56 protein-coding genes (2 of these 56 cut by a window edge) are annotated in these 55,375 nt (G+C 71.2%); 24 read left to right on the forward strand and 32 right to left on the reverse strand.

The genetic code is table 11. The features are described from left to right. Positions 1-498, reverse strand: the 5' portion of a protein-coding gene (locus GKS42_RS24580) for a 23S rRNA (adenine(2058)-N(6))-methyltransferase Erm(C) (RefSeq protein WP_154796222.1). Its footprint begins 57 nt before the window's first position; the window shows 498 of its 555 coding nt (coding positions 1-498); it begins with the start codon at positions 496-498; the stop codon falls past the left edge of the window. Positions 499-567: 69 nt separating this feature from the next. Beyond that, on the reverse strand, positions 568-981 hold the full coding sequence (locus GKS42_RS24585) for a DUF6463 family protein (RefSeq protein ID WP_210769266.1): 414 nt from the start codon (positions 979-981) through the stop codon (positions 568-570). A 95-nt stretch (positions 982-1,076) separates the two neighbouring features. Between GKS42_RS24585 and GKS42_RS24590 the strand changes: the two genes are divergently transcribed. Both GKS42_RS24590 and GKS42_RS24595 read left to right on the forward strand, forming a co-directional pair. After that, positions 1,077-1,784: a dienelactone hydrolase family protein gene (locus GKS42_RS24590; RefSeq protein ID WP_154796223.1), complete on the forward strand. Its 708-nt coding sequence runs from the start codon at positions 1,077-1,079 to the stop codon at positions 1,782-1,784. A gap of 18 nt (positions 1,785-1,802) precedes the next feature. Next, positions 1,803-2,513 (forward strand): LmeA family phospholipid-binding protein, encoded by a 711-nt coding sequence (locus GKS42_RS24595; RefSeq protein ID WP_154796224.1) that lies wholly within the window; start codon positions 1,803-1,805, stop codon positions 2,511-2,513. Between the two features lie 58 nt (positions 2,514-2,571). Here the strand turns inward: GKS42_RS24595 and GKS42_RS24600 are convergent, their stop codons facing one another. Next, the gene (locus GKS42_RS24600; protein WP_154796225.1) at positions 2,572-3,798 is read right to left on the reverse strand and encodes a DegT/DnrJ/EryC1/StrS family aminotransferase; all 1,227 of its coding nucleotides are present in this window, start codon (positions 3,796-3,798) and stop codon (positions 2,572-2,574) included. A gap of 122 nt (positions 3,799-3,920) precedes the next feature. Between GKS42_RS24600 and GKS42_RS24605 the strand changes: the two genes are divergently transcribed. Beyond that, positions 3,921-5,219, forward strand: a complete 1,299-nt coding sequence (locus tag GKS42_RS24605; RefSeq protein ID WP_154796226.1) for a DegT/DnrJ/EryC1/StrS family aminotransferase — start codon at positions 3,921-3,923, stop codon at positions 5,217-5,219. Here the strand turns inward: GKS42_RS24605 and GKS42_RS24610 are convergent. From GKS42_RS24610 to GKS42_RS24645, 8 genes are all read right to left on the reverse strand, one after another. Next, the gene (locus GKS42_RS24610) at positions 5,153-6,805 is read right to left on the reverse strand and encodes a dipeptide ABC transporter ATP-binding protein (protein WP_154796227.1); all 1,653 of its coding nucleotides are present in this window, start codon (positions 6,803-6,805) and stop codon (positions 5,153-5,155) included. The two genes, GKS42_RS24605 and GKS42_RS24610, sit on opposite strands and share 67 nt — an antisense overlap. After that, positions 6,802-7,602 (reverse strand): ABC transporter permease, encoded by an 801-nt coding sequence (locus tag GKS42_RS24615; protein WP_156739027.1) that lies wholly within the window; start codon positions 7,600-7,602, stop codon positions 6,802-6,804. Before GKS42_RS24615 ends, GKS42_RS24610 begins: the two co-directional genes overlap by 4 nt. Positions 7,603-7,618: 16 nt before the next feature. Beyond that, the gene (locus tag GKS42_RS24620; RefSeq protein ID WP_232847834.1) at positions 7,619-8,629 is read right to left on the reverse strand and encodes an ABC transporter permease; all 1,011 of its coding nucleotides are present in this window, start codon (positions 8,627-8,629) and stop codon (positions 7,619-7,621) included. 41 nt (positions 8,630-8,670) lie between these two features. Continuing rightward, positions 8,671-10,464 (reverse strand): peptide ABC transporter substrate-binding protein, encoded by a 1,794-nt coding sequence (locus tag GKS42_RS24625; protein WP_154796229.1) that lies wholly within the window; start codon positions 10,462-10,464, stop codon positions 8,671-8,673. A gap of 136 nt (positions 10,465-10,600) precedes the next feature. Further along, positions 10,601-11,932 carry a hypothetical protein gene (locus GKS42_RS24630; protein ID WP_154796230.1) on the reverse strand — a complete coding sequence of 444 codons (1,332 nt, stop codon included), beginning with the start codon at positions 11,930-11,932 and terminating at the stop codon, positions 10,601-10,603. Then, the gene (locus GKS42_RS24635) at positions 11,929-13,713 is read right to left on the reverse strand and encodes a polysaccharide deacetylase family protein (protein WP_232847835.1); all 1,785 of its coding nucleotides are present in this window, start codon (positions 13,711-13,713) and stop codon (positions 11,929-11,931) included. Before GKS42_RS24635 ends, GKS42_RS24630 begins: the two co-directional genes overlap by 4 nt. A gap of 81 nt (positions 13,714-13,794) precedes the next feature. Beyond that, on the reverse strand, positions 13,795-15,123 hold the full coding sequence (locus GKS42_RS24640) for a hypothetical protein (RefSeq protein WP_154796231.1): 1,329 nt from the start codon (positions 15,121-15,123) through the stop codon (positions 13,795-13,797). A 73-nt stretch (positions 15,124-15,196) separates the two neighbouring features. Then, positions 15,197-17,374 carry a S9 family peptidase gene (locus GKS42_RS24645; RefSeq protein WP_154796232.1) on the reverse strand — a complete coding sequence of 726 codons (2,178 nt, stop codon included), beginning with the start codon at positions 17,372-17,374 and terminating at the stop codon, positions 15,197-15,199. Positions 17,375-17,436: 62 nt separating this feature from the next. Here GKS42_RS24645 and GKS42_RS24650 point away from each other — a divergent pair, with 62 nt between their 5' ends. Together GKS42_RS24650 and GKS42_RS24655 are read left to right on the forward strand one after the other, a co-directional pair. Then, on the forward strand, positions 17,437-18,420 hold the full coding sequence (locus GKS42_RS24650) for an acetylxylan esterase (RefSeq protein WP_154796233.1): 984 nt from the start codon (positions 17,437-17,439) through the stop codon (positions 18,418-18,420). 26 nt (positions 18,421-18,446) lie between these two features. Continuing rightward, the gene (locus GKS42_RS24655) at positions 18,447-19,370 is read left to right on the forward strand and encodes a hypothetical protein (RefSeq protein ID WP_154796234.1); all 924 of its coding nucleotides are present in this window, start codon (positions 18,447-18,449) and stop codon (positions 19,368-19,370) included. 42 nt (positions 19,371-19,412) lie between these two features. Here GKS42_RS24655 and GKS42_RS24660 read toward each other — a convergent pair whose 3' ends face one another. Further along, complete coding sequence (locus tag GKS42_RS24660; RefSeq protein ID WP_154796235.1) at positions 19,413-21,455, reverse strand: bifunctional copper resistance protein CopD/cytochrome c oxidase assembly protein; 2,043 nt, start codon at positions 21,453-21,455, stop codon at positions 19,413-19,415. Positions 21,456-21,666: 211 nt separating this feature from the next. Between GKS42_RS24660 and GKS42_RS24665 the strand changes: the two genes are divergently transcribed. From GKS42_RS24665 to GKS42_RS24690, 6 genes are all read left to right on the forward strand, one after another. After that, positions 21,667-22,689: an AAA family ATPase gene (locus tag GKS42_RS24665; protein WP_154796236.1), complete on the forward strand. Its 1,023-nt coding sequence runs from the start codon at positions 21,667-21,669 to the stop codon at positions 22,687-22,689. A 70-nt stretch (positions 22,690-22,759) separates the two neighbouring features. Further along, a complete protein-coding gene (locus GKS42_RS24670) occupies positions 22,760-23,650 on the forward strand; it encodes a DUF58 domain-containing protein (protein WP_154796237.1) in 891 nt (296 codons plus the stop codon). Beyond that, the gene (locus tag GKS42_RS24675) at positions 23,637-24,146 is read left to right on the forward strand and encodes a hypothetical protein (protein WP_154796238.1); all 510 of its coding nucleotides are present in this window, start codon (positions 23,637-23,639) and stop codon (positions 24,144-24,146) included. Before GKS42_RS24670 ends, GKS42_RS24675 begins: the two co-directional genes overlap by 14 nt. Further along, the gene (locus tag GKS42_RS24680; RefSeq protein ID WP_154796239.1) at positions 24,140-25,180 is read left to right on the forward strand and encodes a vWA domain-containing protein; all 1,041 of its coding nucleotides are present in this window, start codon (positions 24,140-24,142) and stop codon (positions 25,178-25,180) included. Before GKS42_RS24675 ends, GKS42_RS24680 begins: the two co-directional genes overlap by 7 nt. Continuing rightward, on the forward strand, positions 25,177-26,262 hold the full coding sequence (locus GKS42_RS24685; protein WP_154796240.1) for a vWA domain-containing protein: 1,086 nt from the start codon (positions 25,177-25,179) through the stop codon (positions 26,260-26,262). Before GKS42_RS24680 ends, GKS42_RS24685 begins: the two co-directional genes overlap by 4 nt. After that, positions 26,259-27,212, forward strand: coding sequence for a hypothetical protein (locus tag GKS42_RS24690; RefSeq protein ID WP_154796241.1), 954 nt, complete (start codon positions 26,259-26,261; stop codon positions 27,210-27,212). The genes GKS42_RS24685 and GKS42_RS24690 overlap by 4 nt, the downstream gene beginning before the upstream one ends. Positions 27,213-27,237: 25 nt before the next feature. Here the strand turns inward: GKS42_RS24690 and GKS42_RS24695 are convergent, their stop codons facing one another. The 4 genes from GKS42_RS24695 to GKS42_RS24710 form a co-directional block, all read right to left on the reverse strand. After that, a complete protein-coding gene (locus GKS42_RS24695) occupies positions 27,238-28,737 on the reverse strand; it encodes a dihydrolipoamide acetyltransferase family protein (protein ID WP_154796242.1) in 1,500 nt (499 codons plus the stop codon). A gap of 32 nt (positions 28,738-28,769) precedes the next feature. Then, positions 28,770-29,786 carry an alpha-ketoacid dehydrogenase subunit beta gene (locus tag GKS42_RS24700; RefSeq protein ID WP_154796243.1) on the reverse strand — a complete coding sequence of 339 codons (1,017 nt, stop codon included), beginning with the start codon at positions 29,784-29,786 and terminating at the stop codon, positions 28,770-28,772. After that, positions 29,783-30,946, reverse strand: coding sequence for a pyruvate dehydrogenase (acetyl-transferring) E1 component subunit alpha (gene pdhA / locus GKS42_RS24705; protein ID WP_154796244.1), 1,164 nt, complete (start codon positions 30,944-30,946; stop codon positions 29,783-29,785). Before pdhA ends, GKS42_RS24700 begins: the two co-directional genes overlap by 4 nt. 320 nt (positions 30,947-31,266) lie before the next feature. Then, positions 31,267-32,421: a histidinol-phosphate transaminase gene (locus tag GKS42_RS24710; protein WP_154796245.1), complete on the reverse strand. Its 1,155-nt coding sequence runs from the start codon at positions 32,419-32,421 to the stop codon at positions 31,267-31,269. A gap of 109 nt (positions 32,422-32,530) precedes the next feature. On the opposite strand from GKS42_RS24710, the gene GKS42_RS24715 reads away from it, so the two are divergent. Then, entirely contained in the window at positions 32,531-32,923 is a 393-nt protein-coding gene (locus tag GKS42_RS24715; protein WP_154796246.1) for a phage holin family protein, read from the forward strand. 4 nt (positions 32,924-32,927) lie between these two features. On the opposite strand, the gene GKS42_RS24720 is transcribed toward GKS42_RS24715, so the two are convergent. From GKS42_RS24720 to GKS42_RS24730, 3 genes are all read right to left on the reverse strand, one after another. Further along, positions 32,928-34,523 carry a lipase family protein gene (locus tag GKS42_RS24720; RefSeq protein WP_154796247.1) on the reverse strand — a complete coding sequence of 532 codons (1,596 nt, stop codon included), beginning with the start codon at positions 34,521-34,523 and terminating at the stop codon, positions 32,928-32,930. After that, the gene (locus tag GKS42_RS24725) at positions 34,520-34,822 is read right to left on the reverse strand and encodes a hypothetical protein (protein WP_154796248.1); all 303 of its coding nucleotides are present in this window, start codon (positions 34,820-34,822) and stop codon (positions 34,520-34,522) included. The genes GKS42_RS24720 and GKS42_RS24725 overlap by 4 nt, the downstream gene beginning before the upstream one ends. A 494-nt stretch (positions 34,823-35,316) precedes the next feature. Then, positions 35,317-35,538 (reverse strand): hypothetical protein, encoded by a 222-nt coding sequence (locus GKS42_RS24730; protein WP_154796249.1) that lies wholly within the window; start codon positions 35,536-35,538, stop codon positions 35,317-35,319. A gap of 191 nt (positions 35,539-35,729) precedes the next feature. On the opposite strand from GKS42_RS24730, the gene GKS42_RS24735 reads away from it, so the two are divergent. From GKS42_RS24735 to GKS42_RS24745, 3 genes are all read left to right on the forward strand, one after another. Beyond that, positions 35,730-36,803 (forward strand): PDDEXK nuclease domain-containing protein, encoded by a 1,074-nt coding sequence (locus GKS42_RS24735; RefSeq protein ID WP_154796250.1) that lies wholly within the window; start codon positions 35,730-35,732, stop codon positions 36,801-36,803. 79 nt (positions 36,804-36,882) lie between these two features. After that, positions 36,883-37,368 (forward strand): low molecular weight protein-tyrosine-phosphatase, encoded by a 486-nt coding sequence (locus tag GKS42_RS24740; RefSeq protein ID WP_154796251.1) that lies wholly within the window; start codon positions 36,883-36,885, stop codon positions 37,366-37,368. Then, complete coding sequence (locus tag GKS42_RS24745) at positions 37,365-38,162, forward strand: fructosamine kinase family protein (RefSeq protein WP_154796252.1); 798 nt, start codon at positions 37,365-37,367, stop codon at positions 38,160-38,162. Before GKS42_RS24740 ends, GKS42_RS24745 begins: the two co-directional genes overlap by 4 nt. A 7-nt stretch (positions 38,163-38,169) precedes the next feature. Here the strand turns inward: GKS42_RS24745 and GKS42_RS24750 are convergent, their stop codons facing one another. After that, positions 38,170-38,604 (reverse strand): SRPBCC family protein, encoded by a 435-nt coding sequence (locus GKS42_RS24750; RefSeq protein WP_154796253.1) that lies wholly within the window; start codon positions 38,602-38,604, stop codon positions 38,170-38,172. A 47-nt stretch (positions 38,605-38,651) separates the two neighbouring features. Here GKS42_RS24750 and GKS42_RS24755 point away from each other — a divergent pair, with 47 nt between their 5' ends. Further along, on the forward strand, positions 38,652-39,512 hold the full coding sequence (locus GKS42_RS24755; RefSeq protein WP_154796254.1) for an AraC family transcriptional regulator: 861 nt from the start codon (positions 38,652-38,654) through the stop codon (positions 39,510-39,512). Between the two features lie 62 nt (positions 39,513-39,574). Continuing rightward, the gene (gene purB / locus GKS42_RS24760) at positions 39,575-41,014 is read left to right on the forward strand and encodes an adenylosuccinate lyase (RefSeq protein WP_154796255.1); all 1,440 of its coding nucleotides are present in this window, start codon (positions 39,575-39,577) and stop codon (positions 41,012-41,014) included. Between the two features lie 20 nt (positions 41,015-41,034). On the opposite strand, the gene GKS42_RS26830 is transcribed toward purB, so the two are convergent. Then, on the reverse strand, positions 41,035-41,571 hold the full coding sequence (locus tag GKS42_RS26830) for a TetR/AcrR family transcriptional regulator (protein WP_154796256.1): 537 nt from the start codon (positions 41,569-41,571) through the stop codon (positions 41,035-41,037). Between the two features lie 46 nt (positions 41,572-41,617). Between GKS42_RS26830 and GKS42_RS24770 the strand changes: the two genes are divergently transcribed. Continuing rightward, positions 41,618-43,279, forward strand: coding sequence for an MFS transporter (locus GKS42_RS24770; protein ID WP_154796257.1), 1,662 nt, complete (start codon positions 41,618-41,620; stop codon positions 43,277-43,279). Between the two features lie 46 nt (positions 43,280-43,325). On the opposite strand, the gene GKS42_RS24775 is transcribed toward GKS42_RS24770, so the two are convergent. Both GKS42_RS24775 and GKS42_RS24780 read right to left on the reverse strand, forming a co-directional pair. Further along, entirely contained in the window at positions 43,326-44,249 is a 924-nt protein-coding gene (locus tag GKS42_RS24775) for a Ppx/GppA family phosphatase (protein WP_154796258.1), read from the reverse strand. A gap of 41 nt (positions 44,250-44,290) precedes the next feature. After that, a complete protein-coding gene (locus GKS42_RS24780) occupies positions 44,291-45,496 on the reverse strand; it encodes a DUF2330 domain-containing protein (RefSeq protein ID WP_168217978.1) in 1,206 nt (401 codons plus the stop codon). A gap of 141 nt (positions 45,497-45,637) precedes the next feature. Here GKS42_RS24780 and GKS42_RS24785 point away from each other — a divergent pair, with 141 nt between their 5' ends. Further along, positions 45,638-45,937: a metal-sensitive transcriptional regulator gene (locus GKS42_RS24785; protein WP_154796260.1), complete on the forward strand. Its 300-nt coding sequence runs from the start codon at positions 45,638-45,640 to the stop codon at positions 45,935-45,937. Positions 45,938-45,962: 25 nt separating this feature from the next. Next, positions 45,963-46,190 (forward strand): heavy-metal-associated domain-containing protein, encoded by a 228-nt coding sequence (locus tag GKS42_RS24790; RefSeq protein ID WP_154796261.1) that lies wholly within the window; start codon positions 45,963-45,965, stop codon positions 46,188-46,190. A 99-nt stretch (positions 46,191-46,289) separates the two neighbouring features. On the opposite strand, the gene GKS42_RS24795 is transcribed toward GKS42_RS24790, so the two are convergent. The 3 genes from GKS42_RS24795 to GKS42_RS24805 all read right to left on the reverse strand — a co-directional run bounded on the left by GKS42_RS24795 (position 46,290) and on the right by GKS42_RS24805 (position 48,323). Further along, positions 46,290-46,742 (reverse strand): Hsp20/alpha crystallin family protein, encoded by a 453-nt coding sequence (locus GKS42_RS24795; protein WP_154796262.1) that lies wholly within the window; start codon positions 46,740-46,742, stop codon positions 46,290-46,292. Positions 46,743-46,887: 145 nt separating this feature from the next. Further along, positions 46,888-47,511, reverse strand: a complete 624-nt coding sequence (locus tag GKS42_RS24800; RefSeq protein ID WP_154796263.1) for an NADPH-dependent F420 reductase — start codon at positions 47,509-47,511, stop codon at positions 46,888-46,890. A gap of 77 nt (positions 47,512-47,588) precedes the next feature. Further along, positions 47,589-48,323 (reverse strand): SDR family NAD(P)-dependent oxidoreductase, encoded by a 735-nt coding sequence (locus tag GKS42_RS24805; protein ID WP_154796264.1) that lies wholly within the window; start codon positions 48,321-48,323, stop codon positions 47,589-47,591. Positions 48,324-48,458: 135 nt separating this feature from the next. Here GKS42_RS24805 and GKS42_RS24810 point away from each other — a divergent pair, with 135 nt between their 5' ends. Beyond that, positions 48,459-49,091 (forward strand): TetR/AcrR family transcriptional regulator, encoded by a 633-nt coding sequence (locus GKS42_RS24810; RefSeq protein ID WP_154796265.1) that lies wholly within the window; start codon positions 48,459-48,461, stop codon positions 49,089-49,091. An 8-nt stretch (positions 49,092-49,099) separates the two neighbouring features. On the opposite strand, the gene GKS42_RS24815 is transcribed toward GKS42_RS24810, so the two are convergent. Genes GKS42_RS24815 through GKS42_RS24835 form a run of 5 tightly spaced genes read right to left on the reverse strand, consistent with a single transcriptional unit; the run spans position 49,100 to position 52,759 of the window. After that, positions 49,100-49,984 (reverse strand): CHAD domain-containing protein, encoded by an 885-nt coding sequence (locus tag GKS42_RS24815; protein ID WP_154796266.1) that lies wholly within the window; start codon positions 49,982-49,984, stop codon positions 49,100-49,102. A 42-nt stretch (positions 49,985-50,026) separates the two neighbouring features. After that, positions 50,027-50,830, reverse strand: a complete 804-nt coding sequence (locus tag GKS42_RS24820) for an ABC transporter permease (protein ID WP_154796267.1) — start codon at positions 50,828-50,830, stop codon at positions 50,027-50,029. Further along, positions 50,827-51,747, reverse strand: a complete 921-nt coding sequence (locus GKS42_RS24825) for an ABC transporter ATP-binding protein (RefSeq protein WP_154796268.1) — start codon at positions 51,745-51,747, stop codon at positions 50,827-50,829. The genes GKS42_RS24820 and GKS42_RS24825 overlap by 4 nt, the downstream gene beginning before the upstream one ends. Next, entirely contained in the window at positions 51,747-52,049 is a 303-nt protein-coding gene (locus GKS42_RS24830) for a transcriptional regulator (protein WP_154796269.1), read from the reverse strand. The genes GKS42_RS24825 and GKS42_RS24830 overlap by 1 nt, the downstream gene beginning before the upstream one ends. After that, positions 52,046-52,759 (reverse strand): hypothetical protein, encoded by a 714-nt coding sequence (locus GKS42_RS24835; RefSeq protein ID WP_154796270.1) that lies wholly within the window; start codon positions 52,757-52,759, stop codon positions 52,046-52,048. Before GKS42_RS24835 ends, GKS42_RS24830 begins: the two co-directional genes overlap by 4 nt. Before the next feature lie 119 nt (positions 52,760-52,878). On the opposite strand from GKS42_RS24835, the gene GKS42_RS24840 reads away from it, so the two are divergent. Both GKS42_RS24840 and GKS42_RS24845 read left to right on the forward strand, forming a co-directional pair. Further along, positions 52,879-54,162, forward strand: coding sequence for a BNR-4 repeat-containing protein (locus GKS42_RS24840; RefSeq protein ID WP_154796271.1), 1,284 nt, complete (start codon positions 52,879-52,881; stop codon positions 54,160-54,162). A gap of 11 nt (positions 54,163-54,173) precedes the next feature. After that, complete coding sequence (locus GKS42_RS24845) at positions 54,174-54,809, forward strand: HIT family protein (protein WP_154796272.1); 636 nt, start codon at positions 54,174-54,176, stop codon at positions 54,807-54,809. Between the two features lie 73 nt (positions 54,810-54,882). Here the strand turns inward: GKS42_RS24845 and GKS42_RS24850 are convergent, their stop codons facing one another. Then, positions 54,883-55,152 carry a hypothetical protein gene (locus tag GKS42_RS24850; protein ID WP_435529653.1) on the reverse strand — a complete coding sequence of 90 codons (270 nt, stop codon included), beginning with the start codon at positions 55,150-55,152 and terminating at the stop codon, positions 54,883-54,885. An 86-nt stretch (positions 55,153-55,238) separates the two neighbouring features. On the opposite strand from GKS42_RS24850, the gene GKS42_RS24855 reads away from it, so the two are divergent. After that, positions 55,239-55,375: the beginning of a CPBP family intramembrane glutamic endopeptidase gene (locus GKS42_RS24855; RefSeq protein ID WP_154796273.1), read on the forward strand. The gene runs 685 nt beyond the window's last position; the window shows 137 of its 822 coding nt (coding positions 1-137); it begins with the start codon at positions 55,239-55,241; its stop codon lies off the right edge, out of view.

The raw sequence follows: 55,375 nt of genomic DNA on the forward strand, positions 1-55,375 counted from the left end.
GACGGCACTGTCGTCCCGCGGCGGCGGATCGAACGCCCGGGCCGGCACGTGGGCGCCGACCTCGGCGGTGAACCCGCTCGGCGGCGCGGACGCGTACCTGTTCGCCATCCACCTGGGCACCACCAGGTCCGCCCGCCGAAGCGCCGAGTCGCGCCCGGTCAGCCGCCGCACCAGCGCCGCGGCGGCCGCGTACGGCGGGTTGGCCACCACGCGGAACGGACGGTGCGGCAACGGCACCTCGAGCATGTCACCCTGCACCACGGTCACCTGGTCATGACCGGCGACGGCGTCGCGGAGCCGGCTCGCGCGGCCGGCATGCAGTTCCACGGCGATCACCCGGGCCCCACGGGCCGCCATCGGCACGGTCAGCGCACCGGTGCCCGACCCGAGGTCGAGGACGAGGTCGGTGTCGCGGACGGAGATGCCGTCGAGGATCCGCTCAGCCCAGGTCCGGCGCAGTCGATGCCAGCCCCATCGTCGTTGCCCGTTCCCGGGCACGACGCACCATCATGAAGTAGTTGCTCATGGCCGCCACGGTAGGGTCCGCCTGCCGGTGCCGACAACGGATTATCGCAGCGCCGACACCCGGTCACCGGGCTCCGGGACGCGGTCGCGGCGCCCGAGCGCGGAGGAGACGATCAGCGCCGCTGCCGGGACGGTCCCGAGGATGAAGCCGCTCGGACCGATCAGGGCGACGGCGGTCACGACCCAGACCAGCAGGACCCAGCCGACGTAGCCGGGCAGTCGCTCGCCGCGCCGTCCCAGCCGGACGGTGAGCAGGCCGAGCAGGGCCAGCACCGGCACGAAGCCACCCGGTAGCGCCCAGAACGTGGCCAGCGAGAGGGGGTCGGGGCCAGCCCCGCGCAGGCCGCCGGCGAACCACTCGGCCCAGTAGGGATGCACGGCGAGGGCGATGGTGTGGAGCACCGCGATCGCGACCATGGCCCAGCCGGCGAAAACGGTGAGGCGTTGAGTTCTCATGTCGGCAAGCCTTGCGGGTGGCCCGGTTCGGCACGCCACCCGGGCGAGGGGTCGTGGTCCCCCGAGCGAGGGAACCGTGCCGCTACCGTGAGGCCATGAGTGACGTCCTCACGGTGACCACGGACTCGGGCGACCTTCCGGTGCACAGGTGGCTGCCGCCGTCGGGCACCGGCCCCGGCCTGCTCCTGCTGCAGGAGATCTTCGGTGTCAGCGACTACATCCGCGGCCGCGCTGCGGACCTGGCGCGGGCCGGCTACGTCGTGTACGCGCCCCAGCTGTACTGGCGTCTGGACGCGGGAGAGCTGGACGAGAAGGACCCGGACCTGCTCGGCAGGGGCATGGCGCTCGCCCAGCAGCTGCCCTGGGCGGACGCCCTCGCCGACGCCCGCGCGAGCCTGACGGCGTTGCGCGCCGCCCCCGAGGTGAGCGGCGGCGTCGGCGTGATCGGGTTCTGCTACGGCGGCGGGCTCGCGTTCAACGTGGCCGCGCTCGAGCCCGTCGACGCGCTCGTCTCCTACTACGGCTCCGCGCTGCCGAACCTGCTCGACCTGGCGCAGGCGGTCGGCACCCCGAGCCTGCACCACTTCGGGACCGCGGACGCCTACATCCCGCTCGACGTGGTCGAGAAGATCCGTGCCGCGGTCACCGCCGACAACGACCGCGCCGAGTTCGAGCTGCACGACGGCGCCGGGCACGCGTTCGACAACCCGAACCCGGCCTTCCACCACGCCGGGGCCTCCGCCGCCGCGTGGCCGCACACCCTCGCGTTCCTGGGCGAACACCTCGGCGCCGCCCAAGGTTGATCGCCTACCGTGGGCACCATGTCCCGCGGATGGAAGATCCTGCTCGGCACCCTGGTGCTGCTGGTCGTGCTGCTCGGCGCCGCGTTCGGCGTCGACCGGTACCTGGTGGCGCAGACCGAGGCGCAGCTCGAGGAGGAGATCACCACATCGGTGCCGGAGCTCTCCGGTGACATCGACGTGGAGATCGGCGGCTTCCTGTTCCTGCCGCAGGTCCTCGCCGGTCGGCTCGAGGATGTGCGGTTCACCGCCGCCTCGGCCACCTATCAGGACCTGACATTCCAGGACGTGGACGTGCGACTGCTCGGCGTGAGCACGGGCGAGCCGCGCACCGTGGACGACGTGGACCTGCGGATGACCCTGCCCGTCGAGACGTTGCAGGCGGCGCTGGCCTCCTCCGAGGACGTGCCCGAAGGAGTCGGGATCGATGTGGTCGACGGCGAGCTCGTCGCCACGGCGAACCTGCTCGGGCTCCCGATCACGGTCGGCCTTGAGCCGGTCGCGAACGGGAACTCGATCAGCGTCACGCCCACGAGCTTCAGCATCGCCGGCGCGACCGTGTCCGCCGAGGACGTCCCGGGGAACCTGATCGGCGACCTCGGCGGCCTGGACGTGCCCATCGACCAGCTGCCCGAGGGCGTCGAGCTCACCGAGGTCGTCGTGCTCGACGGCGGTGTCCAGGTCTCGATCACCGGCACCGATCTGGCCCTGGACGAGCTTTCCGTCGGCTGAGTCCCCGAGCCGGAACGGCGCGCGTGCCCGGCGGCGGCGCCCCGGGGCCGGCCGCCGGCTAACGCAGGTCGTCCGCGCGGCCGACCACCTTGGCGATCGCGCGCCCGACGGCGCCGATCTGCTCCTCGGACCCGAGCAGCACCGACTGGGTCAGCCAGAGCGTGTCGCTGCTGACGAGGTCTGCGTTCGGGCAGTCCGCCTCAGGTACCGGCTGGCCCAGCTTCGACGCCAGGGCACCGGACTCGCGCAACAGGGCATCGTTGCGGTGCAGGGGGACGTACCCGGTGGCGGCCGGGATGCCCTCGGCCGCGAGCGCCGCGGCCGCCGCATCGCGCAGCCCCTGCGCGCCGAGCCCGGGAACCCGGAACAGGAACAGGTGCCGCCCGTGCGCCGTGACCCGTTCGTCGGTCGGCGCAACGACCACGCCCTCCACGCCGGCGAGCTGCTCGGCGAGTGCCAGGGCGTTGCGTTCGCGGAGCTGCTGCTGCTCCGGCAGCCGGGCCAGTTGGGCGCGCAGGATCGCACCCTGGAACTCGGTGAGCCGCAGGTTGTACCCCACGGCGTCGTGCTGGTACCAGCCGCCGCCGGGCACTCGGCCCACGTTCACCAGGGAGTACACGGCGCCGGCGAGGTCCTTGTCGTTGGTCGTGACGATGCCTCCCTCACCCGCGCTCAGGTTCTTGGAGGACTGGAAGCTGAACGTGCCGAGGTCGCCGATCGTGCCGACGCCGCGACCCTCCCACTGCGCGCCGGCGGCCTGCGCGGCATCCTCGATGATGGTCAGGCCGAGCCGGCGGCCGAGCTCGGCGAAGGCAGTCATGTCCGCCACGTTGCCGGCGAGGTGCACCGGGATGACGGCCTTCGTGCGCTCGGTGACGACGGACTCGACCGCGGCCGGGTCGAGCAGATGGCTGTCCGCGTCCACGTCGGCGAACACCGGGACGGCCCCGACGAACAGCGCCGCCGCGGCGGTGGCGATGAACGTGTAGGGCGGCACGATCACCTCGTCCCCGACGCCGACCCCCGCCGCCCGCAGGGCCGCGACCAGTGCGAGGGTGCCGTTGCCGAGCGCGATCGCGTGCTCGGCCTGCTGGCTCCGGGCGAACTCCCGCTCGAACGTCGCGACCACGTCGCCGTGGGTACTGCCCCAGGCGCCCGAGTGGAGCACCTCGAGCAGTCCGCGCTCCTCCTCGGGGCCGAACCGGGGCCAGCTCGGAAGGGCGGGCAGCCCCTCCAGTTCGGCCGGGCCGCCGTTGATGGCGAGGGACGGTGTGGCAACGGTCATCGCATGCTCCAATTTAGGCCTGCCGGATTTGGGATTAGGTTAGCGACAAAAATAGTGCGAGTCGATAGTGTGAAGGCGCTGCGTCATCCACGGTCCACCACGATCCACCAGGAGAGCACCCCATGTCTGACGTCCTTGCGCTCGACGGCGGCGCCCCCGTGCGCACCGCACCCTTCCCGTCCGTGCAGTCCGCCGAGGGCCGCACCCTCGGCGCCGCGGAGGAGGACGCGGTCCTCGCGGTGCTTCGCAGCGGCCGGCTGAACTCGACGGTCGGCGAGGTGACCAGGGGGCTGGAGACCGACTTCGCGGCCTATTACGGCGTGCCGCACGCGATCGCCTCCTCCTCCGGAACCGCGGCGATCCACCTCGCCGTGGCGGCCGTGGACCCCGAGCCGGGCGACGAGATCATCACCACCGGACTCAGCGACGCCGGCACCGTACTGCCGATCCTTGCCCAGAACGCGGTCCCCGTGTTCGCCGACGTCGACCCTGCCACCGGCAATCTCGACGTGGCCTCGGTGGCCGCCAGGATCACACCCCGAACCCGCGCGATCATCGCCGTGCACCTGTTCGGCCAACCCGCTCCCGTGGTCGAGCTGCGCGCGCTGGCCGATGCACACGGCATCGTGCTGATCGAGGACTGCGCACAGGCGTACCTCACCCGGACCGGCACCGGCGGCGCACTCGCCGGCACCGTCGGCCACCTCGGCTGCTTCAGCCTGCAGCAGTCGAAACACATCACCGCCGGCGACGGTGGCCTGACCATCTCCTCCGACGCGGCGCTCGCCCGCCGGGCCAGGCTGTTCGCAGACAAGGCCTGGCCACGGGACACCGACGAGCGCACCCACCTGTTCCTCGGCCTGAACTACCGGATGACCGAGCTGCAGGCCGCCATCGCCAGGGTGCAGCTGACCCGGCTCGCCGGGGTCGTCGAGGCCCGCCGGAGCACCGCGGCGACGCTCACGGAGATCGTCGACGGGCTGGACGGCCTGAGCGCGGCACCGCCGGACGGGAACAGCTACTGGCAGTACCCGGTGTTCCTGGACACCGTCCGCGCCGGCGCCGATGCGCACTGGTACGCGCGCGCACTCCAGGCCGAGGGCATCCCCGCCTCCGGCGGGTACATCCAGCGCCCGCTCTACCGCACCCCGGTGCTGGCCGAGCGGCGCACCTACGGGACCTCGGGCTTTCCGCTCGCAGGCCCCCCGGCAGACGTGGCCCAGGAGTACCGCCCCGGCCTGTGCCCGGTGACCGAGGAGCTGATCGACGCCCGCCTGCTGGTGATCGCCTGGAACGAGCGGTACGGCCCCGGCGACGTCGCCGACATCGTGACCGCGCTGACCAAGGTCCACGCTCACGCGATCGCGGCCCCGGGCACCCTCGAGCCACGCACGGGAAGGATCGCGTCCAGTAGCCGATGAGTGTAGGGGTGCTGCGGGTCACCGAAGATGGCCCGCCGCTCCCCGCGCTCGACGATGGCACCGTCCTTCATCACCGCCACCTCGTCCGACATGCGCTCGACGACCGCGAGGTTGTGGGAGATCAGCAGATAGGCGACCCCGAGGCGCTCCTGGATCTCGGCCAGCAGGTCGAGGATCTGCGCCTGGATCGAGACGTCGAGCGCCGAGGTCGGCTCGTCACAGACGAGCACGTCGGGCTCCGGGGCGAGTGCCCGGGCGATGGCGATGCGCTGCTGCTGTCCGCCGCTGAACTGCTGCGGATAGCGGCGCGCGTCATCCGGGGAGAGGCCGACCAGGCGCAACAGCTCGGCGGCCCGCTCCGTTCGCTCGCCCGGGGTGCCGATCTCCTGCAGCCGAAGCGACTCGGTGACGTTCGCTCCCGCCGTGTAGTGCGGCAGCAACGACCCGTACGGGTTCTGGAACACCATCTGCATCCGTCGGCGCTGCAGCCGTGACTCCTCGCCGTGCACGTCCTGCCCGTCCAGCAGGACCCGGCCGGAGTCCGGTTCGTGCAGGCCCATCACGAGCCGGGCCACCGTCGACTTCCCGCTGCCGCTCTCGCCCACGAGACCGAGGGTCCGGCCCGGCCGGATGGCCAGGCTCACGTCCCGGACGGCGTGGGTCTGCCCGCCGCGCGAGCGGAACGTCTTGTCGAGGTGCTCCGCGACCAGGAGCGGCTCGCGCACCGTCGTGGGCGCCTCCTCCGGCGGTCCGGCCCGCACGTCGCCGACCTCGAGCGTGGCCTCGAGCAGCATCCGGGTGTAGGGCTCGCGCGGGGAGTCGAGCACCACCTCGATCGGACCCGACTCGACGACTGTGCCCTGGTTCATCACCAGGACTTCGTCGCAGAAGCGCCGGGCGACGCCCAGATCGTGGGTGACCATGATCAGCCCGGTACCCCGGTCCTTGATCTCGGCGAGCAGGTCCAGGACCTGCGCCTGCACCGTCACGTCGAGCGCCGTCGTCGGCTCGTCGGCAACCACGAGCCGGGGCTCGGCGATGATCGCCATGGCGATCATGGCGCGCTGGCGCATGCCGCCGGAGAGCTGGAACGGATACATCCGGGCGCGCCGCTCGGGCTCCGGGATGCCCACGTCACCGAGCGTGGTGATGGCTCGCGCGCGCGCCTCGCCGCGGGTGCACAGGCCGTGCCAGGTCAGCGCCTCGGCCAGCTGCCGGCCCACCGGGATGGTCGGGTTGAGCGCCTCCATCGCGTTCTGGAACACCATCCCGACCTCACGGCCACGCACTCTTCGCAGAGTCCGGTCCGAGGCGCCGATGAGGTCGATGCCGGCCAGCCTGGCCTCGCCGCCGAGGATACTGGCGGTGCGCGGCAGGAGCCGCAGCAGGGATCTGATGGTCACGCTCTTGCCGCTGCCGGACTCGCCGACGATGGCCAACGCCCGGCCCTGCTCGAGCCGGAAGGTGACGCCGTCGACGGCGACGAACTGGCCGCCGTCGGCGCGGCGGAAGCCGGTGCGCAGCCCGCTCACCTCGAGCAGGGGAGCCTGGGGGTCGATCGTGACGGGCGGGGTGGAGCGGTTCACCGGCGGGCCTCCGAAGTGATGTCGAACGCATCCCGGATGCCGTCGCCGATCCAGGTGAAGGCGAGCAGCGTCACCGCGAACGCGATGGCCGGCGAGATGATCATGTGCGGCGCGGAACTCGCGTACCTGACCCCTTCGTTGATCATGGCCCCCCATGACGGCATGTCCGAGATGCCGAGGCCGAGCAGGGACAGGCCGGCCTCCGTGGTGATGGCCGCCGGCACCGCGAAGCTCGTGGTCACCAGCAGCGGCCCGAGGGCGTTCGGAAGGATGTAGCGCAGCGCGATGGTAGGCCCCTGGGCATCCATGCTGCGGGCGGCCTCGACGTAGTCCCGTCGTTTGAGCGTCATCACCTGGGCCCGGATCAGCCTGGCCTGGGTGACCCAGCCGGCCACGGCGATCGCCGCCATCACCGACCAGAAGCTCCGGCCGAACACGGTGACCAACAGCACCGCGAAGAGATACGTGGGGAACGCGTACATGATGTCGGTGGCCGCCATCAGGATCCCGTCCGCCCGGCCACCCCGGTAGCCGGCGAGCAGACCCACCACGAGCGCGACCGCCACCGAGATCACCTCGGCCGCGAAGGCCACCAGCAACGCGGTTCGGAAGCCGAAGACCAGCCGCGACAGGATGTCCCGGCCGAGGGTGTCGGTGCCCAGCAGGTGACCGGGTGAACCGATCGGCGCGAGCTGGTGGCCGTAGTCCGTCTCCTGCGGGCCGTACGGCGCGATGAACGGCGCGAAGATGGCGACCAGGACCAGGACCGCCACGACCCAAAGGCTGATGAACGCCATCCGGTTCGCACGGAACCTAGCCCAGGCTCGGGACCCCGGACCTGCTGCCCTGATCCGGGTCTGCGCCGGGGATGTCTCTTCTGCTGATGCGAGGGCCACGTAGCTTTCGCCCACTTTCTGCGCGGACGCGCGGGTCGAGGAGGCCATAGAGGAGGTCGACGACCAGGTTCGTGGCCATGAGGATGATGGCGAAGAAGAGCGTGGTGCCCATCAGCAGCGGCATGTCCCGGCTCGATGCGGCCTGCGTGAAGGACAACCCGAGGCCGGGGATCCGGAACATCGTCTCGATGAACACGGTGCCGGTCATCAGCGCGGCCAGCATCGGGCCGGTCACCGTCACCAGCGGGATGAGCGAGTTGCGCAGCACGTGCTTGCGGATGACCACACCCGGCCGGCCGCCCTTCGCGATCGCGGCGGTCACATACTCCTCCCCCAACGTGTCGAGCATGGAGGAGCGCACGTAGCGGGCCAGGACCGCGAGCGGGCCGATGGCGAGTGCCACCACCGGCAGGACCAGGTTCTCCGGGCCGTTCCAGCCTGCCGCGGGCAGCACGTGCCACGCCCCGGCGAACACGAGCACCAGGAACACCGCGGTCAGGTAGTTCGGCAGTGCGTGCCCCAGGGTGAGTACGAACATGGAACCGGAGTCCCAGAGGGTGCGCTGCTTGAGGGCGGCGAACACACCGATCGGGATCGCGATCGCCAGGGCGAGCGTCGTCGCGAGTAGCGCGAGCGCCGCCGAGACCGGGAAGCCCTGCGCGATGATGCTCTCCACCGACTGCGCTGGGTACTTGTACGAGGGACCGAGATCCCAGGTCAGCGCACCCTTCATGAACACGAGGTACTGCTGCCACGCCGGGACCTCGGCCCCATAGCGGGTGGCGAACTCACCGGCGACCTCCTGGGCCCCGGCCCCCGCCATCCCGGTCGAGCCGGAGTTGGCGCGCTGGATGTCCGCGAAACTTCCCGGTGCCAGCTGCAGCAGTGTGAACGCGAGCGCGGAGACCACGACTAGGGACAGGACCATCCGAACCACGCGGCGGGCGACAAACTCCAGGTAGCCCACGGTCACTGCGCCGAGTCGTCGACCCAGAGGTCCTTGAAGTAGTAGCGATCGGCCTGGGCGCGGATCTCCAGACCCTGCACCCGGGGCTGCGCCACGTACACCACGTGGCTCCAGGTCACCGGGATGATGAGCTCGGCATCCTCGCGGACGGTGGCCGCCTCGGCGAAGATCTCCTGCTGCTCCGCCTCGTCGACCGTCTCACGGGTGGCCGCGACCAGTTCGGCGAACTCCTGCGCCTCGTCGGTGGTGCTGGTGGCGAGGATCTCCTCCAGTGCGGCCGTGCGGTCGCCCGGGGTCAGGGTCTCGTCTGCCTGGACATCCACGAACTGCTGGTACCCGGCCGCATCGAGCCCCGCCTGGCGGAGCATGTCCGGTGACCACAGCTGTTCCACCTGGTAGGGCCACGTACTGATCCCGGAGAAGGAGCCGTACCAGAGGCCCACGTAGTTCTCGTCATGCATTGCGTACCGGCGGTCCACGTAGACGCCCACCTCGACCACGTCCTTCGTGACCTCGATCCCGAGGTTCGTGCCCCAGGTGTCGATGATCGCGTCCAGCTGCGGGAAGTCCGAACCGGCGAGCAGGGTCAGCGGCGGGAAGCCCTCACCACCCGGATACCCGGCATCCGCGAGGAGCTCCTGCGCCTCGGCGACGGCGTCCTCGCCCCACATCTGCTCGTGGGCGGCGATGTCCTCGCTCCAGCCGGGCACGATCGGCGAGAGCAGGGTGGAGGCCGGTTCGGTCATCTCGCTGATGCCGGCGATCTCCTGACGTCCCAGGCCGAGGCTCAGCGCCGTACGCACCCTCGGGTCCTCCATCACGGGGTTCGTGCTGTGCAGCGGGATCATGTAGGCGGTGCCGGCGTTCTCCAGCACGTGCATCTGCTCGCTCAGCACCGGGTCGGCGAGGAAGCGCGAGATCTCGGCCGGCTCGCCGATCGCCTGGATGTCGACCTCGCCGTTCTCGTACGGCACGGTGGTGGTAATCGCACCCTGCTCCACGAGCTGCACGTTGATCTCGTCGAGTGCGACGTTCTCCGCGTCCCAGTACTCCGGGTTGCGTTCGAAGCGCATGCTGGAGTTCGCCGTCCAGGCCGCCAGGTTGTAGGGCCCGTTGCCGACCCAGTTCTCCGGCTGCTGCCAGTCGGCCTCACCCTCGACGGCCTCCGGGTTCAGCGGGAGCATCGAGGGATAGGTCAGGCCCATCAGGAAGCCGGGGTTGGGTGCGTCGAGGGTGAACTCGAGCGTCTGCTCGTCCACCGCCTCGACGCCCACCTGATCGAAGTCCGTGATGACGCCGGTGTTGTAGTCCTCGGCGTTCAGGATGCCGAGGGGAACCTGGTAGGAGGACGCCCCGGTGGTCACGCCGCTCGCGCCGCGCTCCGGGTCCAGCAGCCGCTCGTAGGTCCACTCGAAGTCGTCGGCGGTGAGGGGTTCGCCGTTGGACCAGACGATGCCATCCCGCAGGTGGAAGGTGTAGGTGGTTCCGTCCTCGCTCACGTCCCACTCGTCCGCGACCCCGGGCCGGACGTCGGTGCCGTCCGGGGTCTGCAGCACGAGGCCCTCGAGCAGGCCCATCTGCACGAGCCACATGCCGAACGTGATGCTCTGCGGGTCGATGTGGGCGAAGTTCGTGGCCGCGACGGTGATGCTGCCTCCGGTGGCCGCGTCGCCGTCCGCACCGCCGGTATCGTCTCCGGAGTCGCCGAAGAGCGAGCATCCCGCGAGGGACAGCGCGACTACGGCAGCCGCGGCCACCGTACCGATCGGGCGGCTGGTCAGGGGTCTGGCGCGCATCGTGTGCTCACTCTCGGTCGACGGTCATCGGCTCTGATCGTGGTCTGACGAGATTTAGGCTGTCCGTAAATCTCGAACTGCCCTGACGTTATGGGTTAGCCCCCCGGTGAGTCAACGGTTGTTCGTCGACTTCTCGTTACCGTCTTGTAACTTGTTCGCGCCTGGAGGCGGGCAGCGAGCCGGGTGGCGTCGACGCCGCCGGTGCCACCAGGGCGGCGATCTCGTCGAGGATCAGCTGTTCGGCAGCGGGCGACAATGGTGCCGGCAGGCCGAAGTAGAGGGGGGCCTCGTAGGGTTCATACCCGCCCTCCTGGAGGTGACGGCGGGTGACCAGGTACGTCGTCATGCCGTCGGTGTAGCCCATCGGCAGGCAGCGCCCCCCGCTGAGCTCGCGGGTGAACAGTCCGTAGTGGCTCACCGGCTCACCCGAGAGCCCGAGCAGGGCAAGGTCGGGCGTGAGGTCGATCCTGACGAGCTGCAGGAGCGGGTCGCGGGCGAACCGCGCCGGATCGGCCACCATGATCCTGGCCCACTCCGCCCGGACGCCCTCGCCGGTGGCGGCCCACGCCGTGATCAGCTGCCAGGGTGCGCGCTCCTGCAACGGCAGCACCACGGAGCGACGGCTGATCGACACGGCCCCCGGACCGGTCGGGGCCGCGTCCGCCACGGCGCGGCGGGCCAGGTCGGCCAGGCGCCGGGCGAAGTCCTCCACGTCGGCCTGACCACCGTTGGCGAACTCGCCCTCGGCGTCGTAGCGGTCCGGGTTCACGTCGCCGCAGCAGCCCTGCAGGTACATCACGAACGGTGCGGTGTCCCGCTCGAGCACATCGGCCAGGGTTCCGGCCAGGTCCGGGGTGACGGCGTTGCCGTGGTGCAGGACCGGGTGGCACGCGAAGTGCACCAGCAGCGCGACGGTCGCATCGTCGTCGCCCACCAGGCGTACGACCGTCAGGTCGCTGTCGATCCGCGAGACGGCGACCTCCCCGGCCGTCCGGGCCCACCGGCGGTCCACGGTCATGCCGGTGTCGACCCGGGCCGACTCCACCCGGACCGGGGTGCTCGTGGCGAACGCACGCTCGATGCAGGCGAGGGTCTGCTGCTCGAGCCACGCGAGGTAGGCGTCGTCCGGGATACCGAGCGAGGGGGTCATCCCGCGCGAGACCTGCGGCCCGGAATGGGTGTGCGTGGCATGCAGCACCAGGGATTGCGGGGAGAGTCCGAATCGCGCACTGAAGGCCGACCGCAGCGAGGCCACGATGTCGTCACCCCACCAGAGCAGGTCAGCGGTGACCAGGACCACGGCGGGCTCGCCCTCGCTTCGGAGCACGAGGGTACGCACATGCAGGGGCGCAAGGACGTCCCCGGCTGGCCCGAGCCCCTCCCGAGCGGCGAACCCGGCCAGGGCCACGGCGCCGAGCGGGGTGATGTCCGTGCGGTCGAAGCCGACCTCCAGGCCGGACACCCTCACCGGGTGAGCGTCCATGTGCTGGTGCCGGCCGGGAGGTCGACGGCGAGCTCGGCGAAGGCACGGCCGTGCCGGATGACCTCGGCGACCGAGTGCGCCGGCCCGGACCCCCGCACGCCCGTCGGCAGCAGGATCGCCGCGCCCTCGACGGGGACGTCCGTACTGACGCTCAGCAGCCAGTCGTCACCGCCGCGCGAGATCTCGATCCGGACGCCGCGCCGGGTCCGCTCCCAGGTGTTGATCCGCTCGGACGTCCACCATGGCATGCCTCGTCGGCGCGCCTCGGCGGCCACCTCGATGCAGGCCGCGCGAGTGAGTGGCTTGCCGTTCAGATGGGGGCCGTGGAACAGGAAGTGGGCGACGCCGTGCTGCGCCTGGACGGCATCGAGGATCACGTCCCGGGTGGCCACATGGCCGGCCCAGGCCAGGTCCTGGGTGTGCAGCGGCAGGTTGAGCACGTCCCGGAAGCCGGTCTCGGCGCCGGGCGCAGCGAGCGGGAACGAGACATGGGCGGTGCCGAACGGGAATCCGACGTTGCCCTGCTTGCTGGGGCCGCGGGACTGGTCGATCTCGATCCCGAGTCGCTCGCACCAGGTGTAGAACTCGTCCCAGCCCTCCCAGCGGGTGTAGTGGTTCTTGTTCGAGACGATGTTCTCCCGACCGGTGACGGCCTGCGCCCAGGCGTACTGGGCCCGCAGCTGCGGCCAGCCCCAGGTCGCCAGGTCGGCGTCGTCCATGGCGTTGTAGTGCAGGGCATGCTCATGCCCCGCAGCCGTGATCTGCTCGTAGATCTCGCGTCCGTATCCACCCGGGTACACCTGGCACCAGGTGACGGCCACCTCGGCCTCGGCGAACGCGGCCAGTGCGGCCAGGCCGTCCTCCGGCTTGTTGCCGTCGGAGTCGTGGGACATGTGCGCGATCGCGGCAACACCGGCCGGCCAGTAGCCGAGCCACGGGACCACGGAGCCGCCCTCCTGCGCGGCCCACCACAGTGCCTGCAGCAGCAGGGACCGCCACCAGTCGGCATGCGGCTGGTCGAACATCGGCACGGCCGAGGGCGGCGGGTAGGCATGCCGGAAGTCCGCGGCCAGGGCCGGCTGCCCGGTCGGCATCTGCCGGTCGGCGTCCAGGTCGAGGGCCGCACCGTCCTCGGCCTTCAGGACCCCGTCGTCGATCGGCGCGGTGCCGTCGGCTGCCGGTGTGCCGTCGGTATGGACCGGGTAGCCCTGCTGGATGCGCACCACCGACTGGAGCACGTCCACTCCGAACGTCACGACGGCGCCGGCCCCGTGGTGGCGCACGGTGATGGCTGCCGATCCGTCGGCCCAGGTCGCCAGGGCCTCTGCACCGTCCACCGGCGCGAGAGCACGGCCGCCGATGGCGCGGAGCGCCCTGCCTGGCACCTGGGACCAGAACGCGCAGTCACGCACGGTCACCTGCGCGGTCGACACCGCCTCGCCCGTGACCACCCCGGCCAGTCGACCAAGCTGCCCGAGGTCTCCGGTGACGAGCAGGCACCCGCCGCCCGCGACCCAGGCGGACAGGACGCCCGCCTCGTCGGCCGTGACCGACGTGGTGAGCAGCGTGATGCCACCCGGTGTCAGCTCGGCCCGGCCGGCGGTGGTGCGAAAGGCGATCCCCGCGTGCGCGAGCAGCTCCCTCGCGTAGGCGGGGAAGTTCGGCCGGTCGGTGTCCGGAGCCGCGCCCTCCCAGAGGGTCACGGCCGGTGCGGGAGCCGTCCGCGAGTCGGCGGAGGTCGGCGAGAGTCGTGTCGATACGGTCACGGGTCCAGCCTGCCGGAACCCGAGTCATAAGTACAGTGCCGAATCTATATTTTGGCACGCCTAAATGCTGGGCAATCTGGCTCAGGTGATGAGGCGCTCGTCCAGCAGCTGGTAACGCACCGCCGGCCGGCCGGCCTTCTGCACCCGCGCCGGTGGCATCGGCCAGGCGAGGCCGGCGTCCACGAGCCCGCGCAGCGTGCGTCTGGCGGTGCGCAGGGTGACCCCTTGCAGCCTCGAGACGCGGTCGGCGTCCACCACACGACTGTCGTCGCCGGAGGCGTCGAGCAGCCCGATGATCTCCTGGAGCACCTCGGCCTGACGGTCGGCGACCGGCTCCGGCTCCGGGGCCGGGTTCTCCTGCGACTCCGGCAGCGGCACCGGGTTGCCGTGCGGACCCACCAGATAGGCCAGCTCGCCGCTGCTGGCCTCCGCGAGGTTCACCGCGGCCTGCGCGTTCTCCTCCGCCTCCAGGGTGGTCATGCCGAGACCGATACCGACCCCCGCGTCCAGGCTCAGCGCCGAGCGGATGGAAGCCAGGAACGGGGCGCGAGCCAGATCGTCGGTCCCCGATCGCAGCGAGCCCATCGTGGTGATGACGAAGTAGCTGTTCTCGTCACGCTGCAGCACCGCTGCGTCCATCCTGCGGGCGTCGTGCAGCAGCGCGCGGTGCAGGGAGAGCATCAGCTCCTGGTACCAGTAGTTGCTGGAGCTGGTGCGGTTGGGCAGTGCGGAGTCAGGCAGGCGCACGATGACGATCGCGATCCGGGAGTCCTCGAGCCGGGCTCCGCTACCGAGGAGGCGGGCGGTGCGCAGCGTGGCCCGCAGGGTCATCACGGCCGGAGCCATCGTGATGTTGGGGACGCCCGCCTCGGAGAGCTGCTCAGCCAGCCAGGGCACGGTGGTGATCGCGCCACTGGTGCGGCCGGCGTCGTAGTGCTCACGGTGGAAGGCGAGGAACTGCTCGGCCGTCACCGACTCGCGATACTCGAGCACGTGCACGTCGTCCATGGACACGCCGAGCTCGGCGTACGTCTCGCGGACGTCACGCTCGGGTGCGGAGTCGATGCTGACCCGGGCCGGGTCCACGGCCCCGGTCAGTGCCCCGCGCAGCAGCGCCGTCGGGAGCGCGACGCCCCCGGTGGGTACGAACGTGGCCGGCACCGGCAGCGGGCCGTCCTGGATCGCCTCGTCGTAGGAGAGCGGCCCGGAGAACAACAGCACGTCCACGTCTCCGACGAGCCGCATGGCTCGCTCGCGCGAGTCGACCTCCCGGTCGGCCGCGCCGGTGACCAGGCGATACGGCGTGCGGGTCTCCTCCCGGGCGACGGCTGCGATGCGGTGGATGAACCGTTCCGCCCCGATCACACCGATCGTCACCGCCTCGGGCAAGGGGCCCCGAACTGCGTCCATGAATCATCCTCGCTTGGGTCCCGGCGCTGCGGGTGAGTCTAGCGGCGGCACGCGGGCGGCCGGGCGCGCTCAGTCACCCGAGCGTCTCCGGCAGTGCCGGCGCCTCCTGACCGAGCACGTGCTCGGCGAGGAACGCACCGACCACCTGGTACCAGACCTTCGCGTGCTGCGGGGTGAGCACCCAGTGGTTCTCGTCCGGGAAGTACAGGAACCGGTGCGGGCTGCGCCCGTCCTCGTCGGCAGGGAGGGCGGACTTCGAGAGCAGCTCGTACCAGAGCCGCAGCCCTTCACCGATCGGCACCCGGTAGTCCTTGTCCCCGTGGACGACGAGCATCGGCGTCGCGATCCGTTCCACGGACAGGTGCGGTGAGTTCGCGAGTGCCATCTGCGGGGTCATCTCGCGGCCCCAGAAGTAGCCGGCATCGGTGGTGGTGCCGAACCCGTCGAGCGCCCACAGGCTCGCGTGGGTGACGATCCCCTTGAACCGGTCCGTGTGGCCGGCCACCCAGTTCGCCATGTATCCGCCGAACGAGCCGCCCATGGCCCCGGTCCGGGTCGCGTCGATCTCGGGCAGCGCCTCGGCGGCGTCCGTCACGGCCATCAGGTCCGTGAACGGCGCCTCGCCCCAGGCTCCCCAGCCGCGCTGGATGAAGTCCTGGCCGTAGCCGGTGCTCAGCGCCGGGTCCGGCAGCAGCACCGCGTAGCCCTCGGCGACCAGCAGCCACGGGCACCAGCGCCAGCTCCACGCGTTCCAGGACCCGAGCGGGCCGCCGTGGATCCACAGCACCAGCGGGGCCGGGTCCGCCTCGGAGGCACCCTCGGGCACGGCCAGCCAGGCGCGGACCCGGGAGCCGTCCGCGGCGGTGGTCTCGACCTCCCGCAGGGTGCCGGGCAGGCTCGGTCGCGGGGACGGGGACCGCAGCGCCGTGACCGGCTCCGCTGCGGCGGCGGCGAGGTCGATCCGGACCACCTCGGCGGGGTGGGCGTAGGAGCTCCGGAGGGCGTAGGCGGCCGAACCGTCCGGCGCGACGACGACGTCGGAGTACGCGCCGCCGTCGGGCGTGAGCCGGCTCAGCGTGCCGTCCAGGGCGACCTTGAAGACCGGCGAGCGGCCGTCGTCGTCCGCGGTGACGAGCAGCCCGGAGGAGTCCGGCAGCCACGCGAGCGAGGCGGGCCAGCGGTCCCAGTCGGCCGCGATCTGGCGTGGTTCGGAGCCGTCGATGCCGGCGATCCAGAGGGTCACCTCCGGGGCGCTCTCCGGGGTCGACAGGGTCTCGCGGAGGTAGGCGACGCGGGTCCCGTCCGGGCTGATCCTGGCGGCGCCGAACTCCGCCTCGGCCTCGTCCGCGATGGTGGTGCGCTCGCCGGAGGCCACGTCGATGCGAACCAGGATCGAGCGCACCGCGCCCTTGGCCATCGGCCGGTTCCAGGAGGTGACGACGGTGGCACCATCGGCGCTGAGGTCGAGGCCGGTGTTGGTCAGGTGGGCACCGGCGTCCGGGGTGAGGTCGCGTAGTTCGAGCGGTGCGTCCGGGTCCGCCCGGTCCTCGGGTGCCTGGTCCGGCGCCTGCGCGACGACGGCGGAGCTCGCCTTCCCGACGAAGAGGCGGGGTCGGTCCGGGCCGAGGTCGGAGTCCCAGTACCGGACCGGGTAGCCGGTGTGCAGGATGGCGTTGACCTTGTTGTCGGAGCGCAGGTCCCGCAGCTTCTGCTCGGACTCGGTGTCCGTGGCCGAGGGCAGCGTGTCCGCGGTGACGATGACCGTGTCCGCAGCGCGGGCGGCGGTGATGCCGCCGACGCCGCCGGGACGGGTGGCCAGCACGCGGGCCTCACCGCCGGCGGCCGGCAGGACCCAGAGCGCGGGCTTGGCCTTGTCCTCGGCGGTCTCGGCGGTGGCCCGCTTGGCGACGAACAGCAGGTCGCCGGCCGCCGTGAACGTGGCCTGGCTCTCGCCCTTGGTGCCGCGCGTGAGCCGGCGCGCGGGCCGCTGCCCCACGGGGTCGACGTCCCACTGGGACGTGACGTACGCCGTCGAGTCGTGGTTCAGGGCGGCGACGCCGACCACCAGGCGGGTGCCGTCCGGGGACAGCGCCAGGCCGCTCGCTCGGGGCAGCGCGAGGTACGCGTCGAGGTCGTGGAACGGGGTGGGCGGCGCGGCTGCCTCGGTGGGGGCGGCGGATCCATCCGCGGTCGCCTCGGAGCTGGTCGCGGTCGGGGTGGTCGCGTCGTTGCGTGAGGTGTCTGTGGTCACCGCACGGTCCTATCACGAGAACAGGCATCCCGTCCTCCCCGGGCATCAGTAGGGTTGGCGTCATGACTGGGCTCCGGGTGCGACCCCCGTTCGAGGACTGGTTCGGCCCGGATGCCGACGACGCCACGTTCGGCTACGACCTGGATGCGCTGCTGGCCGTCGAGCCGGTGCCGGAGCCGCCCGGCTTCGCCGAGTTCTGGCGCGACCTCGCGGCCCTCGCGCGGGCGGTGGACCCGGATCCGGTGCTCGTGCCGATCGGCCGCAGCGGTGACCACGAGGTGCACACCGTCCGCTTCCGCACCACGGACGGGCTGACGCTCGGCGGCTGGGTCGCGCTGCCGGTGGCGGGGCCGCCGGCGATCGGGGTGGTGCACAGCCACGGGTACGGCGGGCGCGAGGCCCCGGATCTGGCCCGGGTCCCGGCGGACGCCGCGGTGATCTTCCCGGTCGCCCGCGGGCTGCCGAGCGCGAGCCTGGTCGACGGCATCCCCCCGGAGGGCGCCCGGCACGTGCTGGTGGGCATCGAGTCGGCGCAGAGCTACATCCTCGGCGGCTGCGCCGCGGACATCTGGTGCGCCGCCTCCGCGCTGACCCGGCTCGTCGGCGACCTGCCGCTCTACTTCCACGGCGGCAGCTTCGGTGGCGGGCAGGGCGCGCTGGCGCTGCCGTGGGACGACCGGTTCTTCGCAGCCACGCTGGTGGTGCCGAGCTTCGGTCAGCACGACCTGCGGCTACGGATGCCGTGCACCGGCAGCGGGGAGTCGGTGCGCCATCACGTCGCCGCGCACCCCGAGGCCCGGGAGGTGCTGCGGTACTTCGACGCGTCGACGTCGGCCACCCGGATCACCGTCCCGACCCGGGTGGAGGCGGCGCTCTGGGACCCGTCCGTTCCGCCGCCGGGCCAGTTCGCCGTCCACAACGGGCTCGCCGGGCCGAGGGAGCTGATCGTCGTCAGCGCCGGCCACACCGAGTACCCGGGGCAGGAGCTGGAGGCTGCCGAGTCCGTCGCCGGGACCCTCGCCCACATCGCCGCGCACCGCCCCTGAGGCGGTCAGAACCAGGAGGTCGCTTCGTGCAACGCAGTCGGATCATCATCGGAACGAGCGCGCTCATCCTGGCCCTGTCCGCGTGTACCACGGCAGCCGCGAACGACCCGGTGGGGACCACACCGCCGGCGGCCACCGGTGCGAGCGTCACGCCGGAGCCGCCGGAGTGCGCCGAAGCCGGAGCGGATCTGGTGGCCTATGAGCCCGGCTCGAGCTACGAGACGGTCTGGAGCTCCACCACGGAGGACCCCGCCGATCTGGAGCCCGAGGTCCTGGCGCACGCTGCGACGATCATCGTCGACACGTACACGATGACGATCGTCGACAGCATCGACCGGGACGAGGACGGCGTCGCGTATGCGACCGGGCCACCGCCGTGCCCCGTCCTGGTGGATCCGTCCTGGCCCGTGGAGTCCGCGCTGGTCCTGGATGCCTACACCTTCGAGATCCTCGAGACGTTCCCGTCCCTGAACACCCCGGAGGACGAGCAGGTCGACACCACCACGTCGTTGACGAGTGACGCGCTGACCACCGGAACGTTGCTCGACGGTGCGGCCGCCGCGCCGTACGCGAGCCTCGTGGCCGACGATCTCGGAGCCGACCTCGGGCTCGAGTTCGCGGCGGCGGTCCGCGTCACGGACACCGTGGTCGGCGGCGCCTACGAGTCCCCCGGTGGCGTCGGGTTCACATTCCGCACGAACCACGGCACCGACATCACGCTGGGCCAGCCGGTGGGCAGCCCGACGACACCGCTCGCGGTCCCGGGCGCCGAGGGCCGTACGTACTCCGGCCCCGAGTGGGGTCTCACCGCCGAGGCGTGGACCGCCGACCGTAGTTGCGTGGTGGCTGTGCTCGCCTACCCGGTCACCACGGAGGTCCCGGCCTGGCCGGCGGGCTACGGCGAGTACCTCTCCACCACGGTGCTGCCTCGTCTGCTCGCCACCTGCTGACCCCTGGGAAGGGCCCGACCCGTCTGGGTCGCGGGGTGGCTGTCAGCCGTCCTTGGACATCCGCTCGAGCATCGCGTTGTAGGCCTTGAGGTCGGCATCGTCGTCCCGGTCGGCGGCGCGGTCGAGGCGCTTGGCCGTGCGAGCGTCGTCCTTGGCCCAGGCGACGGCGAGGCTCACCGCCAGGATCAGGCTCGGTACCTCGCCGATGCCCCAGGTGATCTCGCCGCCGGTCTCCTGGTCCGCGAGCGCGTCCACACCCCAGGGCAGGCCGAGGGCACCGAAATAGTCCGCCGCGAGCAGGCTGGTCATCGAGATCAGCGCGACCCCGAAGAACGCGTGGAACGCCATCGTCGCGAACAGCAGGACCAGGCGCAGTGGGTAGCTGGGCCGTGCCGGGCCGGGGTCGATGCCGATCAGGACGTTCACGAACATGTACCCGGCGAGGCTGAAGTGCACCACCATGCCGATGTGACCGAGGTGGGTGGTCAGTGCGAGCTCGAACAGCGGCGTGAAGTAGAAGAGGATCAGCGAGCCGACGAAGTTCACGGCCGCGACCACCGGGTTCCCGAAGATCCGGGCCGCACGTGAGTGCACCAGCGCGAGCAGCCACTCGCGGGGGCCACGGGAGCCGTCGGTGCGACCCGGCAGCGCCCGCAGCGCGAGCGTCACCGGTGCGGCCAGCACGAACAGGATGGGGATGACCATCACCAGGCTCATGTGCTCGAGCATGTGCGCGCTGAACATGATCCGGCCGTAGACGGTGGGGCCGCCGCAGGTCACCCACGCGAAGACGGCGACGGCGACGACCCAGACCACCGTGCGGTGCACCGGCCAGGAGTCGCCGCGGCGGCGCAACCGCCACACCCAGCGCAGATACTGCACCGCCAGGACCACGCTCAAGGTGCCGAACAACAGGTCCGGGGTCCACTCGGTGAACCACCGGGCGAACGTCGGTGCCGGCGGCACCGGGTACTGGGAGAGCACCTCGGCGGGGCTCTGCCCCTCCACCGGCACCTGCGCCACCGGAGGGCCGGTGGAGGCCAGCGCCACCGCCAGCCCGGTGGCCGCGGCCATCACGAGCACCTCGACCCCGGCGAGCCGCCAGAACACGGCGCGAGAGCCGCCGTCGGCCGGCAGTTTCGGGATCGTGCGCTGCCGGTGCAGATACCCGAACACGCCGAGCACCACGAACGCGGCGATCTTGGCGAGCAGGATCAGGCCGTAGTCGGTGAGGAAGCCGTACGGGGAGCCGAGCCGGATCCAGGCGTTCGCCGCTCCGGACAGGCCCACGCCGAGGAACGCCCAGATCGCGATCGTCGAGTAGCGCCCGACGACGGCACGCAGGTCCCGGCCAAGCCGTGGCGCGCAGATGCACAGGACGACGAGGCCGCCCATCCAGATGCAGACCGCGGCGAGGTGCGCGAACAGGCCGGTCATGCCGAGGTCATGGTTCGCGGAGCCGGCGGCGTGCCCGGTGGTCGCGACCGGGATCAGCACGGCGAAGCTCACGACGGCGGCGAGCATGGCGGTGCCGTACCCGGCGACGGCGACGCACGCCACCGAGGCCAGGGCGGCGATGATCGCGGTCACCAGGGCGGCGCGGCCTGTGGAGATCTCGGTGAGATAGAACGCGAGCTCGTCGCCGAAGCCGGCGCCGCCGAGCGGCCGGCCCGCGACGGAGGCGTACCCGAGCACCATGTCCGCGACGAGCAGCAGCGCCCAGGCGGGACCCGACCAGGCCACCACCCGGGCCGCGAGCGACCACGCGGCGCCGTCGGACCGGGCGGCCCTGGACCGGCCGCCGGCGCGCTCGGTCGCGCGTGCCGAGGTGGGCCGGCCGGCCGGCTCCGGCTCCGGCGGTCGCGGCAGCGCGAACAGCATCAGCACCAGCCCGCCGAGGGTCACCGCCGCGGCCGCCTCGCTGAGCACCGTGACGACCGGCAAACCCCACCGGACCAGCGCACCGGAGTCCGCGACCAGCGTCGGCGCGGCCGCACCGGAGAAGGCGAGGCCGAGGACGCAGGCGAGCACCGCCGTCGGCAGTGCGGCGAGCACCCAGCGCAACGGGGCAGGGATCACGGACACCCAACGAGCCTAATCCGCGCCGGGGTGCCCGCCGCCCGCCTGTCGACCGAGCGGGGCCCGGCCCAACGAGCCGGGTAGGGAGATCTCGGTCACCCGGGAGGTCCTCGTTCGGCGCACGGATGGGCAGGGCTGCCCGTCAGCGCCCAGGGAACTCCAAGGAAGCACTGGCATAATCGCGGGTGCATCCGCCGTCGTCACCAAGTGGGAGACCATGTCCAACCCAGCCCCGTCACACCTGGCGCCATCGACATCACCCATCTCCTATGACGACTCCCGCCGCGCCACCGCGCTGCTCGGGCAGATCTCGCGGGTGTTCGATCAGCGCATCGTCGGGCAGGCCCCGTTGCGCACCGCGCTCGTCTCCTCACTGCTCGCCGGCGGGCACGTCCTGCTCGAGTCGGTGCCCGGACTTGCCAAGACGACGGCCGCGCAGACGCTCGCCTCCGCCGTCGGGGGCTCGTTCCACCGGATCCAGTGCACGCCGGACCTGATGCCGAACGACATCATCGGTACCCAGATCTACAACTACGCCACCGGTGAGTTCGCCACCCAGCTCGGGCCGGTGCACGCGAACCTGGTGCTGCTCGACGAGATCAACCGGTCCTCGGCGAAGACGCAGTCGGCGATGCTCGAGGCGATGCAGGAGAAGCAGACCTCCATCGGTGGCGAGGTCTTCAAGCTGCCGAGGCCGTTCATGGTGCTGGCCACCCAGAACCCCATCGAGGAGGAGGGCACCTACGTGCTGCCCGAGGCCCAGATGGACCGGTTCCTCATGAAGGAGGTGCTCACCTACCCGGCGCCGGACGAGGAGGTGGACATCCTCGAGCGGATCAACTCCGGGTCGATGACGGCCCCGCTGTCCGCGCAGCCGATCTCGCTGCCGGACCTCGAGTTCCTGCAGTCGCTGGTCGAGAAGGTGTACGTGGACACCGCGATCAAGCAGTACATCGTGGCGATCATCAACACCACCCGTGGCGGCGGGCCGCGCCCGCTGCCGAACCTGAGCCAGCACGTGCGGGTCGGCGCGAGCCCCCGTGGTGGCATCGCCCTGATGCGGATCGCCCAGGCGCTGGCCGTGCAGGCCGGCCGCTCGTACGTGGTCCCGGACGACGTCAAGGCGCTGCGCCACTCGATCCTGCGCCACCGCATCGTACGCACCTACGACGCGCTCGCCAACAACGTGGCGCCCGAGTCGCTCATCGACGCGGTCTACGCGGCGGTGCCGAGCCCCTGACCGGGCCGCGGCACCCCGCACCCCGGTACTGACGGCGAACCACCCTCCCGATCAGCAAGGAGTCACCCACTTGGCACAGTCCCGATCGCGCCTGGCGAAGGTCCGAGCACGGCTCGACCTTCCCACGGTCCGGCGCGCCGCGGGCCTGCTGGAGGGACGGCACCGGTCCATCTACTCCGGCCACGGCCAGGACTTCGACGAGATGGCGTTGTACCAGTTCGGCGACGACGTCGGCGACATCGACTGGAAGTCCAGCGCCTCGTCCGGGCACCCGGTGATCCGCCGGTTCGTGCGGGACTCGAACGTGGCCATGGTGCTCGCCGTGGACACCGGCCGGAACATGGCCGCGACGGCCCCGGACGGCTCGAAGAAGTCCGACATCGCCCTGTTCGCCGCCGAGGTGATCTGTTACCTCGCCCGGGCCCGCGGGGACCTGGTGGCCCTCGTGGCCGGCGACGAGGACCGGGTCGTGCAGATCCCGGCCCGTGGCGGCACCGAGCACATGGAGATGCTGCTGCGCCGGGCCGAGGCGATGCTCGATCTCCAGGCGCCGCCGAGCAACCTGAACCGGGTGTTCGACCGGGTCCTGACCTGGTTCACCCGCCGCTCCCTCGTGGTCCTGATCACCGACGAGGCCCGGCCGCTGCCCGAGCACGAGCTCGGCCTGAAGCGGCTGCGCACCCGTCACGAGGTGATGGTGATCCAGATCGGTGACGCGTTGCCCACGGCATTCTCGGAGCGGGTCATCGACGACGTCGACGGCCACCTCGAGATCCCCGAGTACCTGCGCTCGCGCAAGGACCTCGCCGCCGAGGCGGCCGACGCCGCGCTGCGCCGCCGTCAGGACGTCGCGGCCATGCTGCGCCGGCAGGGCATCGAGGCAGTCACCGCCAACAGTGAGGACGAGCTGATCGACCGGATGTTCGACCTGTTGAGGAGGCAGCGCCGTGTTCGCCACTGACGCTGCCGCCACCGCCGCGGCCGTGATCGGAGCCGCCCCCATCAACGAACCGGTCGACCCGGCGTCGTTCTCGATGTGGGTGTGGATCGTCGGTGCCGCGCTGCTGGTCCTCATCGCCGCCTGGTACTGGTGGGTCTTCTACTTCACTCGGGAGCGTTCCGCGAAGGACGCCGACGGCGGCCGTCGGGACCGGTACTCGGGCCTGCGCAGCCAGACCCTCGACGAGGTCGACGCCGCCGAGGCCCGCTACCGCGAGGGTGAGTCCGATCTGCGCACCCTGCACCTGGACCTGAACCACATCCTGCGGGAGTTCGCGAACGGCCGCCTCCGGATGGACACGAGCTCGCTGACCGTCGGTGAGATCTCGACCCTGGAGGGCACCGACCGGCTCTCGATGCTGCTCGAGGACTACCAGGAGCCGGCGTTCGCGTCCGACTCCGATGCCGAGGCGCTGTCCGCGACCGAGGATGCACGAGGGGTGATCCGGGAATGGTGACCGAGACGTTCCTGCACCCGTGGGCGATCGCCGCCGTGATCGCGGTGGCCGTCGCGGCGCTCGTGGCCGGCTGGTTCGCGCGGGCCGCCAAGCGTGAACGCGCCGCCGTCACGTGGGTGGCGAACGCGTCCTATCTGACCTCGCTGCCCTCGTTCCGGTCCCGGATGAGCAAGTACCGGGTGCTGCTCTCCGGCCTCGCGGTCGTGCTGATCGGTGCCGTCGTCGCGACCGGGTTCCTGACCGCTCGGCCGGTGGAGAAGGTCACCCGCGCCGACGAGCTGGCGACCCGGGACATCGTCCTGTGCCTGGACGTGTCCGGCTCGATGATCGAGTACGACACCCAGGTGGTCGAGAAGTTCCTCGAGCTGCTGCCCAGCTTCAACGGCGAGCGGATCGCGCTCTCGATCTGGAACTCGACCTCCCGCACCGTGTTCCCGCTCACCGACGACTACGACCTCGTCGAGGAGGAGCTGCGGTACGCCGCGGACGCCCTCGACTTCGACCTGGACTCCCTGGACGACCTCTCCTTCGACCCGGCCGCCTACGACCGGCTGCTGGACTTCGTGCTCGGCACGACGGGCCTGGGTGACAGTTCGTCCTCCCTGGTCGGCGACGGGCTGGCCACCTGTGCCCTGTCCTTCGACCTGACGGACACCGAGAGATCCCGCTCCATCATCCTGGCCACGGACAACGAGGTGTTCGGCAACGAGATCTACACCCTGCCCGAGGCCGGTGAGCTCGTCGCCGATCGAGGCATCACGCTGCACGGCTTCTATGCCGGTGAGGTCACCCCGACGTCCGCGGCCCAGGAGAAGGAGTACCGCGACGTCGTGGAGCTGCACGACGGGCTCTTCTACGCCAGTGACGACCCCGGAGCCGTCGACGGCATCATCGACAACATCACCTCCCAGCAGGCTGCCGAACTGGACGCCAACCCCGAGGTGGTGGTCAGCGACCGGCCGGAGCAGTTCTTCCCCTGGCTGATGGCGCTCATCGGGATATACATCCTGGCCGTCTGGAGGCTGCGGACATGACCCTGCGCATGCTCCTGCCGCTATGGCTGCTCCTCATCATCTTCGTGCCCCTGATCGGGCTCGCCATCTGGCGGGTCAAGGCCTCCCACGGCGCCCGCCGCAGGGACTGGCTGCGCCGGTCCGGGATCCTCGTGGCCGCCCTGGTCATCGGGCTCTGCCCGGCCGTGCCGCGCACGGACAGCGAGTTGCTGACCTCGAACGCGGAACTGTTCTTCGTGGTCGACCGGACCGGGTCGATGGCCGCCGAGGACTACGACGACGGACGCGCTCGCCTGGAGGGTGTGCAGGCCGACATGGTGGCGCTCACCGAGGCCATGCCCGGTGCCCGGTACACGATCATCTCGTTCGACTCCCAGGCCACCCGGCAGCTGCCGATGACCACGGATGCGCGCGCCGTGCGGTCCTGGGCGGACACGGTCACCCAGGAGATCACCGCCTACTCGGCCGGTTCCTCGATCGACCGGCCCCTGCAGGCCCTCACCGACTCGGTGAACGCCGCGCTCGAGCGCGGCCCGGAGAACGTGCGTCTGGTGTTCTTCCTCTCCGACGGCGAGAACACCGACGGCTCGGATTCGACCGGAGGCAACGAGTTCGAGTCGTTCGAGGCACTCGGGCCCCTGTTCGACGGCGGCGCCGTGATGGGCTACGGCACCAGCGAGGGCGGCATGATGCGCTCCTACGACGGCACCTCCGACACCGGCTTCGGCACCGACGCCCCCTACATCACCGGCCCCGACGGGCAGCCGGGCATCTCGCAGTACAACGAGGACAACCTGCGTACCCTGGCCGGACAGCTCGGCGTGGAGTACACCCACCGGATCACCCCGGACGACGTGAGCTTCCTCGTCGAGGGGATCGACGTCCAGGACATCGCAGCCGACGGACGCCGCGACAACACCACCTATCGGGACGTCTACTGGCCGGCCGCCGTCATCCTGGCGCTGCTGCTCGCCTGGGAGGCGTGGGACCTCACCCGCGAGGTACCCAGGACCCGCCGCAAGAACGAGGTCGAGACGAGGGATCGCCGTCGGGAGAACGCCCGGCGAGAACCCGAGCCGGCCGGGAAGGGGAGCCCACGATGAGCGTCGACATCCTGCCGCCGCCCGGGGAGTTCCAGACCACGGAGGAGATCCGCGACCAGCGGTTCCTGGACAAGCTGGCCAAGCGCCGCCGGGCCCTGCTGCTCTGGTCGCTGCCGGTGGTCGTGATCGCGTTCCTGGCCGCTCTCAAGCTGCTCAGCGCCGTCGCGATCAACACCGCCGGTCAGAGCGCCTACGACAACGAGAACCACAACACCGCCGCGGAGCGGTTCGCCGCGCTCGAGTTCTTCAACGTGATCGAGCCGTGGAAGCCCTACTTCAACCAGGGCACAGCGATCTATGCGGGCGGGGACTTCTTCGGGGCCACCCAGGAGTTCGAGGTGGCGCTGAACATGGTGCCGAAGGCCCCGGACGGCGAGCCCCGCGGCGCGGACGAGTGCACGGTCCGGACCAACTACTCGCTCGCCGTCGAGGGACTCGGCGACGAGGCCCGGATCGCCGGTGACTACGCGCAGTCCACGGCGCGCTACAGCGAGGCCCAAGACATCCTGGCCGACTGCGGCGAGTCCGGCGGGAACGGTGGCGAGCAGGCCCAGGAGGCCGAGGAGCGCCAGCAGGAGAGCCAGGAGCAGTCCGAGGAGCAGCAACAGCAGCAGGAGCAGCAGGGCGAGGACCCGTCCGGCGAGCCGAGCGAGACCGGCACCGGGGAACCCAGCGAATCCGGCAGCGAGTCCGGCTCCGGGGAACCCAGCGAATCCGGCAGCGAATCCGGCTCCGGCGAACCCAGCGAATCCGGCAGCGAATCGGGCTCCGGGGAACCCAGCGAATCCGGCAGCGAATCCGGCTCCGGCGAACCCAGCGAGTCGGGTTCCGGCGAGTCCGTCGACCCGCGTCAGGAGGAGCTGCAGAGCCGGAACGAGGAGGCGCAGGCCTCCCGCGACGCGGAGGAACAGGCCTCCGGCGGTGGGGACGGCTCCGGCCAGAACTGGTAGGGCCCCGGCCGGAACCGCCTCGGCGTCAGCCCCAGACGAGGCCCTGGGCCGGGTCCGCCAGCGTGCGGGCCGTGTCGGCCAGCACCCGGGATCCGAGTTCGCCGTCGATCAGCCGGTGGTCCATCGACAACGCCAGCTGGGTCACCCAACGCGGCTTGATCTTCCCGTGGTGTACCCACGGGCGCTGCGTGATCGCCCCGAACGCCAGGATCGCGGCCTCCCCCGGGTTCAGGATCGGCGTGCCGGTGTCGATCCCGAAGACCCCGACGTTCGTGATCGTGACGGTCCCGTCGGTCATTGCCGCGGGCGTGGTCTTCCCGGCCCGCGCGGTCGCGGTGAGGTCACCGAGGGCCACCGCGAGCTCGTGCAGGCCCATCCGGTGCGCGTCCTTGATGTTCGGCACCACGAGGCCACGCGGCGTGGACGCCGCGATGCCGAGGTTGATGTAGTGCTTGTAGACGATCTCCTGGGTCGCGTCGTCCCAGGCGGCGCTGATCGTCGGGTGCCGGCGGATGGCCAGGATCAGCGCCTTCGCCGCGATCAGCAGCGGCGTCACCCGCGTGTCGGAGAAGTCGCGGTCCTCCTTGAGGCGGGCCACGAGCTTCATCGTCTTCGTCACGTCCACGGTCTGGAAGACGGTGACGTGCGGCGCCGTGAACGCGGACGCGACCATCGCCTCCGCGGTCCGGGCCCGCACGCTGCGCACCGGCACCCGGGTCTGGCGCCCGTCCGCGGACACGACGCCACCGTCGAGCCAGGGCCGGTCGTCGCCGGGGTAGCTGACCAGACGCTCGGGCTCGGACCGCTGCGCCGCCGTCTCCACGTCGCCCCGGGTGATGATGCCGCCGGGGCCGGTGCCAGGCACCCGGTTCAGGTCGATGCCAAGGTCCTTGGCGAGCTTGCGCACCGGGGGCTTGGCCAGGATCGTCGACGACGGCGCAGCGGCCTGGCCGTCGACGGTCCCCGTGGTGGCGGGTGCGGTCACGGGCGCAGGGGGCGACGGCGGCGCTGCTGCGGGTGCGGCAGGCGTGGCCTGGGCGGCGGGTGCCGGGGCGGCGGGCCGGGCGGCCTGGTCGGGCGCCGCCTGCGCGGCCCGCCCGCCGGCCGGTGCCGGCTCGGCCGCGCGGCGCGGGCGGCGCGACGCCGCGGCGTGCTTCGTGCCGTACCCGACCAGTACGTCACCGCTGGTCTCGTCGTCGGCGGATGCTGCGCCGTCGACGACTCCTCCGGAACCACTCGCGACGGTGGGGGACGCGCCGTCGGCCTCCGGGGCGCCGTCGGGATCGGTGTCGATCACGATGATCGGCGTGCCCACCTCGACGGTGGCGCCGGCCTCGACCAGCACCTTGCTGATGACGCCGGCGTACGGGCTCGGCAGTTCCACCAGGGACTTCGCCGTCTCGATCTCGACGAGCGCCTGGTTGACGGTGACCGAGTCCCCGACCGCGACCTTCCAGTCGACGACGTCGGCCTCCGTGAGGCCCTCTCCCACGTCGGGGAGACGGAACTCGAGGTATTTCGGCATGACTGACTCCAAGTTCTGCGCGGTCGCGCGGCTCAGTGCGCCAGAACGGCGTCGACGGCGTGCAGGACCCGGTCCAGGTTCGGCAGGTAGTCCTCCTCGATGTTGGCCACCGGGTACGGCGCGTGGAACCCGCCCACGCGCAGCACCGGCGCCTCGAGGGAGTAGAAGCACTGCTCGCTGATCCGAGCCGCGATCTCGGCGCCGGCACCGAAGAACACGGGTGCCTCGTGCGCGACCACCAGGCGGCCGGTGCGGCGCACGGAGTCGGCGATGGTGTCGAAGTCGATCGGGGAGATCGAGCGCAGGTCCAGCACCTCCACGCTGTGGCCCTCCTGCTCGGCCACCCCGGCGGCGGCCATCGCAGTCGCGACGGTGGGCCCGTACGCGGCGATGGTCACGTCCGTGCCCGGTCGGACCACGCGGGCGGTGTGCAGGCCGCCGACTCCGCCGAGGTCGAGCGCCTGGTCACCGGCGGTCACATCCACCTCGGCCTTGTCCCAGTACCGTGCCTTCGGCTCGAGGAAGAGCACCGGGTCCGGGGAGGCGATGGCCTGCTGGATCATCGTGAACGCGTCGGCCGGGTTGGCCGGGCTGACCACCCGCAGGCCCGCGGTGTGCGCGAACAGGGCCTCGGGAGACTCGCTGTGGTGCTCCACGGCGCCGATGCCACCGCCGAACGGGACCCGGATCACGACCGGTAGCTCGAGTGCCCCGCGGGAGCGGTAGTGGAGCTTGGCGAGCTGGGTGGTGATCTGGTCGTAGGCGGGGAAGATGAAGCCGTCGAACTGGATCTCGCAGACCGGGCGGTAGCCCGCGAGCGCGAGCCCGATCGCGGTGCCGATGATGCCGGACTCGGCGAGCGGGGTGTCCACCACCCGGGTGGTGCCGAAGTCCTTCTGGAGGCCGTCGGTCACCCGGAACACACCACCGAGCTTGCCGATGTCCTCGCCCATCAGCAGGACCTTGTTGTCGCGCTCCATGGAGCGGCGCAGCCCGAGGTTGATGGCCTTCGCCATCGGGATCCGCTGGATTCCGCCTGCGTCGCTCATCGCTGCGCTCCTTCCGTGGCGAAGCCGGCCTCGTATTCGTCGAACCAGGCCCGCTCGGCCTCCACCAGGGAGTGCTCGGCGGCGTACACGTGCTCGAAGATGCGACTCGGAGCGGCCTTCGGGATGGACCGGCAGTAGTCGCGGATCTGTTCGCCGAACGCCTCGGCCTCCTCGTCGAGGGCCGTGAAGAACTCGGGCGCGGTGCCCTCGGCGACCAGGTGCAGCTTGAGCCGGTCGATCGGGTCCCGGGTGCGCCAGTAGTCCTCCTCCGCACGGCTGCGGTAGCGGGTCGGGTCATCGGAGGTGGTGTGCGCGCCCATCCGGTAGGTGACGGCCTCGATGAACGTGGGGCCACCGCCGCTGCGGGCGCGCTCGAGCGCCTCTCGGGTGACGGCGTAGCAGGCGAGGACGTCGTTGCCGTCCACCCGGACGGCCGGGATGCCGAACCCGGAGCCGCGGCGGTACAGCGGGACGCGGCTCTGCCGCTCGGTGGGCTCGGAGATCGCCCACTGGTTGTTCTGGCAGAAGAACACCACAGGCGCGTCGTTGACGGCGGCGAACACCATCGCCTCGCTGACGTCCCCCTGCGAAGTGGCGCCGTCGCCGAAGTAGGCGACCACCGCACGGTCGCGCTCGGGGTTCCCGGTGCCGACGTCGCCGTCGCGCTGCACGCCCATCGCGTAGCCGGTCGCATGCAGGGCGTGCGAGCCGATCACGAGCGTGTACAGCGAGAAGTTGTGGTCGGCGGGGTCCCAGCCGCCATGGTCCTCACCGCGGAACTGGTGCAGGACCTTGCGCAGGTCCAGGCCGCGGGTCCAGCCGACGCCGTGCTCGCGATAGGACGGGAACACGTGGTCCTGGGCGGCCAGTGCTCGCCCGGAGCCGATCTGGGCCGCCTCCTGGCCGAGGCACTGCGGCCACAGCCCGAGTTCGCCGTGCCGCTGCAGTGCGGTGGCCTCGGTGTCGAAGCGCCGGACCAGGACCATGTCCCGGTAGAGGCCCTCGAGGGCCGCGCGGTCGAGGTGCTCGACCAGCGGTGAATAGGTCTGTTGGTGCACGCGCTCGCCGGTGATGGTGAGCAATTGGATGAGATCGTCATCCTGTGTGCCGACGTGGGGGGTTTCCCCTTGGGTGTCGGACTGAATCACACCGAACTCCATTCGTGTGGAATGTGGATCAACGGTTCGCGACGTGCAACCTACGCCAGCGTAGGCTACGGGACCGTAAGTTCCGAGTTCGGCCGGTCCACCACGTCACGGGGTCGATTTTGTAGAGAACCTCCAACTCTGCGTCGGTGAAGAGCTACCTGAGGTGCCCGGTCAGGGCATGGCACCAATGTCGCACCTCACGCCACGCGTCGCCACCAAAACACGCGCGGAGCCTGCTTCTGCGGCGCGCGATCGGCGTGATTCGGCCGGGCCGACCAGCGTCGGTTCGACGCGGCCGACGTCGCGTCCGTTCGGCCGAGCGGCAACTGACCTCAGGCGAAGCCGCCCGGCTCCCCGGCGGACATCACCCGGCGCACCCACCGGGCCGCGACGGTCAGCGCGATGTCGTTGGCCTCGGGCTCCCCGATCGAGATCCGCACGCCCTCGCCCGGGAACGGGCGCACCGTCACGCCGGACTGCACGGCGTCCCGCGCGAAGAGGGAGCTGCGCTCACCCAGCGGCAGCCAGTAGAAGTTACCCTGCGGGTCCCCGACGTCCCAGCCCTGATCGCGCAGCGCTGCCACGACGCGGTCCCGCTCGGCGACGATCTCCGCCACTCGGGACTCCACGAGCGCCGTCTGCTTCAGGGCGGCCATGGCCGCAACCTGACCGAGCTCGCTGACGCCGAACGGGGTGGACACCCGGCGCAGCACCCGCACCAACCGCCGTCGGGCCAGGGCGTAACCGATACGCAGCCCGGCCAGTCCGTAGGCGTTCGAGAAGGTGCGGAGCACCACCACGTTCTTGTGGACGGGCAACAAGGCACGGGAGTCGATCCGGCCGACCGTGCGGTCGAACTGGACGTAGGACTCGTCCAGGATCACCATCACGTCGGCCGGCACCACCTCGAGGAATGCGAGCAGGTCGGCGTGGGTGATCGAGGCCCCGGTGGGATCCGCCGGGGCAGCCACCACGATCACCCGGGTGCGCTCGGTGACCGCGACGGCCATCGCGGCCAGGTCATGGCTGCCGTCCGTGCGCAGCGGCACCGGCACGCTGACCGCCCCGTTCGCACGGGCCACGGCGGGATAGGCCTCGAAGCACCGCCACGGGTGCACCACCTCGTCGCCGGGTGAGCACATCGAGCGGATCAGCAGTTCGGCGAGCGCGACCGCCCCGTTGCCGATCAGCACCTGGTCCTCGACGACGCCGTGGTGGGTCGCGATGGCCCGCAGGAGCCGGGCGCCGTAGACCTGCGGGTAGCGGTTCACGTCCTCGGCCGCGTCGTGGATGGCCGCGATCACCGCGGGCAGCGGCGGGAACGGCAGTTCGTTGGCGGAGAGCTTGAACACGGCCGCCGTGGCCCCGACTGCGCCCGGCACGTGCGCCGGCAGGTCCAGCAGTTCCTTGCGCAGCCGCACCGGTGGCGCCTCCGGGGGTGGTGGAGGTGCGTCGAAAGCCGGCGGTCCGGGGATGCGCGATGCCATCCGCCCAGCATGCCCGTGCGCACCGGTCGATGCACGCGTCCGTCCCCGCCAGCCTCACGCGAGTCCAGGCCACTGCCATCTCCGGACCGCTCATGGCAGGATCGGGCCCATGAGTTTCGTCATCAGAGTGATCATCAACGGGATAGCCATCTGGCTGACGTCGCTGTGGCTGTCCGGTCTGGAGCTGGCCACGGACGGCACCCCGCTCGGCACCCTGATCGTGGTGGCGGTGGTCGCGTTGGTCTTCACGCTCGTCAACGCGATCGTCAAGCCGATCGTCCAGGTGCTCTCGATCCCGTTCTACATCCTGACCCTCGGGCTCTTCCACCTCGTCGTCAACGCCCTGATGCTGATGCTGACGAGCTGGCTCACCTCGTTCACGACCTACGGCCTCACCGTGGACGGGTTCTGGTCGGCGGTGCTCGCCGCTCTGGTGATCTCGATCATCGCGGTGATCCTGACGGTGATCCTGCCGGACGGGCGCAAGAAGCAGACCCACTGAGTCCTCACTCGCGCTCGAACTGGTAGTAGCGCGAGGAGGCCGAGTCACCGGGACCACCGAGGACATCCCTCGAGGCCGCGAACCAGGCACGCACCGCCGGGTCGGTCGAGGCGTCGATCATCTGCGCGGTGCGCACGTAGGCCGGGATGTCGTGGGCCTGGGCGACCGACGTCACCCCTTGATCCGCGGGGTCGGGCGAGGCGGCCAGGTCCCGGATCACCGTGGTGCGGCCGGGTTCGACCGGGTTGGCGGTGTTCTCCAGCCCCGACGTGAGGTCGTCGACGTGCTCGATGTTGAGGACGGCGATGTCGGAGGGGGTGTCGATGTGACCCACCGGCCCGCCGACCGTGATCACGGACCGCACCTCGAACCGCTCGGTGAACGCCGGGTCCTCGGCGAGCCGCATCGTCGTCATCGCCCCCTGGGAGTGCCCGACGAGCAGCACCGGCTCGTCCGGTCCGATACCCGCCTGCTCCATGGCCTGGATCACGCCTTCCTCCACGGCGGTGTCCATCCCGGCGAAGGCCTGGAGGTTCGTGCCCCAGTCGAACGGGTTGTCGTTGTTGATGGCATTGGCCGGCTGCCGCAGCACGGTCCCCGGGAACGGCATCGGCACGGCCGGGCCCGGATCGCGCTGCCACGGCACGCCGACCGGCTCCGGCACCGCCAGTTCGGGGACCAACTCGGTCTGGGTGCCGGGCACGATGACCTGCCAGGACACAGCGCCGTCCGGTCCGACCACCCGGTCGACCCGGATCCCGCCCTCCGGGCCGCCGTAGCGCGGATACAGCCCGTACAGGCTGCCGACCGCCCCGGTCACCCCGTACAGGCTGCCGACCGCCCCGGTCACCCCGCTCAGGGCCGGCCCCGTGGCCGTCGCCGGCGCCCCGGTCGGCACCACTCCGGGCGGATCGATCTGACGCACCCGGACCGAGCGCCCGATCCCCATCCCGACGGTCGCCAACGGGGCGAGCAGCCCGGCCAGGGTGTGGATCGAGGAGCCGGGACGGTCCTCGCCCACCGTGTACACGCCGAGCGCACTCGTCACGGTTCCCGCCCAGGACTCCAGGTAGGCGCCGAACTGCGCGTCGGTCGGAGTCCACTGTCCCCGGGCGAAGGCCCCAGCGAACGCAACGCCCAGCATCGTCAACGGCCGCATCATGGCGATCGGGTCCCACGGCAGGCCCAGGGTCGGCGGTGGTGTCACGATCAGGCCCCGGGTGAACCCCGCCTGCGCCTGCGCCTCGGCCCGCTCGTAGTCGGCGGCCGCGGCCCGCAGCGCCGCTGCGGTCCCGTCCGCCTCCTCGTTGACCCCGCCGACGCACAGCAGCGCCTCCCAGCAGCGGGCGATCGCCGGCCCCGACGAGCCGGCGTCGAGGGCGGCGGTCTCGTGCAGGATCGCGAGTCCGCGCTGAAGCAGGGCGCGACCGCGCCCGACCTGCGCCGAAGCGCCGTCGACGGCGGCGGCCAGGTCCCGTAGTTCCGCCGGGTCCGCGGCCAGCGGCGTGCCGTAGACGACGAGTTGTGCGGCGGCGGCGTTCCCTGCGGCGCTGGATGGTGCGCCGTCGGGCACCATCGCCGGCCCGTTGCCGCCGCTCATCGCGGGGTCATCGTCGGCCCGGCCAACGCGGCGCGGACGGCGGCGCTCTGGTTCTCGTGGACGCGGGCCGCCGCCGCGGCGGACTCGAGCGTCTGTGCGAGACGGTCGGTGGCGGAGGTGAGCGTGGCGATCCGGCGCCGGTAGGCGCTCGCGGCGGGCGAGTCCCAGTGCTCCGGCAGCACGGCGGCGTAGGCGGCCCGGGCGAGGCGGACCTGTTCGGCGGCCGCGGCCAGGAGGGCGGACGCGGCGCCGCCGGGCAGTCCGGGCGAGGCGATCATGGGCGAAGGTGAGGCTCTCATGGCCCCGACGGTAGGCACCGCTCCCCCCGCGCACCGCGTTGGTGCCGGCGCCGGTGGACCCGCCTGCACCGCCTCCTCTCTTGTGGACCGACATCCGCCGTGAGTCCGCAGCGCCACTGCCGCCGTGCTACTCGCCAACCGCGGTAGGGGTGTCTCACGAGGGGCGGCCATGGGTGGCTGTGAGACTACGACTCCTCGGTACCGCCCTGCGCGCCTTGACTGGGCCCCGGAACCGAGGCGCCCTGCACCCGGATTCGATGACTGACCAGTTCACGGACGCCGACCACGCAAAGACCGGCGCCGAGCATCCACCAGGTCGTGGCGGCGTGCCACGGCATCCCTCTCATAAGGCTCATGAGAACACCCACAGCGAAGAAGCCGACAGCGGCAATGGCAAGGCGCACTGCCACGGACCCCGGAGCGGAACCCACAAGTCGACGCGACCCTACTCGGGCGACGCCAGCAGGTGAACCGATTCGCGTCACTTGCCTCACCTATTCGGGCCGGTGCTCGGTGGTGGGCTCACCGGTCAGCCCAGTGGGAACGTCTCCGCTCTGCGACCCGGCGTACCGGTTGTTCGAGGCATCCCGCCCGCGTTGGCGGTCCGCGTCGAGGATGCCGTGCTTGACCCCCAGCCGAATGACCCCGTAGGCCAGCACCGCTCCGATCAGCCACGGCATGATCGCAGCCAGAATCCATGCGACGTTGAAACTCATCTCCGGACCATAGTGGTGGACGTCCGGAATGGGGGATCAGAAAGCATTCGATATCGCTGCGGGACCCGAGACCAGTGGCTCAAAGTCGGCGGAAGTCTCGGCGAGTCGGACCCCGAACGGTCGGGTCGAACTCAGAGACGCTTGTTGGGTGACCGGCAACCACTTCCGCGCCGCAGAGACCGGAGCCAGTGATGACCGAGGACAGGAACCTTCCCGATGACTACCCACGTCTGCTCGAAGACCTGAAGCGAACCGTCGCCGAGGCGCGCTGGCGGGCACAGCGCGTGGTGAACACCGAACTCGTCGGCCTGTACTGGCGACTCGGCCGGACGATCCTGGAGCGGCAGCAGGCGGTCGGCTGGGGCCGGGCGGTGGTCGATCGCCTCTCGGCCGACCTGCGGGCGGAGTTTCCCACCATGAAGGGCCTGTCCCGCTCGAACCTCTTCTATATGCGCGCCTTCGCCGCAGCATGGCCCGAGGAAGCAGTTGTCCAACGGCTCGTTGGACAACTGCCCTGGGGTCACGTCACGGTGCTCCTGGACAAGCTCGATGAGAAGTCCGAGCGGGATTGGTACGCCGCCGCCGCAGTCGACCATGGCTGGTCCCGTAACGTCTTGCTGAACCAGATCATGAACGGCCTGCACACCCGCACCGGGGCAGCGCCGTCGAACTTCCCGGCCCGCCTGCCGGCCGCGGACTCCGAGCTCGCCCAACAGCTCACCCGCGACCCGTACGTGCTGGATTTCCTCGACCTCACGGGTACCGTCGCCGAGCGCGACTTCGAGCAGGCGTTGATGACCCGCCTGCAGGACTTCCTGCTCGAGCTCGGACACGGTTTCGCCTTCGTCGGCCGCCAGCACCACTTCACCGTCGACGGTGACGACTTCTACATCGACCTGCTCTTCTTCAACTGGGTCCAGAGCAGGTTCGTCGTGCTCGAGCTCAAGGTCGGCGCCTTCGCGCCCGAGCACGCCGGCCAGCTCGGGTTCTACGTCAGCTGGGTCGACGCCAACCTGCGCAACCCGGACCAGCACGCCCCGACCATCGGCATCCTACTGTGCGCCGGGCGCAACGACAGCGTGGTCCGCTACGCCCTGGCCGGAAGCAACCAGCCGCTCGCCGTCGCGGACTACACCTACGACACCCTTCCCCGAGGCCTTCGCGAGGCGATCCCCAGCGAGGCCGACCTCTCCTCGGCCGCCGACGCCGCGTACGACGACCTCCGCGCCGCCCACGACCAGGACCATTCCGGCCCGCCCGGCTGACCGCGTAGGTCGACGCAGCCTGTCGCGATGGCCCGTGCCCTGGGTGCGGTGGGCCGCCGCCATGGCCACAATGGCTGGCATGGCCGACCACTTCACGATCGCTGTCGTGTGCACCGGGAACATCTGCCGCTCCCCGATCGGCGAGGTGGTGATCCGGGACGCGATCGCCGACGCCGGACTCACCGGCCAGGTCCGGGTGTTCTCCGCCGGCACCGGGGACTGGCACCTCGGTGAGGACGCGGACCACCGCGCCCTGTCGGTGCTGACCGAGAAGGGGCACCACCTCACCGACCACCGGGCGCGCAGGTTCGCCGCTGCGGACTTCGCCGTCGCGGACCTGGTTCTGGCCCTGGACCAGAGCCACGTCGACACCCTGCTCCGGCTCGCGCCGGACCCCGTCGCACAGGAGAAGGTCCGCCTGTTGCGCAGCTTCGACCCGGACCGCGAGGACGACGAGGTGGCCGACCCCTACTACGGCGACCGGCGCGACTTCGAGATCAGTTACGCCGAGATCCTCGCGGCTGCCCCCGGCGTCGTGGCGCACGTGCGCGAACGGCTCGCGTGACCTGGCGCAAGACCCGGTTCCCGCACCCGGACGCCGCGCTCGCCGAGGCCGACGGCCTGCGCTGGCTCGCCGAGGTACCCGACGGCGCCCGGGTGGCCCGAGTGCGCGACGTGGGCCCCGGCGTGCTCGAGCTGGAGTCGATCCGGTCCGGCCCCACCACGGCGGTCGCGGCCCGCGCGTTCGGCGCGGCGCTGGCCCGCACGCACGGCGCCGGCGCCGACTTCTTCGGCCAGGTCCCCGGCAGCACCGACGGGTTCATGGCGCAGGCGCCGATGCCCGGCCCGAGCACCCCGGACCTGCGCTGGGGCGAGTTCTACGCGACTACCCGCGTGCTGCCGTTCCTGCGCACCGCCGTCGGGCAGGGCTCGATCACGCCCGACGGCGCAGCTGCCGTCGAGGCGGTCGTGGCCCGGCTCGTGGCCGGTGACCTCGAGCACGACCAACCCGCCCGGGTCCGCGAGCTCGCAGCCCCGGGACGCCCCGCCGTCGCCCGTCTGCACGGCGACCTGTGGAACGGCAACGTGCTCTGGGACGCCGACGCCGGCGGCGAGGCGGTCCTGATCGATGCCACCGCGCACGGCGGCCACGGCGAGACCGACCTGGCGATGCTCGCCCTGTTCGGCCAGCCGCACTCCGGCGACATCGTCGAGGGCTACCAGGAGGTCTCCCCGCTCGCGGCCGGTTGGCCGGATCGGATCGCGCTGCACCAGCTCAACCCGCTGCTCGTGCACACGGTGCTGTTCGGCAGCTCCTACGCCGACGCCGCAGTCCGGGCCGCGGCCGCGTACGTCTGAGCCGGGGTCAGGCCGGAGTGTCGTTGGTCGTGAGCAGGCGGGCCAACGCCACGAGCTGACCACCGTCGGCCTTCGCGATCGACCCGCGGATGACCGGACCGAGGAGCCGCATCGGGCCGCTGGTCCCGACATCGGCGACGAGCCGGACCTCGGTGCCGCCCTCGACGTCGGTCAGCGTGTAGGTGTAGACGGCGTGCACGCCGGGGCCATCGCTCGCGAGCGCGATCATCCGGCCGGGTTCGAGCGCCTCGACCGTGGAGGTTCGATCGGAGTTCTGCGCGCGGAACCTCAGCACGCTCCCGACGGCGAGCGTGGCGTCGTCCTGGCGCATGTCCGTGGCCTCGGCCATCCACTCGTGGGCACGGGAGAAGTCGGTCAGCACGTCCCAGACGCGGTCCCGGGCGGCGCGGATCAGCACGCGGGTGTCGATCGCTGTGGTCATGCAGCAACGGTAGGCACCGGCGGGCCGGATGGGCTTGGATATTCTTCATGCCCACCGCCCCCGAGCCGGCCGCAGCGTTCGTCGAGCGGGCTGCGCCGGCGGACCTGGCGGAGGTCCTCACGAGCCTGTGGTTCGTGCGGACCGAGGCGCCGGCACGCTACGAGCGGATCCTGCCCGCCCCGGACGTGCCGCTCGTCGTGCCGTTGACCCTGCAGCCCTATGGGGTCCGCCGGCCCCACGGCTGGCAGCGGCTCCACGGTCCGTTCGTCGCCGGGCTCACCGACGAGGCCACGATCAGTGCGAACGGTGCGCGCGTCGCGAACGTCGGCGCGCGGTTGCGCCCGGATGCGTTGCGGGCGGTCGGCCTGGATCCGCAGCGCCTCGCCGGTGGGGTGCACGAGGTCGGCGGATTCGAGGGCCTCGACCGTCTCGATCCGGACGTCACGGCCGAGCTCGCGCTCGCGGCGGTGGTGGCGGCGCTGCGCGCCAGGCTCGATCCGGCCTGGCACCCCGATCCCGTCGTGCGGGCGGCGGTCGAGTCGTTCGGCAACGACCCGCAACCACGGGTGGGTGACGTGGCGGCTCTGACAGGTGTCTCGGCCCCCGCGCTCGTCGCCCGGTTCCGCCGCGCGTGCGGCGTCACGCCGAAGATGTTCGCCGACCTGCGGCGGCTGCACGGGCTCCTGGATCGGTTGACGGCGGCGGCCCTCGACCCGGGCGGCGAGCCCTTCGCCGGGGTGGTCTGGAGCGACCTCGCCGCAGCCGCGGGGTACTACGACCAGTCGCACCTGAACCGCGCGTTCCATCGCTTCGTCGGACTCACCCCGACCGCCTACTTCGACCGCGTACGCCGGTACGGGCTCGATGCCGTGCGATTCGTGCCGGAGCAGGACGCGGCTCCGCGGTGACCCGGGTGCCGGTCGCGCGAGACGGTTCGGGGGAGGTCGCCCGCCTCTGGGATGATTGCCCCATGCCCTCACGCTCCGGTCGCACCGACCTCGCCGACCTGACCCCGCCGATCGCCCTGGGCCCCCTGGACGGGCGCTACCGACCCGTCGTGGCCCCGCTTGTGGACCACCTCTCGGAGGCGGCCCTGAACCGGGCCCGGCTGCACGTGGAGGTCGAGTGGCTCATCCACCTGACCACCGGTGGGGTGCTGCCCGGCGCACCGACGCTGTCGACGGCGGAGGTCGCCTATCTGCGCGGCGTCGTCGATTCCTTCGGTTCCGCCGAGATCGCCGAGCTGGCGGAGATCGAACGGGAGACCCTGCACGACGTCAAGGCCGTCGAGTACTTCCTCAAGCGGCGCCTCACCGCCGCCCCGGACGTGCTCGGCGAGACGGTGCTGCCGGACGTGACCGAGATCGTGCACATCTTCTGCACGAGCGAGGACATCAACAACCTGTCCTACGCGCTCACGGTGCGCTCCGCCGTCGGGCAGGTCTGGCTGCCGGCCGCGCACACGGTGGCGGACGCCGTCGCCGACCTGGCCCGCGTGAACGCGGCGGTGCCGATGCTGGCTCGCACGCACGGCCAGCCCGCGACGCCGGTGACCCTCGGCAAGGAGCTCGCCGTGCTCGCGCACCGGCTGCGCCGCCAGCTGCGCCGGATCTCCTCGGCGGAGTTCCTCGGCAAGATCAACGGCGCCACCGGCACCTACGGCGCGCACGCCATCTCGGTGCCCGGCGCGGACTGGGAGGCCGTGGCGCGGGAGTTCGTGACCGGCCTCGGGCTCACCTGGAACCCGCTCACCACCCAGATCGAGAGCCACGACTGGCAGGCCGAGCTGTATGCGGACGTGGCCCGGTTCAACCGGGTGCTGCACAACCTCGCCACCGACGTGTGGACCTACATCTCGCTCGGGTACTTCAAGCAGCGGCTGTCCGCGCAGGGGTCCACCGGGTCCTCGACGATGCCGCACAAGGTCAACCCGATCCGGTTCGAGAACGCCGAGGCGAACCTCGAGATCTCCTGCGCGCTGCTGGACACGCTCGCCTCGACCCTCGTGACGTCCCGCCTCCAGCGCGACCTCACCGACTCCACCACGCAGCGCAACATCGGCGTCGCGTTCGGGCACTCGCTGCTCGCCCTGGACAACGTGCGCCGCGGCCTGGCCGGGCTGGACGTGGACGCCGAGGCGATGGCCCGGGACCTGGACGGCAATTGGGAGGTGCTCGGCGAGGCCGTGCAGTCCGCGATGCGCGCGGCCGCCGTCGCCGGCGCCGAGGGCATGGCCGACCCCTACGAGCGGCTCAAGGAGCTGACCCGCGGGCGCCGGGTGGACCGAGCCGCGATGCGCGAGTTCATCGGCGGGCTCGGACTGCCCGACGACGTCGCACACCGGCTCCTGGACCTCACCCCCGGTTCGTACACCGGACTGGCCCAGCGACTCGTGGACCACTTGGCCTGATCCGCTCGGCGGGACCGCGCTCAGGTCCCGCTTGCCTCACCCGCCGGCGCCGGTTCGAGCGAGGCCAGCAACCGGGCCACCACGGCCGGGTCGTGCTCGCTGGCCGATCCGGCCACCAACGCGTTCAGATAGAGCCCGTCACCCACGAGCTGGACCAGCCGCGCGGTGACCGGGTCCGCGATCAGCGCGCCGACCGGGGCGAACCACCGGTCACTGGCGTCCGCCAGGGCCGCCGGCACGTCGACCTCGGGCGCCCCGACGAGCCGCAGCGCGGCGAGCATCGTGGTGCTGTAGGCGTCGTCGGCCACCGAGGACTGGCGCAGGTACTCGCCGACGGCGGCGCTCACGTCGGTCCCGACACGCACCTGCTCGGCCGCGTCGGTCAGGCGCGCGAGCAACCCCTCGTAGAGGGCCTCCTTGCTGCCGAAGTGGTACAGCAGGCCGCCCTTGGAGACGCCGGCCGTGGCGGCGACGTGCTCGATCGTCGCCAGGGCGGGACCCTCGGCGATCAGGACCTGCTCGAGTGCGTCGAGGATTCGATGCCTGGCTGTGGACATGATCACACTCTATCGCCTACTAAACCGTCCAGACGGTACAGTAGCGATGATCGTCCGAACCTCAGCCAGGAGTACCACCGTGTCCATCAACGTCGCAGAGTCGAGCCACACCCCGTCGCCAAGCACTCGGCGGCGCTGGCTCGCACTCGTCGCGCTCATGCTGCCGGTGTTGCTGGTCAGCATCGACAACACGGTGCTCTCCTTCGCGGTGCCCGCCCTCAGCCGGGACCTGCAGCCGACCGCCACGCAGTTGCTCTGGATCGTGGACATCTACCCGCTGGTCCTCGCCGGCCTGCTCGTCACGATGGGCACCCTGGGTGACCGGCTCGGCCGGCGACGGCTGTTGCTCATCGGCGCCACCGGCTTCGGTGTGGTCAGCGTCTGGGCGGCGTTCAGCGCCGACGCCTCGCACCTGATCGCGGCCCGTGCCGCGATGGGGATCTTCGGCGCCACGTTGATGCCGGCCACGCTCGCGCTGCTGCGCAACGTGTTCACCGACGACGGCGAGCGCCGGTTCGCGATCGCGGTCTGGGCCGCTGGTTTCTCAGGTGGCGCGGCGCTCGGCCCGATCGTGGGCGGGTGGCTCCTCGAGCACTTCTGGTGGGGCTCGGTCTTCCTGCTGAACGTGCCCGTGCTGGTGATCTTCCTGATCGCGGCGCCGCTGCTGGTTCCGGAGTCCCGCGGGTCACGCGCCGGTCGGTTCGACCTGGTCAGCGTCGCCCTGTCCATCCTCGCGATGGTGCCGCTGGTGTACGCGGTCAAGACCGTCGCACACGACGGTGTGGTCCCGATCGCGCTCGCGCTGCTCGCGGTGGCGGCGACCGCCGGCTGGCTGTTCGTGCGACGTCAGCTGCGCCGGCCGGAGCCGCTGTTGGACGTGCGCCTGTTCCAGCGGCCGGTGTTCGCAGCCTCCGTGGTCGCGAACCTCGTCGCCGCGCTGGGCATGGCCGGACTGTTGTTCCTGCTCGCGCAGTACCTGCAGCTCGTGCTCGGGCTGAGCCCGATGGTCGCGGGCCTGTGGTTGCTGCCCGGCCTCGTGGGTACGGTGGCGCTCGGCCTGGTCGCGGCCGCGGTCGCCGATCGGGCACCGCTGCACGTCCTGGTGCCGATCGGGATCGGTGTCTCGGCCGTCGGCTACGCCGTCGGCACCATGCTGACCGGACACAGCGGGATCGGCGTCGCGGTCGCGGTCTTCGTGCTCGTCGGCGCCGGTTCCGGCTTCACGGAGACGCTCACCAACGACGCCATCCTCGCTGCCGTGCCGCCCGCGCGCGCAGGTGCCGCCTCGAGCATCTCGGAGACGGCCTACGAACTGGGTTCGGCGTTCGGGGTCGCGGTCCTCGGGAGCGTCGCCTCCGCGATCTACCGGGATCGGGTGGTACTGCCGGACACCATCGCTGCAGGCGACCGGGCGACGGCGAGCGAGACCCTCGGCGGCGCCGTCGAGGTGGCCGGCGCGCAGGGCGATCCGGGCGTCGGCGCGGCCCTGCTCGACTCGGCGCGGGAGGCGTTCGCCTCCGGCCTGGCCGTGACCGCGGCCGCCGGCGTCGCCCTGCTGGCGGTCACCGCCGTCGGGGTCGGCGTGGCGTTGCGTCGGGGCGCGCGGCAGGATGACGCCGAGCTGGCACTACCGCTCCGGCCGACCGATCCTGCTGGCAGCACCGACGCGAAGGACGCGACGCAGGTGCTCACCACGGGCGCACGCTGACCCCGGTCCCCACCCGGCCGGCGGAGCCTGGCTCCGCCGGCCGGGCTCACACCTGGTCGAGCCGGCGCAGCAGCGCACCCTCGCGCAGCGCCCACGGGCAGATCTCGACGATCTCCACCCGCAGGCCGCGCAGGACCTCCTCGGCCACCACGGCACCGGCGACGATCTGGTAGGTCCGCTCGGGCGTGATGCCGGGCAGTTCCATGCGCTGCTCGGCCGGGATCCGGGCCAGTCGCGGCACCCAATCCGAGAGCAGCGACGTGCTCATCTGCCAGCGCTGGTGCGGACCGACACCCGCGACGGACATCCCGGCGAGCCGGGCCAGGGACCGGAACGTCTTGGAGGTCGCGACCACGTGGTCCGGCCTCGGCTCGGCTCGCACCCGGGCCACGAGCGGCTTGAGCTCGGCGCGGACCACCGCCCGCAGCTGCTTCAGCTCGTCCGGCAGCGGCGGGTCGTGGCGCAGGTGCGTCCGGGTCAGCCGGCCGGCGCCGAGCGGCAGCGACAGGGCGAGGTCCGGGACTTCGTCCACGCCGAGGGCGACCTCGAGCGAGCCGCCGCCGATGTCCAGGACGAGCAGTTTCCCGGCGGCCCAGCCGAGCCAGCGGCGGGCCGCGAGGAACGTCAGGGCCGCCTCCTCCTCGCCGGAGAGCACCTGGAGATCGCCGTCCAGGCGCGCGCGGATCAGTGCGAGCACCGCCTCGCCGTTCGTGGCCTCGCGCACCGCCGAGGTCACCATGGTCAGGACCTCGTCGACACGCTGCTCTCGCGCGACCCGGACGGCGCCGTCGACGGCCTCGAGCAGAGCGGCGATCCCCACGTCGTTGATCGCACCGTCGTCGGTGAGGTACTGCATCAGCCGGAGCGTGACCCGCTCATCCAGGTCCGGGTTCGGGTGGGCGCCGCGGACCACGTCGACCACGACGAGGTGAACCGTGTTCGAGCCGATGTCCAGGACGCCCAGTCGCACCGGGCGAGTCTACTCGGCGACCCTCCTCGAGCCGGAAGGGATCAGAGGTGGCTGGGGTGCCGCGCCTGGCCACCACCACCGCCGACACCGGCCGGCGGTGCCGATCGCGGCTCGGGCTCGCTCACGGTCGACGGGCGCGGCCCTGCCGGCACGGCGGAGCGACGGCGGGCCCGCCGGCTCACGGCCCGGCCACCGAGGAGGAGCGCGAGGGCGGCCGCGACCAGGCCGAGGAAGGTGAGCACCGGTCCGGCCGGCATGCCGAGGATCTCCCGCATGCGGGTCTCGTGGATCACCTCGCGGTAGTCCCCGGTCTGGGTGGACGCGGAGAACGTGAAGTCCGAGACGATCTCGGTGGCCGGTTCGTGGAACCACTGGTCCATCACGGTCAGGTACGGCGTGGTCCGGGCGATCTCGGCGAGGGTGGGGTTCTCCACCGCCGCCGGGTCGACGGCACCGGCGAACCTGAGATCGACCGAGGCGGTGTCCTCACTGGCGTCGGTGCGCGCCATCCGCCGGTCCGCGAACACGTAGGTGCGCACGAACTGATCGGTGGCCGCCGCCGCGGACAGTCGCATCGGATAGATCAGGGACTCGGAGGCGAAGGTCAGGTCGACCGGCTGCAGCTCGCCGGAGAGGTCGGCGGCATCGGTGGTCAGCCGCATCGCCACGTAGTACCAGCCCTCGGTGATGTAGGGCCGCAGCGCCGTGGCCAGGCCGTCCTGCATGACGTACTCGTGCTCGTCGAGCCACTGCGCCAGGCCGTCCGCGTCGTCCGCGGAGAGCACGCTGGCCTCGAGCGGCCCGAGGTCCACCGTCTCCAGGACGTCGACCCCCAGGTCGGGCGCGCCCGCCCCGGGTGCCGCGCCGGCGCCGTCGCCGAACGACGCCTCGGGCCACCAGGTGTAGCTGACCTCGACCTCGGGGGCGATCACGTCGAGGAGCTCGTCGAACATCTCGGAGTCGCCGAGCGCGACGTCCGCCGGCGCCGGGGTGGGGATCAGCAGCGCCGCGTCGGGGGCGTCGGTGAGGACGTCCATCTCGAGCAGGATCCGCTCGGTCTCACCGTCCCAGGTGATCGCCGCGACCTCGCGGTTGACCGCGACCTCGTAGCCGTCGGCCGCCACATAGCCGCCGCAGGCGCACGCCTGCGCGGGGGTGGGGACCACGACGGCACCGAGCGCGGCGACGATGCCGACTGCTGTCAGCACGATGCCGCGACGGAGCCGGGCGAGGCGGTCTGGGGTCATGGCCATCACGGTATGGGCCGAGTGCGCCCGAGAGGCGGGTCGATATCGGATCGATATCCGCAGGGCCCCGATCGTGACCGTTCTGTTGTCGAGTGCCCACACTCTGGTCACACCGATACCCACTGGGGGTATACTCGGATTATGGAAGAGCACGGACACGACCACGGATACGTCGCGGACAAGGAGGCCTACCTCAAGCGCCTGCGCCGCATCGAGGGCCAGGTTCGCGGCATCGCGAAGATGGTCGAGAACGACACCTACTGCATCGACATCCTGACCCAGGTCTCCGCCGTCACCAAGGCGTTGCAGGCGGTGAGCCTCGGCCTGCTGGACGATCACCTCGCCAGCTGCGTGGTGGACGCGGCCCGCTCGTCCTCCGAGGAGGGCGAGGAGAAGGTTCGCGAGGCCTCCGCCGCGATCGCCCGGCTCGTCCGCTCCTGACCACAGAACCCGGAAGGAACCCCACATGGACCGCACCACCACGATCGACGTCACGGGCATGACCTGCGCGAACTGCGTGGCCCACGTCACCGAGGAGCTCGAGGGCGTCGACGGCGTGCTCAACGTCTCCGTCGAACTCCGCACGGGCGAGGCCTCGCCGGTGACCGTCGTCTCCAACGTGCCGCTCGACGAGACCGCCATCCGTGCGGCCGTCGACGAGGCTGGCTACGACGTGGCGGCGATCCGCGCCTGACGCGCTACCGGCCCGGCGCCGGCCCGGAGGTGAACGAGCCCCGACCGCGATGCGGCGGTCGGGGCTCGTTGTTCGTGGCGATCCGCCTCGGCGGGCAGGTCAGGCGGCCACGTCCTCCTGGACGTCCGTCGAGGCCTCGGTGGCCGGCTCGATGACCGGCTCCGCGGTGCGCACCTCGATCTTGCGGGGCTTGGACTGCTCCGCGACCGGGATGGTCACGGTCAGCACGCCGTGGGCGTAGTCGGCCTGGATCGCGGCCGCGTCGAGACCGTCGCCGAGGCTGAGCTGCCGGCGGTACGTGCCGGTCGCGCGCTCCTTGGCGATCCACCGCTCGCCCTCGCCGAGGCTGGAGGCGCGCACGGCCTGGACGGTCAGGGTGTTGCCGTCGACGTCCAGGTCGATGCTCTCCGGCGCGACGCCGGGCAGATCGATCTCGACGATGAACGCGTCACCGCTGCGGTGCAGGTCCATCGGCATCCACCGGGGCACGCGGGTGGAGGTGCGGTACGCGAGCCGGTCGGTCTCGCGGAACGGGTCGAAGGTGAGAGCCATGTCAATCTCCTCGTCTGACTGGGACCTGCCCTACGCCGGTCCCTCATGCAAGCCTCAACCCCCGACGGCGGGGGATCGTTCCCGAAGTTGAGTCACCTTCGCTCAAGGCGAACGCTGCTTCTCGATCCCTACCGTGGCGGGCCGCTCAGCCGGCAAGTTCGTCGACACCGAGCGCGAAGTCCCAGTGGCCCACCCCGTTGCCGGCGAGCGCCACCGTGACCAGGCCCATCCCTTCCAGCCAGTGCGCCATCTTCAGGCCGCCGACGTCGAGCGGGCGCAGCCCGATGCTCTCGATGAAGGCCGCCACGCTCGCCTTCGCCCGCGCCCCGTCACCGGCGATGAAGACGTTCGGTCGGCCCTTCTCCAGGACGTTGCGGAAGATGGTGTTGAACGCCTTCACCACACTCGCACCCGCAGGGGCCACCTTGGCCACTTCCTGCGCGACCGAGGTCTCCTCGCCGTGGGCCAGGCCGTCGAACGTGGCGTTGAAGGGGTTGCTGATGTCGACGATGACCTTGCCCGCGAGGGCGTCTGCGTACTCGGCGACGACCGGCACGACACCGTCGTACAACAGGGCCGTGATGACGATGTCCCCGGCCGGGACGGCGCCCCACTCTCCCGCGGTCGCGCCGCCGCCGAGAGCCGTGGCCAGAACTTCGGCCTTGGACCTGTCGCGTCCCATGACCTCGACGGTGTGGCCGCCCGCCACCGCGCGCGTCCCGATGGTGCGGGCCATGTTTCCCGTACCGATAATTGTGATGTTGCTCATGAGGTGTGCCTCTTCGTGTTGGGTGTCGGTCTGTCTCGTTCGTGCCGGAGCGCGCGTGCCGCGGTTGCGGTAGTGGTTCAGATGGCAGTCGTGCCGCCGTCAGTGACCAGTTCCAAACCGTTGACGTAGCTGGAGTCGTCTGAGGCAAGGAACAGGGCGGCGGTGGCGATCTCTTCGGGGCGGCCCATCTTTCCCCGAGGGATGAGGGACTCGAATGCAACCCGCGTTTCCTCGTCGAACAGTTCCTCCTGCTTTGCGGTGGCGACCTGGCCGGGCGTGAGGACGTTGACCCGGATGTTGCGGTCACGTAGTTCGTTGAGCCAGACGCGAGCCCAGGCCTGCTGTACGGCCTTGCTTCCCGCGTAGAGGCTCCAGCCGGGGAACGCGCCGAGGGAGGCATTGGATCCGGTCATGAAGATCGAGCCGTTGTCGTTGATCAGCGGCAGTGCCTTCTGCACGGTGAACAACGTGCCGCGAGCGTTGAGCCAGAAGGCGCGGTGGAACTGCTCCTCGGTGATCTCGCCGAGAACGGCGGGTTCACCCATCCCGGCACTGGCCCACAGCACGTCGATCGAGCCCTTCTCCCGCTTGACGGTGTCGTACAAGCGGTCCAGGTCGTCCAGCACGGAGGCGTCGCCCTGCACGGCGGTGACGTTGCGGCCGATCAGGCTGACGGCGTCGTCCAGTGCTTCCTGCCGGCGGGCCTGGATGAAGACATGAGCTCCTTCATCGACGAACAGCCTCGCGCCAGCCAATGCCATACCGGTGGATCCGCCGGTGATCACCGCCACCTTGCCATCGAGCTTTCCCACGATCACTCCTCCTGGGTTCGTAAAACGGGACAGCCGGCGTCTATGTATACCGCTCTGTTTGCATAACCTATCCGATGATCGACCGTGGGCACAAGCTATGTACACCGATAGGTACCCGGGGGATACACTCGGGAGATGACGGAGTTGGAGATGGGCCCCCTGGGTCGACGCCGAGGCAGGGGCGCACGCGAGCGCATCCTCGGCGCGTCACAGCAACTGTTCCGCGATCAGGGCATCAACCGCACCGGCATGGACCAACTCTGCGCAGTGGCCCAGGTGTCCAAGCGCACGGCGTACCAGCACTTCACCAGCAAGGACGAGCTCGTCGCCGAGTACCTGCGCCGGTTCGATCCCGACGTCATGCCCGGCGTGTTCGACCGCACCGACCTCACGCCGCGCGAACGACTCATCGCCGCGTTCGACATGCCTCCGTCCACACCCCTGTGCCCCTACATCGCGGCCGCCGTCGAACTACACGACCCAGAACACCCCGCATCCCAGTACGCGCGCGACTACAAGACCGCCGTCGCCGCGCGCCTTGCCGAGACTGCCCGCGAAGCCGGCGCCACCGACCCCGAACAGCTCGGCGAGCAACTGGCGCTCCTGCTCGACGGCGCCTCGGCCCGCACCCGAGTCCTCAACAGCGAGTCCTTCACCACCGCCGCCGCCATCGCCGCCGTCCTCATCGACAGCGCCATCCCCACGCCGCAGCCCAGTGATGACCACGGAGCCCCCGGGTCCGCTCCCGTTCCGGTGGACGGCCGATAGCCGACCGCTCAATCGAGGAGCCGGCCAGCCCGGTAGGTCAGCCGATCGCGGCGATGCACCCAGGCGTGCTCGATCCGTCGGCGCCGCTCCCGCGCCGCGCCGGCGAGCTCGCCGAGCGCGAATGTTGTGGCGGGCGGCGGTGCTCCTGCATCCGCGACGTAGGTGCGCACCATCTGGTCCAGGACGACGGCGTCCTGGTGCGCCCCGAGGAGGTCCTGCGTCCGCTCGGCCTGGGTGGCGAGCCGTTTCGCGGTCCGTCCGATCGGATCGGCGGCGACCTCGGAGAGATAGCGCAGCCGCTTCACGGACTTGCGGACCTCGTGCAGGGAGCCTGGACCTTCCTCAGCGGCGGCGATGCGGTCACGGGTCCGGCGCCAGGTCTTGCGCAGACACCGGCGCAGCGCGCGGCGGGCACGGACGTCACCGTGGCGGACCGGGATCCGGTCCGCGCGCAGGTCAGCCATCAGCGCAGCGTGCTCCCCTGCGACCAGTCGCTCCTCGAGCCGCCGGAGCGCGTCCGCGCGACGGGATCGGAGCGAGTCGAGGAACGGTGCCAGATCCGTGCCGAACCCGGGATCCGCCGTCGCCTCGCGGTCGACTCCGACCAGCTGGACGTCGAGGTCACGGACCGCGGCGAGCGCGTCGGAGAAGGTGGACAGGCGGCGGCGCAGCGGACCGGAGAAATCCGGATCCAGGTAGGGCCCGAACGCTGCCAGCAGGACCCGCAACCTCCGCACGGCCACGCGCAGCCTGTGCACCGCGCGCTCGGAGTCCGCCACCCGGTCCACCGACAACGCCCGTACCGCCGACTCGCGCCGCACCACGCGCGCCATGGCCCTGACGGTGGCGCTCTCGACGATCGGCCCGATCGTTGCGGGTCCGCTGCGAACCATTGCCCCATTCTCCCACCCGTGCCCCGACGCGGGCCATCTCGGTCAGTTGAAGCGGCGCCCCTCGTCCCGGCGGTAGGCCAGCACGGCGAGCGCCGTGAACAGCAGGCCCCAGGCGATGAGCACCGGCAGGGCCAGCGCATAGGCCTGCTGCCCGGTCAGCACCTGGATGAGCAGGTCCCGGCCGGCGCGGCTGGGCAGGGCCTGGGAGAGGGTGTTCAGCCAGCTCGGAAAGATCTCGGCGGGCAGGAACAGTCCGCCGGCGAACGCGAGCGGGAACAGCACCGCCTGGACCACCGCGATCGCCGCCTTGCTGCTCATCCGGTAGCCGATCGCGAGGCCGAGCATCAGGAACGGCAGGCCGACCACCAGCACCATGAGCGCGGCGAGCAGCACCGTCGCGGGCGGTGCGGTGGCCTGGGTGAACAGGGCGCCGACCACTCCCAGCGGGATCAGGCTGACCAGCGCGTACAGGCATCCGGCCAGGACCCGGCCGAGCATCCTCGGCGCGGCGCCGGCCGGCAACGTGCGTATGTAGCCCTCGAACGGCAGGGCCCGGTCCTCGGCCACACCCGAGCCGAACGTGAACAGGAACGTGGACATCACCGAGAACATCGCCAACTGCCCGACGGCGGCCGTCGCGAACAGCGGATTGCCGGCCACCGACGCCTGAGGGACCACGAAGAAGAACATCGCGAGCGTGGGAAAGAGCAGGTTGCCGACCACGGCGATCGGGGTCCGGATCGTCTCGAGAACTGAGAACTTCGCGTGGAGCAGGGTGAGGCTCAGCAGGCTCGGCCCGGAGCGGGTAATGGCACCGATCGGCGCCGGTGCGGTGGCGGTGCTCATGCTGCGACCTCCTCGGTCTCGGACTCTACGGTGCTGCCGGTGGCGGACGTGAGGGCGAGGAAGGCCTCCTCGAGGGAGGCGCCGCGGACCTCGAGCCCGGAGAAGTCGTAGCCGGAGGTCACCAGTTCTCGGACGAACGCGTCGGCATCCGAGACGAGCAGGTGGACCACGTCGCCCTCGACCTGCACGTTCGTGACGGTCGGCAGGGCGGCGAGGTCGGTCTCGGCGATGCCCGTGCGCAGGCTGACCCGGCGGGCGTTCACACGGGCGAGCACACGGTCCAGGCGGTCGTCCGCGAGGATCCGACCTCCGCCCACCACGACGACCCGTTCGGCGAGGGCCTCGACCTCCTCCAGGTAGTGGCTGGTGAGGATGATCGTCGACCCCTCCGCGTGGTAGTCCCGCAGAGCGCGCCACAGGGCGCGCCGGCCCTCGACGTCCAGGCCGGTGGTCGGCTCGTCGAGGAGCACCAGCGACGGGCGGCCGACCAGCGAGAGCGCCACCGCGAGTCGCCGCTTCTGGCCCCCGGACAGGCCCCCCGTCTGCCGGGTCACGAGGTCGTGCAGGTCGAACCGGTCCAGGAGCTCGTCGCGTCCCATCGGGTCGGTGTAGTGGCCACCGACGAAGTCGATCACCTCTCCGACCTTGAGGGTGGCGGGCAGCCCGGTCTCCTGCGGTGTGGTGCCCAGCCCGAAGCGGGACGAGGCCATGCGAGGGTCACCGCCGAAGAGCCGGACCGTGCCGGAGTCCGGCTTGCGGAGCCCGTTGATCAGGGACAACAGGGTGGTCTTGCCGGCGCCGTTCGGTCCGAGCAGGCCGACGATCTCGCCCGGGTGGACGTCGAGACTCACGCCGTCCAGGGCCACCACGTCGCCGAAGCTGCGGTGGACGTCTCGAACGCTGACGATCGGTTCCATCACTGCGCTCCTCTCAGGAGTGCTTCCAGGGTCTCGGTATAGGTCTCGAAGGCCCGGCGGCCCTTCTTCGTCAGTTCGAGGTAGGTGGCCGGGCTGCGCCCCTCGAACCGCTTGTCGATGGCCACGTAGTCGGCCTCCTCCAGCTTGCGGAGGTGGGTGGAGAGGTTGCCCGCGGTCATCTCGAGGAGCTTCTGGAGCTTCGGGAAGGCCATCCGGTCCCCCTCGTCGAGGGTCGCGAGGGTCGCGACCACCCGCAGCCGCGCCTGGGCGTGGATCACCGGATCCAGTTCGGGATCGGTCATGGCCGCGACCGCCTCGCCCGGCGCCGGGACAGGAGCAGGTCCCCCAGTGCGGCCACCAGGAAGCCACCGCCGCCAGCGAGTGCCATCACCAGGTACGTGCCCGGCGCGGGGACCAGGGCGGCCGTCCCGCCGACCACAGCGACCCAGGCACCGAGCCCGAACATCCGCCACTCGCGCCAGAGCGCGCCGCCGGCCATGTACATGACGGCCACGATCAGCGCGCTGACGGAGTTCGAGGCGAGCGCCATCACCTCCGGCGAGGCTCCTGCCCGGGAGAGGCCGGCGAACAGCATGGACGCCATCGCGAACGAGATCACCCAGCTCCAGCCGTACATCGCCCCGGCGGAGGCGGACACGCCGCGCACCCCGGACACCCGCCGCGCGACGTGCACGGCCGTGAACGCCAGTGCGCCGATCAGCAGGAGGCCGAACACCACGAAGCCCCAGGCGGTGGAGCGGGCGAGCGTCTCGTCGTAGGTGGAGTACAGCACCAGGTAGCCGATCACCCAGGCGATGCCCCAGGCACCGAAGATGAGGGGTCCGTTCGGCTCCACGCTCCTGCGGGTCGACTCGCGCTGCGCGGCGATCATGGCCAGCACTGCCGCCGGATCCGACGGCGGCGCGTCGTCCAGCGCGCCGTCGCTCGCGTGAGCGTCGGCGTCCTTGGTGGCCCGGTGAGCGTTCGTGGCGTCGGGCTCGTCGACAGACATGGGTTCCCTTGCAGAGTAGTTTGCGTTGCAAAGTACTCTGCCACGCTGTCATCGCGTGTGCAAGGGAGGACGGTCACGGAGGCGCGGAAAGGGCTATCCAAGTGGATAGGATCGGGTTCATGGCGACGGTGCAACTAATCAACGACAACGGTGCGTGGTGCTGGTTCCAGGACGAGCGCGCCCTCATCGACCCGGTCACGAACACGCTTCTGGTGGGCTCGATCCCGGCGCCGGAGGGGCCGGGCGGCGAGACCCGCGCGGGCAACGTGGAGATCGCCGTCGTGGATCTGGCCACGGGCGCCAGCGAGGTGGTCGTACTGCACGAGCACCTCGAGACCGACGACCACAACACCGCAGCGCTGTTCATCCGCCCGGACGGCCGCTACCTGGCCGTGTACACCAAGCACAAGACGGACAACCTGACCCGGTGGCGGATCTCGTCCGCGCCCCACGACGCGACGACGTGGTACCCCGAGCAGACCTTCGACTGGACCGAACTCACCGGCGGGCGCGGCGTCACCTACTCCAACCTGCACCACCTCGCCGATGAGGGCCGGCTCTACAACTTCGCGCGCGCGATCAACGACGACCCCTCGATCCTGGTCTCCACCGATGACGGCACCACGTTCGACTTCGGCGGCAAGCTGTTCACCCGCCCCAAGATCGGGTACGTCAACGGCTACACCCGGTACGTCAGCAACGGCACCGACCGGATCGACCTGATCACCACCGACCACCACCCGCGTGACTACAACAACTCGATCTACCACGGGTACATCTCCGGCGGAGCCCTGCACAGCAGCGACGGGACCGTCGTCGGCGGCCCGGTCCTCGACGAGCACGCACCGTCCCAGGTCGAGCTCACCACGATCCTGGCCGCCGGCTCCGAGTTCGAGGGCGCCACGATCACCCACGCGTGGACCACCGACATCCGTCGCGCCCCGGACGGCCGGCTCGCCGCGATCCTCACCGGCCGCGCCGGCGACGACCCGGAGAACAGCAACTTCTCCGACCACCGGTTCTTCTACGGCACGTTCGACGGCGGAGTCTGGCAGGTGCACCACCTCGCCAAGGCCGGCGCTGCTCTGCTCCCGCACGAGGAGGACTACACCGGTCTGGTCGCGATCGACCCCTACGACCTCGGCTCGGTCTACGCCTCCACCCCGATCGACCCGCGCGACGACTCGGCGCTCGACCACCACGAGATCTTCCACGGCCGGACCACCGACGGCGGTGCGTCCTGGGACTGGACGCCGATCACTGAGAACTCCGACGTCGACAACCTTCGCCCGATCGTGGTCCCCGGCGACCCCGCCACCCGCGCGGTGCTGTGGTTCCGCGGTTCCATGACCGCGTCGCAGCACTACGGTTGCGAGGTCGTGGGGTTGATCGAGAAGCGCTGAAGCTGCGGAGGGTGACCGTGCCAGGCCCGCCGGAGTCCGCGCAGCAGTGGTACCGACGGGTGAGCGCCGAGCTCGAGGCGCACGGCTACCGGGACCTGGACTGGGCGACCTGGAGCAGCTGGCCCTTCGAGGGCGACCTGCGCCCGCGCCCGCTCACCGGGCCGGCCGCTGAGACCCCGCGCGGTGGCGCCGGTGGCGTGGACTGCTTCATCTGCGTGGCGGCCGAGGCCGGCGACTCCTCGTACGTCTTCTGGCACGACGAGCACGCCCTGCTCGGCGTGCCGAACGAGGCACAGTCGCTGCCGTTCGCGGCGTTCCTGATGCCCCGCGAGTACGCCGACCTGGGCGATCTGCCGCCGGCCACCGCCGCCCGCATGGGCGAACTCCTGGCCGCGATCGAGCGGGCCGCGTGCGACGTCCTGGAGGTGCCCCGGATCCAGGTGGCCCGGTGGGGCGACGGTCAGGAGCACCTGCACTGGTGGCTCTTCGCGCGACCGACCGGGATGCTGCAGCTGCGGGGCACGTTCCTCTCGCACTGGGGCGACATCCTGCCCACGCGCGACCGGGAGGCGGCCCGCGCCGACCTGGACCTGGTGGCGGCACGCCTCGTAGAGCTCACCGGCGGGCACGCCGTTCCCGCGGGCTGAGCGTCGGTCAGACAGAACCTTCTGTCGTCAGGCAGAACCTCCCGTCCGAGTCAGAACGGTAGAACGTTCTTCCTCAGGCGGGAGGGTCTATCTCACCGGGCCCCCGACGTTCGAACCGCGAGCCGCCGTACTTCTTGTGCACGGCCTGCTTGGACACCCCGAGCAGGACCGCGATCTCGGCCCAGGTCAGCCCCTCGCCCCGCGCCCGGCGCACGAGCACCTCCTCGCGTGCGTCGGCCCGGCGACGCAGCTCCACGAGAGCCGCGAGCCCGGCGAAGATGTCGCCGTCGTCCTCGGCGGCGGCGGACAGTGCACTCATCGACTTCACCTCCGAATCGTTCATGACCGTCAATCTACATTGACGATGCCGGGAGGGTCAATCCCCATTGACCCCTTCTGGTGCGCAGGTGGATGCGCTATAACCGGCGTATGGCGACCCAGGGCGAACCGTCGACACCCTCCCTGACCGCGCCGCCGCCGTCGGCCCGGGCCCGGTCCCGTCGCCTGACGGTCGAGATCTGGATCGTGATGGGCCTCTCGCTCGGCCGGTCCGGGGTGTACGCCGT

The sequence above is a fragment of the Occultella kanbiaonis genome, from assembly GCF_009708215.1.
In the GTDB taxonomy this organism is placed as follows: Bacteria; Actinomycetota; Actinomycetes; order Actinomycetales; family Beutenbergiaceae; genus Occultella; species Occultella kanbiaonis.

Bases quoted from the DNA above. Each gene is read 5' to 3' on its own strand.
- GKS42_RS24735 (WP_154796250.1), top strand. From the start codon at position 35,730: ATGACCGAGGACAGGAACCTTCCCGATGACTACCCACGTCTGCTCGAA.
- GKS42_RS24800 (WP_154796263.1), bottom strand. From the start codon at position 47,511: ATGAGCAACATCACAATTATCGGTACGGGAAACATGGCCCGCACCATC.
- GKS42_RS24605 (WP_154796226.1), top strand. From the start codon at position 3,921: ATGTCTGACGTCCTTGCGCTCGACGGCGGCGCCCCCGTGCGCACCGCA.
- GKS42_RS24695 (WP_154796242.1), bottom strand. From the start codon at position 28,737: ATGCCGAAATACCTCGAGTTCCGTCTCCCCGACGTGGGAGAGGGCCTC.
- GKS42_RS24715 (WP_154796246.1), top strand. From the start codon at position 32,531: ATGAGTTTCGTCATCAGAGTGATCATCAACGGGATAGCCATCTGGCTG.
- GKS42_RS24720 (WP_154796247.1), bottom strand. From the start codon at position 34,523: ATGAGCGGCGGCAACGGGCCGGCGATGGTGCCCGACGGCGCACCATCC.
- GKS42_RS24830 (WP_154796269.1), bottom strand. From the start codon at position 52,049: ATGACCGATCCCGAACTGGATCCGGTGATCCACGCCCAGGCGCGGCTG.
- GKS42_RS24700 (WP_154796243.1), bottom strand. From the start codon at position 29,786: ATGAGCGACGCAGGCGGAATCCAGCGGATCCCGATGGCGAAGGCCATC.
- GKS42_RS24620 (WP_232847834.1), bottom strand. From the start codon at position 8,629: ATGGTCCTGTCCCTAGTCGTGGTCTCCGCGCTCGCGTTCACACTGCTG.
- GKS42_RS24690 (WP_154796241.1), top strand. From the start codon at position 26,259: ATGAGCGTCGACATCCTGCCGCCGCCCGGGGAGTTCCAGACCACGGAG.
- GKS42_RS24750 (WP_154796253.1), bottom strand. From the start codon at position 38,604: ATGACCACAGCGATCGACACCCGCGTGCTGATCCGCGCCGCCCGGGAC.
- GKS42_RS24820 (WP_154796267.1), bottom strand. From the start codon at position 50,830: ATGAGCACCGCCACCGCACCGGCGCCGATCGGTGCCATTACCCGCTCC.
- GKS42_RS24680 (WP_154796239.1), top strand. From the start codon at position 24,140: ATGGTGACCGAGACGTTCCTGCACCCGTGGGCGATCGCCGCCGTGATC.
- GKS42_RS24815 (WP_154796266.1), bottom strand. From the start codon at position 49,984: ATGGTTCGCAGCGGACCCGCAACGATCGGGCCGATCGTCGAGAGCGCC.
- pdhA (WP_154796244.1), bottom strand. From the start codon at position 30,946: ATGGAGTTCGGTGTGATTCAGTCCGACACCCAAGGGGAAACCCCCCAC.
- GKS42_RS24785 (WP_154796260.1), top strand. From the start codon at position 45,638: ATGGAAGAGCACGGACACGACCACGGATACGTCGCGGACAAGGAGGCC.
- GKS42_RS24615 (WP_156739027.1), bottom strand. From the start codon at position 7,602: ATGGCGTTCATCAGCCTTTGGGTCGTGGCGGTCCTGGTCCTGGTCGCC.
- purB (WP_154796255.1), top strand. From the start codon at position 39,575: ATGCCCTCACGCTCCGGTCGCACCGACCTCGCCGACCTGACCCCGCCG.
- GKS42_RS24825 (WP_154796268.1), bottom strand. From the start codon at position 51,747: ATGGAACCGATCGTCAGCGTTCGAGACGTCCACCGCAGCTTCGGCGAC.
- GKS42_RS24590 (WP_154796223.1), top strand. From the start codon at position 1,077: ATGAGTGACGTCCTCACGGTGACCACGGACTCGGGCGACCTTCCGGTG.
- GKS42_RS24795 (WP_154796262.1), bottom strand. From the start codon at position 46,742: ATGGCTCTCACCTTCGACCCGTTCCGCGAGACCGACCGGCTCGCGTAC.
- GKS42_RS24595 (WP_154796224.1), top strand. From the start codon at position 1,803: ATGTCCCGCGGATGGAAGATCCTGCTCGGCACCCTGGTGCTGCTGGTC.
- GKS42_RS24810 (WP_154796265.1), top strand. From the start codon at position 48,459: ATGACGGAGTTGGAGATGGGCCCCCTGGGTCGACGCCGAGGCAGGGGC.
- GKS42_RS24650 (WP_154796233.1), top strand. From the start codon at position 17,437: ATGACTGGGCTCCGGGTGCGACCCCCGTTCGAGGACTGGTTCGGCCCG.
- GKS42_RS24740 (WP_154796251.1), top strand. From the start codon at position 36,883: ATGGCCGACCACTTCACGATCGCTGTCGTGTGCACCGGGAACATCTGC.
- GKS42_RS24585 (WP_210769266.1), bottom strand. From the start codon at position 981: ATGAGAACTCAACGCCTCACCGTTTTCGCCGGCTGGGCCATGGTCGCG.
- GKS42_RS24710 (WP_154796245.1), bottom strand. From the start codon at position 32,421: ATGGCATCGCGCATCCCCGGACCGCCGGCTTTCGACGCACCTCCACCA.
- GKS42_RS24835 (WP_154796270.1), bottom strand. From the start codon at position 52,759: ATGTCTGTCGACGAGCCCGACGCCACGAACGCTCACCGGGCCACCAAG.
- GKS42_RS24730 (WP_154796249.1), bottom strand. From the start codon at position 35,538: ATGAGTTTCAACGTCGCATGGATTCTGGCTGCGATCATGCCGTGGCTG.
- GKS42_RS24755 (WP_154796254.1), top strand. From the start codon at position 38,652: ATGCCCACCGCCCCCGAGCCGGCCGCAGCGTTCGTCGAGCGGGCTGCG.
- GKS42_RS26830 (WP_154796256.1), bottom strand. From the start codon at position 41,571: ATGTCCACAGCCAGGCATCGAATCCTCGACGCACTCGAGCAGGTCCTG.
- GKS42_RS24685 (WP_154796240.1), top strand. From the start codon at position 25,177: ATGACCCTGCGCATGCTCCTGCCGCTATGGCTGCTCCTCATCATCTTC.
- GKS42_RS24840 (WP_154796271.1), top strand. From the start codon at position 52,879: ATGGCGACGGTGCAACTAATCAACGACAACGGTGCGTGGTGCTGGTTC.
- GKS42_RS24770 (WP_154796257.1), top strand. From the start codon at position 41,618: ATGATCGTCCGAACCTCAGCCAGGAGTACCACCGTGTCCATCAACGTC.
- GKS42_RS24725 (WP_154796248.1), bottom strand. From the start codon at position 34,822: ATGAGAGCCTCACCTTCGCCCATGATCGCCTCGCCCGGACTGCCCGGC.
- GKS42_RS24625 (WP_154796229.1), bottom strand. From the start codon at position 10,464: ATGCGCGCCAGACCCCTGACCAGCCGCCCGATCGGTACGGTGGCCGCG.
- GKS42_RS24665 (WP_154796236.1), top strand. From the start codon at position 21,667: ATGTCCAACCCAGCCCCGTCACACCTGGCGCCATCGACATCACCCATC.
- GKS42_RS24780 (WP_168217978.1), bottom strand. From the start codon at position 45,496: ATGACCCCAGACCGCCTCGCCCGGCTCCGTCGCGGCATCGTGCTGACA.
- GKS42_RS24600 (WP_154796225.1), bottom strand. From the start codon at position 3,798: ATGACCGTTGCCACACCGTCCCTCGCCATCAACGGCGGCCCGGCCGAA.
- GKS42_RS24790 (WP_154796261.1), top strand. From the start codon at position 45,963: ATGGACCGCACCACCACGATCGACGTCACGGGCATGACCTGCGCGAAC.
- GKS42_RS24850 (WP_435529653.1), bottom strand. From the start codon at position 55,152: ATGAACGATTCGGAGGTGAAGTCGATGAGTGCACTGTCCGCCGCCGCC.
- GKS42_RS24640 (WP_154796231.1), bottom strand. From the start codon at position 15,123: ATGGACGCAGTTCGGGGCCCCTTGCCCGAGGCGGTGACGATCGGTGTG.